The 50548-nt window shown below is 41.6% G+C and carries 43 protein-coding genes, 2 pseudogenes and 1 riboswitch (1 of these 46 running past the window's edge); of the genes and pseudogenes, 3 read left to right on the plus strand and 42 right to left on the minus strand.

Features of this window, described 5'->3' with window-relative positions:
• The 5 genes from ACTHOQ_RS09930 to ACTHOQ_RS09950 all read right to left on the minus strand — a co-directional run.
• A protein-coding gene (locus tag ACTHOQ_RS09930; RefSeq protein WP_440495860.1) for an ABC transporter ATP-binding protein crosses the window boundary here: on the minus strand, positions 1-51 show its beginning. It extends 942 nt beyond the left edge of the window; only the first 51 of its 993 coding nucleotides appear in the window; the start codon lies at positions 49-51; the stop codon falls past the left edge of the window.
• Positions 38-1033 (minus strand): ABC transporter ATP-binding protein, encoded by a 996-nt coding sequence (locus ACTHOQ_RS09935; RefSeq protein ID WP_440495861.1) that lies wholly within the window; start codon positions 1031-1033, stop codon positions 38-40. Before ACTHOQ_RS09935 ends, ACTHOQ_RS09930 begins: the two co-directional genes overlap by 14 nt.
• A 12-nt stretch (positions 1034-1045) precedes the next feature.
• Complete coding sequence (locus tag ACTHOQ_RS09940) at positions 1046-1939, minus strand: ABC transporter permease (RefSeq protein WP_440495862.1); 894 nt, start codon at positions 1937-1939, stop codon at positions 1046-1048.
• Between the two features lie 12 nt (positions 1940-1951).
• Positions 1952-2875 (minus strand): nickel ABC transporter permease, encoded by a 924-nt coding sequence (nikB, locus tag ACTHOQ_RS09945; RefSeq protein ID WP_440495864.1) that lies wholly within the window; start codon positions 2873-2875, stop codon positions 1952-1954.
• A 75-nt stretch (positions 2876-2950) separates the two neighbouring features.
• Complete coding sequence (locus ACTHOQ_RS09950) at positions 2951-4561, minus strand: glutathione ABC transporter substrate-binding protein (RefSeq protein WP_440495866.1); 1611 nt, start codon at positions 4559-4561, stop codon at positions 2951-2953.
• A 501-nt stretch (positions 4562-5062) separates the two neighbouring features.
• Here ACTHOQ_RS09950 and ACTHOQ_RS09955 point away from each other — a divergent pair.
• Positions 5063-5248, plus strand: a pseudogene (locus ACTHOQ_RS09955) (GNAT family N-acetyltransferase); the annotation flags it as partial.
• Between the two features lie 58 nt (positions 5249-5306).
• Entirely contained in the window at positions 5307-5873 is a 567-nt protein-coding gene (locus ACTHOQ_RS09960; RefSeq protein ID WP_440495867.1) for a TetR/AcrR family transcriptional regulator, read from the plus strand.
• A 69-nt stretch (positions 5874-5942) separates the two neighbouring features.
• Here ACTHOQ_RS09960 and ACTHOQ_RS09965 read toward each other — a convergent pair whose 3' ends face one another.
• From ACTHOQ_RS09965 to ACTHOQ_RS10045, 17 genes are all read right to left on the minus strand, one after another.
• Positions 5943-7433, minus strand: coding sequence for a class I adenylate-forming enzyme family protein (locus tag ACTHOQ_RS09965; RefSeq protein WP_440495869.1), 1491 nt, complete (start codon positions 7431-7433; stop codon positions 5943-5945).
• Between the two features lie 24 nt (positions 7434-7457).
• Positions 7458-9056, minus strand: a complete 1599-nt coding sequence (locus tag ACTHOQ_RS09970; RefSeq protein ID WP_440495870.1) for an acyl-CoA dehydrogenase family protein — start codon at positions 9054-9056, stop codon at positions 7458-7460.
• Between the two features lie 189 nt (positions 9057-9245).
• The gene (locus tag ACTHOQ_RS09975) at positions 9246-10538 is read right to left on the minus strand and encodes a methyl-accepting chemotaxis protein (protein WP_440495871.1); all 1293 of its coding nucleotides are present in this window, start codon (positions 10536-10538) and stop codon (positions 9246-9248) included.
• 1 nt (position 10539) lies between these two features.
• On the minus strand, positions 10540-10995 hold the full coding sequence (locus ACTHOQ_RS09980) for a low molecular weight protein arginine phosphatase (protein ID WP_440495873.1): 456 nt from the start codon (positions 10993-10995) through the stop codon (positions 10540-10542).
• Positions 10996-11008: 13 nt separating this feature from the next.
• On the minus strand, positions 11009-11506 hold the full coding sequence (locus ACTHOQ_RS09985) for a manganese efflux pump (RefSeq protein ID WP_440495874.1): 498 nt from the start codon (positions 11504-11506) through the stop codon (positions 11009-11011).
• A gap of 124 nt (positions 11507-11630) precedes the next feature.
• Positions 11631-12662 carry an L-threonylcarbamoyladenylate synthase gene (locus ACTHOQ_RS09990; protein ID WP_440495926.1) on the minus strand — a complete coding sequence of 344 codons (1032 nt, stop codon included), beginning with the start codon at positions 12660-12662 and terminating at the stop codon, positions 11631-11633.
• Between the two features lie 49 nt (positions 12663-12711).
• Positions 12712-13308, minus strand: coding sequence for a stage II sporulation protein R (locus tag ACTHOQ_RS09995; RefSeq protein ID WP_440495876.1), 597 nt, complete (start codon positions 13306-13308; stop codon positions 12712-12714).
• A gap of 44 nt (positions 13309-13352) precedes the next feature.
• On the minus strand, positions 13353-14216 hold the full coding sequence (prmC, locus tag ACTHOQ_RS10000) for a peptide chain release factor N(5)-glutamine methyltransferase (RefSeq protein WP_440495878.1): 864 nt from the start codon (positions 14214-14216) through the stop codon (positions 13353-13355).
• The gene (gene prfA / locus ACTHOQ_RS10005) at positions 14203-15279 is read right to left on the minus strand and encodes a peptide chain release factor 1 (RefSeq protein WP_440495880.1); all 1077 of its coding nucleotides are present in this window, start codon (positions 15277-15279) and stop codon (positions 14203-14205) included. The genes prmC and prfA overlap by 14 nt, the downstream gene beginning before the upstream one ends.
• A gap of 210 nt (positions 15280-15489) precedes the next feature.
• Positions 15490-16062, minus strand: a complete 573-nt coding sequence (locus ACTHOQ_RS10010; RefSeq protein WP_440495882.1) for a thymidine kinase — start codon at positions 16060-16062, stop codon at positions 15490-15492.
• A gap of 557 nt (positions 16063-16619) precedes the next feature.
• Positions 16620-16820, minus strand: coding sequence for a 50S ribosomal protein L31 (rpmE, locus tag ACTHOQ_RS10015; protein ID WP_440495883.1), 201 nt, complete (start codon positions 16818-16820; stop codon positions 16620-16622).
• Positions 16821-17010: 190 nt separating this feature from the next.
• A complete protein-coding gene (gene rho / locus ACTHOQ_RS10020; RefSeq protein WP_440495885.1) occupies positions 17011-18294 on the minus strand; it encodes a transcription termination factor Rho in 1284 nt (427 codons plus the stop codon).
• A gap of 400 nt (positions 18295-18694) precedes the next feature.
• A complete protein-coding gene (gene glpX / locus ACTHOQ_RS10025) occupies positions 18695-19660 on the minus strand; it encodes a class II fructose-bisphosphatase (RefSeq protein WP_440495886.1) in 966 nt (321 codons plus the stop codon).
• A gap of 158 nt (positions 19661-19818) precedes the next feature.
• Entirely contained in the window at positions 19819-21096 is a 1278-nt protein-coding gene (gene murA / locus ACTHOQ_RS10030) for a UDP-N-acetylglucosamine 1-carboxyvinyltransferase (RefSeq protein WP_440495888.1), read from the minus strand.
• A gap of 258 nt (positions 21097-21354) precedes the next feature.
• Positions 21355-22005 (minus strand): fructose-6-phosphate aldolase, encoded by a 651-nt coding sequence (gene fsa / locus ACTHOQ_RS10035; protein WP_440495890.1) that lies wholly within the window; start codon positions 22003-22005, stop codon positions 21355-21357.
• 468 nt (positions 22006-22473) lie between these two features.
• Positions 22474-23328, minus strand: coding sequence for a class II fructose-bisphosphate aldolase (locus ACTHOQ_RS10040; RefSeq protein ID WP_440495892.1), 855 nt, complete (start codon positions 23326-23328; stop codon positions 22474-22476).
• A gap of 276 nt (positions 23329-23604) precedes the next feature.
• Positions 23605-23976 carry a response regulator gene (locus ACTHOQ_RS10045; protein WP_440495894.1) on the minus strand — a complete coding sequence of 124 codons (372 nt, stop codon included), beginning with the start codon at positions 23974-23976 and terminating at the stop codon, positions 23605-23607.
• Positions 23977-24111: 135 nt separating this feature from the next.
• Between ACTHOQ_RS10045 and ACTHOQ_RS10050 the strand changes: the two genes are divergently transcribed.
• A complete protein-coding gene (locus ACTHOQ_RS10050; RefSeq protein ID WP_440495895.1) occupies positions 24112-24672 on the plus strand; it encodes a DUF2529 family protein in 561 nt (186 codons plus the stop codon).
• A gap of 779 nt (positions 24673-25451) precedes the next feature.
• Here ACTHOQ_RS10050 and ACTHOQ_RS10055 read toward each other — a convergent pair.
• The 20 genes and pseudogenes from ACTHOQ_RS10055 to ACTHOQ_RS10150 all read right to left on the minus strand — a co-directional run.
• A complete protein-coding gene (locus ACTHOQ_RS10055; protein ID WP_440495897.1) occupies positions 25452-25637 on the minus strand; it encodes a hypothetical protein in 186 nt (61 codons plus the stop codon).
• A gap of 17 nt (positions 25638-25654) precedes the next feature.
• Entirely contained in the window at positions 25655-27259 is a 1605-nt protein-coding gene (gene pyrG, locus ACTHOQ_RS10060; protein WP_440495898.1) for a CTP synthase, read from the minus strand.
• A 324-nt stretch (positions 27260-27583) separates the two neighbouring features.
• On the minus strand, positions 27584-28162 hold the full coding sequence (rpoE, locus tag ACTHOQ_RS10065) for a DNA-directed RNA polymerase subunit delta (RefSeq protein ID WP_440495899.1): 579 nt from the start codon (positions 28160-28162) through the stop codon (positions 27584-27586).
• 387 nt (positions 28163-28549) lie between these two features.
• The gene (gene icmF / locus ACTHOQ_RS10070; RefSeq protein WP_440495901.1) at positions 28550-31792 is read right to left on the minus strand and encodes a fused isobutyryl-CoA mutase/GTPase IcmF; all 3243 of its coding nucleotides are present in this window, start codon (positions 31790-31792) and stop codon (positions 28550-28552) included.
• A 174-nt stretch (positions 31793-31966) separates the two neighbouring features.
• Complete coding sequence (locus ACTHOQ_RS10075) at positions 31967-32602, minus strand: TetR/AcrR family transcriptional regulator (RefSeq protein ID WP_440495903.1); 636 nt, start codon at positions 32600-32602, stop codon at positions 31967-31969.
• Positions 32603-32605: 3 nt separating this feature from the next.
• Positions 32606-33742: an acyl-CoA dehydrogenase gene (locus ACTHOQ_RS10080; RefSeq protein ID WP_079524620.1), complete on the minus strand. Its 1137-nt coding sequence runs from the start codon at positions 33740-33742 to the stop codon at positions 32606-32608.
• 41 nt (positions 33743-33783) lie between these two features.
• Entirely contained in the window at positions 33784-34920 is a 1137-nt protein-coding gene (locus ACTHOQ_RS10085; protein WP_440495927.1) for an acyl-CoA dehydrogenase, read from the minus strand.
• A 13-nt stretch (positions 34921-34933) separates the two neighbouring features.
• Entirely contained in the window at positions 34934-35788 is an 855-nt protein-coding gene (locus ACTHOQ_RS10090) for a 3-hydroxybutyryl-CoA dehydrogenase (RefSeq protein ID WP_440495905.1), read from the minus strand.
• A gap of 13 nt (positions 35789-35801) precedes the next feature.
• A complete protein-coding gene (locus tag ACTHOQ_RS10095; protein ID WP_440495907.1) occupies positions 35802-36992 on the minus strand; it encodes an acetyl-CoA C-acetyltransferase in 1191 nt (396 codons plus the stop codon).
• Between the two features lie 351 nt (positions 36993-37343).
• On the minus strand, positions 37344-39752 hold the full coding sequence (locus ACTHOQ_RS10100) for a (Fe-S)-binding protein (protein ID WP_440495908.1): 2409 nt from the start codon (positions 39750-39752) through the stop codon (positions 37344-37346).
• 208 nt (positions 39753-39960) lie between these two features.
• Positions 39961-40521, minus strand: coding sequence for a cob(I)yrinic acid a,c-diamide adenosyltransferase (locus tag ACTHOQ_RS10105; RefSeq protein WP_440495909.1), 561 nt, complete (start codon positions 40519-40521; stop codon positions 39961-39963).
• A gap of 308 nt (positions 40522-40829) precedes the next feature.
• Complete coding sequence (locus ACTHOQ_RS10110) at positions 40830-42296, minus strand: adenosylcobinamide amidohydrolase (RefSeq protein WP_440495911.1); 1467 nt, start codon at positions 42294-42296, stop codon at positions 40830-40832.
• Positions 42296-43294, minus strand: a complete 999-nt coding sequence (locus ACTHOQ_RS10115) for a FecCD family ABC transporter permease (protein WP_440495912.1) — start codon at positions 43292-43294, stop codon at positions 42296-42298. Before ACTHOQ_RS10115 ends, ACTHOQ_RS10110 begins: the two co-directional genes overlap by 1 nt.
• Entirely contained in the window at positions 43287-44249 is a 963-nt protein-coding gene (locus tag ACTHOQ_RS10120; protein ID WP_440495913.1) for an ABC transporter substrate-binding protein, read from the minus strand. The genes ACTHOQ_RS10115 and ACTHOQ_RS10120 overlap by 8 nt, the downstream gene beginning before the upstream one ends.
• Positions 44250-44641: 392 nt before the next feature.
• A riboswitch (cobalamin riboswitch) is annotated at positions 44642-44830 on the minus strand.
• Between the two features lie 201 nt (positions 44831-45031).
• Positions 45032-45787, minus strand: coding sequence for an amino acid ABC transporter ATP-binding protein (locus ACTHOQ_RS10125; protein ID WP_440495914.1), 756 nt, complete (start codon positions 45785-45787; stop codon positions 45032-45034).
• A gap of 12 nt (positions 45788-45799) precedes the next feature.
• Positions 45800-46510 (minus strand): amino acid ABC transporter permease, encoded by a 711-nt coding sequence (locus ACTHOQ_RS10130; protein ID WP_440495915.1) that lies wholly within the window; start codon positions 46508-46510, stop codon positions 45800-45802.
• A gap of 12 nt (positions 46511-46522) precedes the next feature.
• Positions 46523-47233, minus strand: coding sequence for an amino acid ABC transporter permease (locus ACTHOQ_RS10135; RefSeq protein ID WP_440495917.1), 711 nt, complete (start codon positions 47231-47233; stop codon positions 46523-46525).
• Positions 47234-47303: 70 nt separating this feature from the next.
• A complete protein-coding gene (locus ACTHOQ_RS10140) occupies positions 47304-48176 on the minus strand; it encodes a transporter substrate-binding domain-containing protein (protein ID WP_440495919.1) in 873 nt (290 codons plus the stop codon).
• On the minus strand, positions 48173-49351 hold the full coding sequence (locus ACTHOQ_RS10145; RefSeq protein WP_440495920.1) for an acyl-CoA dehydrogenase family protein: 1179 nt from the start codon (positions 49349-49351) through the stop codon (positions 48173-48175). The genes ACTHOQ_RS10140 and ACTHOQ_RS10145 overlap by 4 nt, the downstream gene beginning before the upstream one ends.
• Before the next feature lie 877 nt (positions 49352-50228).
• Positions 50229-50471 (minus strand): annotated as a pseudogene (locus ACTHOQ_RS10150) (DALR anticodon-binding domain-containing protein); the annotation flags it as partial.
• Positions 50472-50548: the final 77 nt, after the last annotated feature.

Consider the following 50548-nt stretch of genomic DNA (forward strand, 5'->3'; position numbering starts at 1 on the left):
CTGAAATTGCTTTTTCAAGTTCTGAACAGAAATAATGCTAGCCATGTACATGATTCACTTCCTTTGCCTCATAAAGCCAACAAGCACATTTCGCCTGGGATCCGACTTCATGCATTGCCGGCTCCTGCTTTAAACAAATATTCATTGCCATTTCACAGCGTGGCGCGAATTTGCATCCTGCCGGCATATTCATTGGTGATGGCACTTGCCCTTTAATTGAATCAAGCTCATCCTTGCTTTCGCCTAGCTTCGGAACAGATGCGATCAACCCTTTCGTATACGGATGCTTTGGATTTGCAAACAATTCAAAGACCGTTGCCTCTTCAACTACTTCGCCGGCATACATGACAACGACACGGTCACACATTTCCGCCACAACCCCTAAGTCATGGGTAATCAATAAAATGGCTGTATCATTTTCTTCCTTCAGCTTTTTCATAAGCTGCAAAATCTGAGCCTGAATTGTTACATCGAGCGCCGTTGTTGGCTCATCTGCAATGAGCAGGCTTGGATGACATGCCATTGCCATCGCAATCATGACACGCTGCCTCATCCCGCCGGATAACTGGTGTGGATGCTCGTGCATAATCTCCTCTGCCCGGCCGATTCCCACTTTTTCCAGCATATCGACTGCATGCAGCACTGCTCGCTTTTTGTCGTAGCCTAAATGCAATCGAATGACTTCGGTTAGCTGCTTTCCGATTTTCATCACTGGATTTAACGACGTCATCGGCTCTTGGAATATCATCGACAGATTTTTGCCGCGCAGCTTCCGCAATTCTTTTTCGGAAAGTTTCGTCAGCTCTTGATTGTCGAATTTAATGGAACCAGCATCAATCGTTCCCGTCGTGCCGTGGAATAATCGCATTATCGATAAGGAGGTTATGCTTTTGCCACTGCCGGATTCGCCTACTAGCCCGAGCACCTCACCCTTTCGAATCATAAAATTGACACCGCGCAAAATTTTGATTTGCTGCCTGTCTCGCTGAAAGGATGTTTCTAACTGGTGTACTTCCAATAATGTTCGTGACATATACATCCCCCCTTAACTGTTCTTTGTTTTTGGATCCAGTACATCGCGCAATCCGTCACCGACAAGGTTAAACGCTAACACTGTCAAGAAAATCGCAATTCCCGGCATAATGACAACATGTGAGTTCGTTCCCAAGTAATCACGTCCGCTGCTTAGCATGACGCCCCATTCAGGTGTTTCCGGACTTGCCCCCAATCCTAAGAAGCTTAAGCTGGATGCCGCCAAAATCGCTGTACCGATACGCATTGTCACAAAGATAATCAGTTCGCTGATCGTTTCAGGGAAAACATGCTTAAAAATAATGCGTGTGCGCGATGCCCCCATCGAACGAGCCGCTTCTACATATACATTTTCCTTTGCATTCAGTGTTGCTCCACGAACAAGTCTGGCAAACGAAGGAATACTGAAAATCATTACCGCAATAATCACGTTATTAATACCGGGCCCCAAAATCGCCACAATCGCAATCGCCAGCAGCAAATCCGGGAATGAAAACATAATGTCGCAAATACGCATAATCAACTTGTCGATCCAGCCCCCGAAATAGCCGCTGATCAATCCTAAAACCGTCCCAAAAATCAGGCCTAAAAAAACGGCGCTGAAACTGACGAGCAGCGAAATTTTCGTGCCCACTACGAGGCGGCTGAAAATATCGCGGCCATATTCATCGGTGCCGGCAAAATGCGCCGCGCTTGGTCCTTCCAAAATGACATCGTAATTCGGCTCATAAGGATCGTATTGAACGATATATGGTCCAATAAAAGCGACAACAATTAACAGCAAAATGAACACACTTGCGATGAGCGCGACTTTTTTGCGCTTAAAATTCGTCCAAAATTCTTTCACAGGAGAATATTCCACGACCGGTTTCACCTGGTCTTTGCTTTCAATAACAGTAGTTGACATAAGTAAGCCTCCTTATGAATTCAACTGAATTTTCGGATTTAAAATTTTGTATAAAATATCAACAATTAAATTCACCAAAATAAATTCAAAAGCGAAAAGCAAAAGTGCCGATTGAATTACTGGGTAATCACGAAAAGCAATCGAGTCAATTAATAACCGTCCCATCCCGGGAAAACTAAATACCGTTTCAACAACAACCGAGCCACCTAATAAAAAACCAAATTGCAAACCTGCGATTGTCACTACTGAAATGAGCGAATTTCGCAATGCATGCCCAAAAATAACCGTTTTTTCGGAGAGACCTTTGGCACGGCTCGTTCTAATATAATCGGCTTGCAATGTTTCCAGCAGCGACGACCTTGTAAAACGTGCAATCATCGACATAATACCCGCCCCAAGTGTAATGGATGGCAAAATATAGCTCTTTAAACTGTCGATTCCTCCTGTAGGCAACCATCCTAGCTGCACCGAGAAAAACTGGATTAATAATAGCCCCAGCCAAAAGCCCGGGATCGAAATGCCCGAAACCGCCACAACCATTCCGAAATAATCGGGCCATTTATTTTTAAACACTGCAGACAGGACACCGATGAGCAAACCAAAAATCGTTGCCCAAATCATGGCGAAAAAGGTTAAGTATATCGACGGCATAAAACGTGTTTTGAACATATCGATTACTGGTAATCCTGTTGTGAGCGAAGTGCCTAAATTTCCTGTTACCATGTTTTTCATATAATCAAAATACTGTGCAACTATTGGTTTGTTGAGCCCTAAATCACGTCGTACATTTTCCACTTCCTCCAATGTCGCATCTTTACCGGCTACTAAACGTGCAGGGTCACCAGGTATTAAATGAATAAACAAGAAGGTGACAATCGATACGACTATTAAAATCGGAATAATTTCGACGATTCTTCGTAAAATAAACCTATGCATCGAAATCCCCCTTTCGTTTCAAAAGAAATAGGAGACGGAAGACTATGCTGCCCGCCTCCTTTGAAAGACTCGCTATTATTTCATCTTTGCATCCCGTACATCCAAGCCTCCTGTAGGGTTTACAACGACACCGCTTACATCTGAGCGCACGCCGTAGACCACTTCATCCACGCCTAAAAAAATCCATGGCGCATCTGCATAAACTTCTCTTTGAAGCTGGGAATATAATGAAGCTTGTTTTGCTTCATCTGAAATCGAGTTTGCCTCATCCATCAGCTTGTCTGTTTCAGCATTATTGTAATATGCCGTATTCGCACTATTCGGAGGGAATGAACCGCTATGGAACAACGGCTTTGTTGCGTTCGTAACATCTGATGGATAAGACGACCAGCTTACATACCACATCATCAGTTTTGCTTCCTCAGGTGTTTGCGCGCCGTATATTTCATCGGATAATGTCGCTTCCTCCATTGACTTAATATCCACTTTTACATTGATTTTCTTTAATTGCTGCTGAATAAACTGCATACCTTTCATCGTATCGGAGTTCGTATTACCCCAGATTTCAATCTCAAAGCCATCCGCATAGCCTGCTTCGGCTAATAAAGATTGCGCTTTTTCAACGTCATAGCTGTACATTTCCTGTTTTTCATAGAACAATGTTTTTGATGGAATAATGGAATCCAGCGGTACACCTAAACCTGAGTTTACAACTTTTAAGAACGCATCTTTATCTACAGCATAGTTTAATGCTTGGCGCACTTTTTCGTTATTTAATGGTTCTTTAAATGTGTTCAACGATACATAGCGGGCAATCGTTGAAGGTACTGTATTGATCTGCACATCTTTGTTGCTCTCTAATTCGGCCATATTTTGCGCTGGTACCGGATAAATAACATGGGCTTCACCAGTCTTTAGCATCGCAACACGCGAGCCGTTTTCCGGTACGGGCTTATACGTAATTTTTTGTACACGGTCCGCGCCATCCCAATATCCGTCAAATCGGTCAATTGTTAGATGATCTCCTTGCACCCACTCGACAAATTTGTAAGGCCCTGTACCGACAACCTTTTTCGGCACTTCCGAAAGCTCCTCGCTCAACATTTTCGGACTGATTATTTTTGCGACGGCAAATCGTGTAATCATCGGTCCATAAGGCTCTGTCAATGTTACCTTCACTTCATGTTCGCTTACTGCATCAACCGATTTTACAATATTGAATCCGCGTGAATACAAACGCAGGCTGTCATCATTCATAATTCTCTCGAAGTTTGCCTTTACCGCCTCCGCATTGAAATCCTCGCCGTCATGGAATTTCACGCCTTCGCGCAGTTTGAATGTGTACTCTAACGCATCATCACTTACATTGTATTCAGTCGCCAATACCTCGATAATCTTCCCTTCGCTATCAAAGCCTAGCAGCCCTTCCAACATTGCACTTTGTACAGAGTTCGAGTTAGTGTCACCCGTATTATGAGGGTCCATCGAAATAAAGTTTTCATTTACTCCAATGACAAGTTCATCCGCGTCTCCGGAACTTGTATTATTCGAAGTATTTGCTTCATTGTTCGTTCCTGAATCTGATGCAACATCACTTGATGAACTACTACTCTCGTCATTAGAAGAACATGCTACCAAAAAAAGGACCACTACAAATAGCCATGCAAAATTTTTGACATATTTCATTTCTTCTACACCCCTTAGCTTATTTATATTAATATCCCTACATAAAGCAGAAATATTAATACCTATTTTTAATTTATTCCACTGAAGAAAATAATTATTATCATTAAATTACCTAATCCAAACGAAAAATGCAACCTATATTTATAATTTTCTGAAAATAGTTCTATAATCATATAAAAAACATTTGCCTTTTTTTCGACAAATGTTTTAGAGTTCGAGATTCGATTATTTATCTCGTAATACTGAAATGATTCCCTTTGCAAAATTGATTGACCGCTATCCATCGTTGGGCTCCTTATGGTTTTCAGAATCTTTTAAAATGCCTTTAATTATATACTGAAAAAATCTGCAAAGTATTGTAAGATTATTGAAGTGAACGGCTTCGGGAGGTATAAATTATGTTGCTGTACTTTTGAGATGGACTCCTAATTATTTCGATAAAATGATGGGAGTTGACTGACATTGATTTACCAAAATCATATTGAAAATATTACAGAGCATATGTTAACAGGCTTTTTTGTTGATTGGCCTAGCCCGCCGAGCATGGCAGCACATTTCAAGCTATTAAAAAATAGTTCCCACATCATTTTGGCTGTTGACGAGGAAACTAAGCAGGTTGCCGGCTTTATTACGGCGATAAGCGATGGCGTACTATCGGCTTATATCCCGCTATTGGAAGTTTTGCCATGACTCTGTTCCATCATTTCAAATTTTTGCTATAATGCACGTAATGAGGTGAATCGGTATGTCAAAGCGTGAATTAAAAAAGCAACAAAATCGGCAGCAAATGATTGATGCTGCCATTGATCTGTTTAGTAAAAAGCCGTTTGCAGAAGTGAGTGTGCGTGAAATTACGAAAAAAGCGAATGTTTCCCCCGCACTTTTATATAAATATTTTGAGGATCAGCAACATCTGTTTTTACTTGCGATGCAGCATGAAAATGAAAAGCTTCTACAATCGCTTGCACAATACTCGGATATTAATGGCTTGGCGAAAGGCTATATTACATATTTATATGAGCATGACACACTTTATCAAATGATGGCACATTTTATGCTGCAATCAAAAGAGCAGCAATCGCCGCAAATATTTGTGGAAGAAACCGCTAAATTATTCCAAGTTTTCAAGCAGGGGCTATTAAGGACAGTTGCACAAGAACATGTGCAAGTTGAAACACAGCTATTGTTTTCCACATTAAATGGCTTGCTCATCACCTATAAAAACTTGCCGCAGTATTCGGAGGAACAGTCGCTGGCGTTAATTTTATCGTTAGTGGAGCACTTGCTGAATAAATCGTCCTGCAATAATTGAACATATGGAAGTCGTGCCTTCCCATGACAAATTGAAGATGTGCAGTAAATAGCTGCACATCTTCGCCAATCAACTATTCTGCAATTCTTTCAAATGCATTTTCAGTATTTTCCCTACTGCATTGCGTGGTAATGCTTCCACAAATACTACATCTTTCACTGCCTTGTATGAAGCAAGCCGCGATTTGCAATAATCGATCACTTCATCAGATGCAATGTCGTGCTCTGCCTTCTTCACGATATAAGCTACCGGCACTTCCCCCCATTTTTCATCTGGCCGCCCTATAACGGCAACTTCCTGAATGGCGTCATGCTGTGCTAAAATAAGCTCCAATTCAGCTGAGTAAATATTTTCGCCGCCGCTGATAATCATATCTTTCACACGATCAACAACATATAAAAAGCCTTCATTATCAACATAGCCTACATCCCCTGTGTAAAACTCATCATCTTTTACAACCGCATGGTAAGCTTCGTCATTTTTATAGTAGCCTACAAAAATCTGTGGACCTGTCAAAACGATCTCGCCCACTTCACCAGTTGGAAGCTCCTCTTTTGTCGTTAAATCTTTAATGCGAACGGTGCCCTGCATGACGACTTTGCCCATTGAATCATATTTTTCTTCGTTTTGGCTCGCCTTCCAAAACGAAACCGCGCCCGTATATTCCGTAATGCCATATACTTGCTGAATCGGAATGCCTAATTGCCGACATCCTAAAATAAGCGGGGCAGGAACGGCTGATGCGCCACATGTGAAATAGCGCAACGTCGAAATGTCGGTTTTCACCATTGGGTATGTTTGCAGCAAAAATGCTAGCATGGCAGGAACGGTCATCGATGTTGTTATACGTTCCTTTTCAATTAGTTTCCACGCTTCTACCGGATGGAAATCCTCCATTAACACCATCGTTGCCCCTGTATGAACATTTGTTACTAGCGGTGCGAATCCTCCGATATGGAAAAACGGGGCAACCATTAAGAAGCGGTCTTGCTCCCACCAATCAATCGTATGCGATAAACCAATCGAAGCGGCCTGCAAGTTGTTATGCGAAATGAGCGCACCTTTAGGACGGCCGGTAGTACCAGATGTATACATCATTATAATCGGATCATCACCGGAAGTTTGCTGTACCGGCTCTATTGCTTTTTCCTCAAACACATCTGCTAAACTCGGCGAAGTTTTATGCGAGATTGTGCGCTTTACTGTTTTTAATTGATTTACCAGTTCGTGAAATACAGCATCATGCACTAAAATCTGTGCATCACTATGCGCATAAATATAGTCCAATTCTTCGGCTTGTAATCTGTAATTTAAGACAACGGTAATAATGCCCAATTTTGCAGCTCCAAAAAATGCGGCAACGACATCTTCATTGTTTTTGCAAAGTAACGCAATTTTATCTCCGCTCTGCAGGCCTTGATTTTGCAAAAACGCCGCAAAAGCATTTGCCCGATTGTTCATTTCCGTAAAAGTGATTTTTTTATCCCCATTAATAAACCCTACTTTTTCCCCTGACAATTTGGCACGGCTCGCTAAAATTTGTCCAACTTGAATTCCCATCCACAAACACCCCTTAAAATCTTTTTAAATTTGTGAAAACAATGATTCCGGCAAAATAGCTGCATATTCAAAATCTTTTACAATTTGTTGCTGATAGGCTAAAAACAATGATTCCCAAATTTGCTCCCATCTGCGTGCAGCTTGACGGTTTTGCGCGTTTGGCAATGCAGTCAAATCAATCTGCATAATTCGGGAGAGCTCTTGTTCTGCATCTTGCAGTTGCCCTGTCTCCAAATTCGGGAACATGGCGGTTAAAATATCACGTAATGCCACAGTTTTCAGCATTTTGTGTAAATCGCGATAAATTTGGGCCAACAATACATTCCGCGGCCCTTCCCATAGCTCGTTTACCATGCTGTCTCTAAACAGGCGCGGTATGGATGAGAAATCTTCAATCGCCCCATGTCCGCCGAAAATTGAAATCGCCAGGCGCAATTTTTCGACAGCTTCCTTCGATGCATAAATTTTTTGCAATAAAATCACTTCGCGTGCAGCAAATGCTTGCAATGACGCCGAATTATCTTCGACAGCCAAAAAACGCTCATAAACTGTAAAGGCTGTTGCGGCCATTCGCTTTGCTGCATCTTGTAAATCTTCCAATTGCGCTGCTGCCATCGGAAACTCTTCAATCTTCCGGTCAAATACTTGGCGGAATTTCGCATAAAGCATCGCCTCGCGTGCCGCCCTCATAACGAAAGCTGCACTGGAAAAGCCAATATCTAGGCGGGAACGTGTTAAAACAACGCTGACCGCTAATGCGACACCTCTGTTTTGCGGCCCGATGCGATAAGCAATCGCCCCATCATAGTCGATTTCCCCTGAAGGCAATTCACTTGTACCGAGTTTCCATTTAAGTCTATTCACTGTATGATGGTTGCGTTTTTCTTTTTCCTTATCCCCTTCCAGCCATGTAGGAACGACAAAGACCGCAACATCATCCGTTCCATCAACTCTCGCCGTGACAACCGAGTAATCCGCATGTACTGCTGAACAGAAAAATTTATTGCCATACAATAAATAATGATCGCCCGCTGAAACCGCTTTCAACACATTCGCGGGTATGTTCGAGCCTCCTTGGATTTCTGACATGAACTGTGCACCGACAGCAAATTGGCCGTTTCGCCCATTTTTGGCATGCTCATAAATTTCCTTTACCGGCTGCGGCACTTCCTTGTAAAATGCTTCGATTAAAGCGATAAGTCCATCCGTGCAAGCAAGTGGACATGTAATTCCCGCTTCCCCATTGCCATGCAGAAAATAGCGTTTCGTAATACCTTCATATGGCAAATTATTCTTTGCAAAAAGTCCCCCATTAAAAATTTCCTCCGTTAACCGGACTGCCTCTAATGGTCGGATAATCCGGTCAATTCGCTCATTGTAAGCATTGTAATGACGGATTTTCGGCGAATTTTCCGGGCGTGCCAATTCGTCCGTAACTTCTCTCCATGTTGTGGAAAGTTTTTGGACATATGGCGCGATTTCCTGTTCAAGCGCCTCGTAGCCTTCTTTTAAAATGCTTTTCAAAACTTGCTGCAAAAATGGATTGTCCCAATCATTCAACACATTGCGCTGCTGAATAAATGAGGTAAATGAATAGTTCTTTGTTTGCGTTGTAATTCCCACACAAGCACCCCCTTTTCAAAATATTCTAACAACTAATTACACAAAAGTAAACGGTGTTTATTTTTGTGAACATTAAAATAATCCGGTGACAAGAGGAACCCTTCTATTCAGCAAATAATTATAATGCAAAAAAGCGGTGCTAAAAGTTGAGTTGACTTTTAGCACCGCCTAAGCTTTCTAAACATTGGATTATTGATTGCGATCAAATTGCTGAATCATTTTATACAGCTCTGCAGATTGTTGTTTTAAACTGCTTGCAAGTGCTTCTACTTGCTTAATCGCATGGGCCTGTTCAGACGATGCGGCATTTACTTCTTGGGCACTTGCAGAAGTTTGCTGGGCAATTGCTGCTACTTCCTGGGATTGATGCGATGTATGTTCAATATTTTTCATTTGCTGCTCGACTAATTGCGAAATTTGAATGACATCGTCCGCCATTTCATAAACCGATTTCGTCATGCCTTCCACTGCTGATGTTGTTTCAGAAACACGCGATGATTCGTTTACCGCGAATGTGACTTGTTCGTTCATTTGCTTTACTACGATTGAAACATTTTGCTGCATTGTTTGAATTAATGCTGCAATCCCTTGAACTGCATTGGCGCTTTCATCAGCTAAACCGCGTACTTCCTCTGCTACAACCGCAAAGCCTTTTCCGTGCTCACCTGCTCGTGCTGCTTCTATTGAGGCGTTTAATGCAAGCAGATTTGTTTGTCCTGCGATATCCCCTACTAAACTGATAATACGTTCAATTTGCTCAGCGTTTTTTTCTAATTCACGTATGTTTACTAATGAATTTTCGTTGTCCGATGCTATTTTTTGGATACTATTTACGACTCCATTAATCGCATCTGTTGTCGATGTCAAATTGGACAATAAATCTTTAGAGCGACCAGCTGAAAGTAATGCTTTGTTATTTACTTCCGAAGCTAATGTACGCACTTCTTCAATTGCTTCCACTGTTTCCTGGATTGCGATTGCCGACGATTCAGCCCCTGATGAAATATGGCTAATATTCGTCGTGATCTGCTCGGCATTTTCCGTGACTGAAATGCTTTCATCCGATAGCTTGCGAATCGTTTCATCAGTTGTTTTATAATTGTCCTCAATACCATTTACCATTTTACGCAAATTAACGACCATCGCCTGAAATGCTTCAGCTACTGTACGAATTTCGTCATTTGTTTTTGGCAGCTCGACATCTTTCCCGATTTTTCCTTCCGCCACTTGGTTGGCGCTTGCTTCTAATCGCTGCAATGGGCGCACGATAACTAGACTGAACATGGCTGCCAATGCGCAAGACCAAAAGATTCCCAATAAATACGTAATGATTTGGAACAGGCTTGTGCTCGTTGTTTCAAAAAACATAGGGTGTAAGTATTCGATAAACACAAAACTGCACGTATATGTAATTAGCGCTAATATCCCTACAAACAGTACGAGTTTCCGACGTAAATTAAATGCTTTTTTCTGAGAATTCATATTATATTTTTCCCTCCGTTTTTAATTTATCTTCTAGCTTGTCAATCGCTTCGTTCAATTGTTCATAGGTTTGTTCATACAGCTGCAGGTCTCCACCGAATGGATCTTGAATATCGAGCCCGTTTTCCATTGCGACATATTCTTTTAAAGTAAATGTTTTCTGTGCAGCCTCTTCCACAAGACGTGTGACCATTTCCTTATGAGCCGCTGTCATTGTTAAAATTAAATCTGCCCACTGCGCACCCTCCAATGTAAATTGCGATGAGCTGTGTGAATGTCCGATATTGTTTTGCGTTAATACTTCTTGGGAATATGAGGACATTTCACTACCCTCATGAGCATAAATTCCTGCAGAGCGCACATTTATATTTTCATAATTTTTAGCTGTTAAAATTGCTTCTGCCATAGGACTTCTACATGTATTGCCTGTACAAATAAAGTAAATATTTATCTCCATCACTTCCTCTATTTTACCATTTTAATAGCATAATACTCATAATAATCAATAATAAACCGGCAATTTTTTTTAATGCATTGTTTTTTAAAATTGTAGTTTTTTGAGCAACTACCAATGCAACATAAGATAGCAAAAAAGTTGATAATCCTGCACTTATGATAAAAACATATTTTTGTAAATTTAGCATACCAAAAGAAAGGCTAACTGAAAAGGTATCAATGCTTGCAAATATTGCGATAATGGGCAAAGATTTTGCTGGAAGATTTTCGTTTTTCTTTGAAAGCAATAATTGCAGCCCTATAAAAAATAATAATAATGTGGAAAGGCTTGTCGTCCATTTAGCTAAATAGACCGCAATCCATTCCCCGAAGTGATAGCCTATTAACGGGAAAATCATATGTAAAAATGCCGTCCATAATGCTAACAGCCATTTTGCTTTTACATTTGTAGCAATTAAATAAAGCGCTACGACATCAAATGACATTAATATTCCTGCAACCACTTCCTGCATCTTTTCCCCTCTTCCTCTATGCGCTGTTGTAATTTATGCTTCCAGCAGGGGAATTATCCTATCGTTTTATGTCCAACAAAAAACCACATCCTCAAAATTTTGCTGGATGTGGTCTGATACTGTTTTATGGTTGATACCAATTGCCGCCGGCTGCTTTTTCCAGGCGGTTCATGATCGCTGTGCCGACACCTGTTTTAGATGTCGCTGTTGCTAAAATAATCGTTGCAGCTGTTTTGTCACATGCGCGTAATGCATCATACAATGCTGCGCTCATTTGCTCAGCATCATGTGCTTCGCCTAAGGAAAAATAGTAATCTGCTTTCATTTCTTTAAAGCATTCCGGAGCTAATAACGCCACTTTATGCCCAGATTTCAGATTTGCAATCGCCGCTTCAATAATTCCCTCGTCAGCATCGATTAAATAGACAGGGGCGTCCGGTGCATAATGTGTATACTTCATCCCTGGCGCTTTTGGTGTTGATTCGATTTTTTGCTGTTCAAAGCTCGGTTCAAGAACAGGACCAATTACCTCTTCCAGCATTTCCTTTGTCACCCCGCCCGGACGTAAAATAACAGGCTCTGATAAAGTTACATCTAAAACCGTCGATTCTACGCCAATGCCCGTTCTTCCGCCATCTAAAATGCACGGGATAATGCCTTGTAAATCTTCAAAGACATGGCTTGCTTTCGTCGGGCTCGGCTTGCCGCTGCGATTGGCACTTGGCGCGGCTAATGGTTTTTTTAATGTTTGGAGCAGTTTAAGGGCAACCGGGTGATCTGGCATGCGTATCCCGACCGTTTGCAATCCCGCCGTAACGCTCGGCGCCAATATATTTGGCTTTGCATGCATGACCAGCGTTAACGGACCAGGCCAAAAAGCTTCCATGCATTTTTTTGCGACTTCAGAAATATTTGCTGTATATAGTGAAACTTCCTCTGCTGTTCCGATATGCACAATAAGAGGATTGTCGGAAGGACGGCCTTTTGCGGCAAATATTTTTTTCACTGCTTGTTCATCTGTGGCAACTGCGCCTAAACCGTACACTGTTTCTGTTGGAAATGCCACAACTTCGCCATTATCCAGCAAATCCACAGCTTGTGTATAATTTTCTGAATTATCCACAAAATCATCCACAGCTAATTGTAATGTGTGCATCATTTGATCCCCCTTTCTGCAAGTTTTTCATATAACTATCCACAAATTGTTAATAACTAACAGCTTGTTGTGCATATTCCTCTGTTTTTTGAGGGTTATTTTTTTTCTTACTTTTTTTCCACCATTCAGAGACGTAAAAAGTTGGACGTTCACTTTTAATCGGTTCATCTTTTACGCAAAGCGTTGGAAACACTGCACAAAACCAGTTTTCACCCCGCCCTTGCCCTATAATGAAATTGACGGAATAATAGTTGTTTTGTGGATAAAATTGTCCTGAATACCATTTTGGCGGTATTAAGTTATCCCCATAGTTATACGAAATGTTTAAATGTGGGTAATTTTTCTGAATTTCTTGATAAATCTTTTCCACACTGTGGATATCTTCTGAAAAGTCTTCCGTATTTTGCATATAGGCTTGAATTGTTTCCACAACTTGCAACTTTACTGATTGATCCGCATTTGTGGAGCTGTTTGCGATAACCCGGATTTTCAATTGTTCGTCATGCTGTCCTTGCCCTTCACGCACTTCCTCCACAAAAACAGGGACAATGCAGGCAGCGCTATATATAAACAAAACACTAACTAGTAATTTGGCAATCGCTAAAAATAGATTTGGCGCACTTTGAATATCGTAATCATGTAACATTATCATTCCTCCTTGCAAAACATTGTTTACAAGGAAGCTAGATTTTATTCACAAATTTCGCAAAAAACGATACGATCTTTTTTGTTAATATCTTTAACAACTGAAACCTTCGCATTCGGGAAGCTTTGTTTAAAGAAATTCCCAACCGCTTCTCCTTGTGTATAACCAATTTCCAGTCCAATTAAAGCAGGAGTATTCATCAGCGCGGGCAAATTCTCTGCTAGTTTGCGATAAAGCAGGAGACCTTCCTCCTCCGCAAATAATGCATTATGCGGCTCGTGCGCCAAGACGATATCCGACATTTCATCCATGTCATCAAACGCGATATATGGAGGGTTTGATAAAACGATATCCCACTTTTCAGAAGCAAGCGGCGCTGTTAAATCGCCTTGCTTAAAAATGATGTTCGCCTGAAGTCGCTCAGCATTTTTCTCTGCTGTGGCTAATGCTTCTTTTGAAATATCAGTCGCTGTTACATGGAGCTTTGGGTACTCTTTTTTCATCGTAATCGAAATTGCCCCGCTGCCTGTCCCAATATCCGCTAATTTCAGTTCTTTATTTTCCCCAAATAGCTTTTCGATCCGTTCAATGGCCCCTGCGATTAATTCTTCTGTTTCTGGGCGCGGTATTAACACCGATTCGTCAACAATGAAGGAACGGCCATAAAATTCTTCCACGCCTGTAATGTACTGGACGGGACGACCTTTAATATGCTCTTTTATATATGCATCAAACTGTTGTTGCTGTTCATCTGTCAATCGATCATGCATTTTCATCATTAAGCCTGAATAATTTGTCTGTAAAATATGTTGCAATAGCAATCTTGCAGCATTACCTTCGCGACCATTTTCCTCTAAAAAAGAAGAAGCCCCATTCAGGGCCTCAAAAATTGTTTTACGCATTTTCATTTAAATTCGCTAAGCGTGTTGCTTGCTCATCCAAAATAAGTGCATCGATTACTTCATCCAGTTTACCTTCAACAATTTGATCTAGCTTTTGAATCGTCAGACCAATTCGGTGATCTGTTACGCGGTTTTGCGGATAGTTGTAAGTACGGATACGTTCAGAACGGTCGCCTGTTCCTACTGCTGTCTTACGTGTTGCATCGATTTCAGCCTGTGCTTCTTGGCGGTGTTTATCCGCTACACGCGCAACTAAAATTTTCATCGCTTTTTCACGGTTCTTAATTTGTGAACGCTCATCCTGCATCGAAACAACAACGCCTGTCGGTAAATGGGTCATACGTACAGCGGACATCGTTGTATTTACTGACTGACCACCCGCACCCGATGAAGCGAATGTATCAACGCGAATATCTTTTTCATGGATTTCCACATCTTCCACATGCACTTCCGGTAAGCATGCTACCGTAGCAGTTGATGTATGGATACGGCCTTGTGATTCTGTAGCTGGTACACGTTGAACACGGTGTGCGCCGTTTTCATATTTGAATTTTGAATATGCACCTTGACCGTTAATCATGAAGATCACTTCTTTATAGCCGCCTGCCGGGTTTGGTGTTGCTTCCATAATATCCACTTTCCAGCCTTGTGTCTCTGCATAGCGTGTATACATACGGAACAAATCCCCGGCGAAGATGTTTGCTTCGTCACCTCCAGCAGCCCCGCGGACCTCCATAATTACGTTTTTCGAATCGTTCGGGTCTTTAGGAATTAATAAAATACGCAGACGGTCTTCCAATTCCGGAACTTGTTTGTTTAAGTCGTTAAACTCTTCCTTCATCATTTCAAGCATCTCTGCATCTTTTTCAATTTCCATTAATTCGCGTGTATCTGCCAGTTGCTCTTTTACCGATTTGTATTCACGGTATACATCAACCATTTCCTGAATATCCGATTGTTCTTTTGAATATTCGCGCAGCTTATTGGAGTCACTTACGATATCAGGGTCACTTAGCAATTCATTTAATCTTTCATATCGATCCTCAACCGCCTGTAAACGATCAAACATTTATATTTCACCTCTAAAAGTTTTTTATTATTTATTGTATATTAACTCGTATTCCTTCGAGTCACGTTAAAATGCACCTTTACTAGTATAAAGAAATTTTACGGTTGTTGCTACCTCTATGATGAACTTTCTTCATATCATTTACACCTTCGCATTCATACTTCCGGGTTTTTTGGAGTTTATTTTAAAAATACATTCCCTTGCCTGAAATTATAGTGGCGGGTTTGCATGGCATTTGCGACAAACAGGGTAATAACTATCATTACCCCCAATTTGAATTTGATCACCTGTACGGACAGGTTTTTTATTTTCATCTACACGTAAATTCATTGTCGCTTTTTTATGGCAGAACCAGCAGATTGTTTTCATTTCCTCAATTTTATCTGCGTAAATCATCATGTAGCGGCTGCCTTCAAACAGCTCATTCTGGAAGTCATTTTTTAGACCAAAGCCCATAACAGGGATGTTCAGTTCATCGACAATCTGAGTCAATTGAAGAACATGTTCTTTTGATAGAAATTGTACTTCGTCAATAAGTACACAATATAATTTTTCATCATGTTTTTTTACGATTTCATAAATATTCGTATTATCAAAAACCGCAATTGCCGGGCGTCTTAAACCAATTCGGCTTGATACCGTACCTACTTCTTCGCGCGTATCAATTCCTGAAGTAAAAATCAGTACCGCTTTGTTTTGCTCTTCATAATTGTGGGCTACTTTTAAGATTTCAATCGATTTCCCGCTATTCATTGCCCCATGCTTATAAAATAATTGCGCCATTTGCTTTTCCTCGTTTCTTATTAAAGTTACAGGTTCGCTTTTTCACCAATAAAAAACCTTGAGCAACGAACTCAAGGCCAACTTTTCACTTCTTTTATATTAGCTAGTTTTTCGCAATTCGTCTATTGCAAAAGATGGTCTTCTTACGAGAATATTTACCTTCAGGAAAACATGTATAAAAATTTTCTAATATTTTGTAATTTCTTCTAATATGTTTTTACTTCTTCTAATAAAACCCGGAACTTCTAATATAGTATGTACATTTTCTAATATCGGTTGCCGATTTTCGAATAAACGACTCAGTTTTTCTAATATCCCGTTAATGTTTTCTAATAACTGCACAATATATTCTAATAAATAATCGCTGCTTCAATTTTTTCTAAGTTTAAATTAAGATTAGGTTGAGTCATATTAATTCCTTCTAATGTTTTGGTTGCACAATACATTTACTCAGGAATTGATATGACTTTTCGCTTTTACACAATTATATATACATATTGCATATTGGCGCAAAAAATAAAAACCCATCTCCAACAACGTGGAAATGGGCAGAGGTATTACTTGATACCGTATTTTTTGTTGAATTTGTCAACACGACCGTCAGCAGAAGCGAACTTTTGACGACCAGTGTAGAATGGGTGACATTCGTTGCAGAACTCGATTGAGATCTTTTCTTTAACTGAACCCGTTTCAAAAGTGTTACCGCATGAGCAAGTTACTGTTGCTACTTTGTAATCTGGGTGGATACCTTGTTTCATATTCGTTTTCTCCTCTCGCCCTGAACCATCCGGAACAGAGTATTTTCGAACTGCACCTTACATAGCCCGAATATGTCATTACATGCGTAATGTGTTGAGGTCAGCTATATATGTGCACGTTTCATACCTATTGAATTATAGCAACACTTAAAAAAGTTTGCAACTATTTTCTATCATTCCACTTGATTGACTACAGCAAACCTTTACCGTTTGTAGCCTTTTTCATATCTGTATCAAGCTTTTCGAAAAATTCTTCGTTTGTTTTCGTTGTGCGTAATTTACGCAAAAACTTCTCGCCGAAATCATGGGAATCGCTGAATGTTTTGCGGATCGCCCATAATTTATCAAGCTGATCTTTCGGAATGAGAAGCTCTTCTTTACGCGTGCCTGAACGGCGGATATCCAATGCCGGGAAAATACGGCGCTCTGCCAAGCCGCGGTCCAAGTGTAATTCCAAGTTGCCTGTCCCTTTAAATTCCTCATAAATAACTTCATCCATCCGGCTGCCTGTGTCGACAAGTGCAGTCGCCAATATTGTTAAACTACCACCCTCTTCAATATTACGGGCAGAACCGAAGAAACGTTTCGGACGGTGGAATGCAGCTGGATCGATACCGCCTGAAAGCGTACGGCCACTTGCCGGAATGACTAGATTATAAGCACGAGCCAGACGTGTAATCGAATCCATTAAAATAATGACATCACGCTTATGTTCCACTAAACGACGTGCGCGTTCCAATACCATTTCCGCCACTTTTACGTGGTTTTCCGGCACTTCGTCGAAAGTTGAGGAAACGACATCCGCATTAACAGAACGCTCGATATCCGTTACTTCTTCCGGGCGTTCATCAATTAATAAAACGATGAGCTCAGCTTCCGGATAGTTTGTAGTAATCGCATTCGCAATTTCCTTTAATAAAGACGTTTTACCTGCTTTTGGCGGCGCAACGATTAAACCACGCTGACCAAATCCTACAGGTGCTACTAAATCCATAATGCGTGTTGAAAGTTTTGTAGGCACTGTTTCTAATTTAATGTGACGATCCGGGTAAAGTGGCGTTAATGCAGGGAAATGCACGCGTTCTTTTGCAACTTCAGGGTCTTCCCCATTTACTGCATCGACTTGCAATAATCCGTAGTAACGTTCATTTTCTTTTGGTGGACGTACTTTCCCGGATACTTTATCTCCATTTCGTAAATCGAAGCGACGAATTTGCGAAGCTGAAATATAAATGTCCTCTTTTGAAGGGGAGTAGTTGATCGGGCGTAAAAATCCGAAGCCGTCAGTAGGGATGATTTCTAAAACACCTTCCATGAAAAAGAAGCCTTCTTGTTCAGAGCGGGATTTTAAAATCGCAAAAATAAGTTCCTTTTTGTTTAGCTTACTAGCATTCATTAATTTATATTGCTTCGCTAAAGCATATAATTCTTTTAATGTCATGCTTTCTAATTGAGCAATTGTTAATGCTGTCATACGTTTTCTCCAGTCTATTTATAATTTTTTAATTTTGGATATTTACATGTTGTAATGTAATTTTGATAGTTTAGGAATGCGTATTGGAAGAAGTTTAATATAATTTATCTTGATTCAGCAGAAGAATCCCATCTCTATAGGTGGTGAGATGAATACTTATTTTGCCCTTTTCAGCGGGTGTCCTAAATAATCGCCAAATCAAGATGCAGCTCCCGGCGGATGCCACAGTTTTCTAAAGAAAGTTTTCGAATATGCTCGAAAAATTCCGGGTGCAATTACGCTGTGACGTAATTGATTATAAAGAAGCCCAGCTTATATACTGGGCATTCATTATATAATATTGTAAGTAAATTGAAAATGGGCATTTTCTACGTTGAATCTACTTACATTATATGAGAAGTTATATTTGACCGTACTTCGGTTTTTTCGCAATACTGTGACGTCCTTCGATAAAACGCACTGTACCTGTCTTGGCACGCATAACAACCGAATGTGTAAGCGCATAAGAGCCTTTATATTGGACACCGCGTAAAAGTTCTGAATCTGTAACAGCAGTTGCTGCAAAAATCGCGTCATCCCCTTTTACTAAGTCATCCATCATTAATACTTTCTCTACGTCAATCCCCATTTTTTTGCAGCGCTCTAACTGTTCTTCATCTTCCGGAACTAATTTTGCCTGGAAGTCGCCGCCTAAACATTTCAATGCCACTGCAGCAATTACGCCTTCCGGAGCTCCACCCATACCGAACATAATGTCGATGCCTGTTTCATCAAATGCTGTATTAATCGCTGCACCTACATCGCCATCTTGAATAAACTTAATTCGTGCGCCTGCTTCACGAATCTCATCAACAATATGCTGATGGCGAGGGCGATCTAAAAGAGTTGCTACAACATCAGCAATATCTTTATTTTTTGCCTTAGCTACTTGTAATAAGTTATAAGTAACAGATGCATTAATATCCACTTTACCTGCTGCTTCCGGTCCTACAGCAATTTTATCCATATACATATCAGGTGCGTTTAATAGATTGCCACGGTCTGCAATGGCTAGTACTGTCATCGCTCCATTTGTGCCTTTTGCTACAATATTTGTACCTTCCAATGGATCAACTGCGATATCAACTTCTGGTCCGCCATTTCGAAGCCCTAATTCTTCACCGATATAAAGCATCGGTGCCTCATCCATTTCACCTTCACCAATTACAACTGTCGCATGCATTGGGATTGTATCAAACATAACGCGCATTGCCGTTGTTGCTGCGTCATCTGCTTCATTTTTAAGTCCGCGTCCCATCCATTTCGCTGATGCAATCGCTGCTGCTTCTGTTACACGTACTACTTCCATTGATAAACTACGTTCCATTTTGTGTTTGCCTCCTGTAATCGGGTAAAGCCGACTCTTACAGCATGTATGAACTGCTGTTTGAAATTGTATAATGAACTTACTATTATTTTCATCAACTGAATTTATTTTATCACACTCTTGACGATGCGCGAATTTGTTCATGAATTATGCAAATTTTATGCTTTGTTCTTCGTATTGATGACAATCGATTCTTTTCTAATATTTGCGCCCAGTGCACATAATTTATCGATTAATGCACTATAACCGCGCTCAATATGATATATATCATGAATTTCCGTTTCGCCTTTTGCAATTAAGCCAGCTAAAACCAATGCAGCGCCTGCACGTAAATCTGTCGCTGTCACTGTTGATCCCTCTAAAGAAGCAGGCCCCTGGATGATGGCTGTATTGCCTTCAACTCTAGATTTTGCATTCATCCGGCGAAGCTCATCAATATGCTTAAAACGCGCCGAATAAATCGTATCTGTTATGATCGACGTGCCCTCAGCCTGTGTCATCAACACCGACAATGGCTGCTGGACATCTGTCGGGAAACCTGGATAGACAAGTGTTTTAACATCGACCGCCTGCAAATCCGTCTGCATTGGAATGTAAATGCTTTCTTCGCTTTCTTCCACTTTTACACCCATTTCACGAAGTTTTGCAGTAACCGCTTCTAAATGAAGCGGGATGACGTTATCAATTAAAACACCATCGCCCATTGCTGCTGCCATAATCATAAATGTGGCAGCTTCAATACGGTCCGGAATAATCGTATGTTTCGTCCCTTTCAGCTCATCAACGCCCTCAATACGGATAACGCTTGTCCCGGCCCCTTTAATATTGGCGCCCATATTTGTTAAAAGTGTAGCGACATCAATAATTTCCGGCTCTTTAGCGGCATTTTCGATAATTGTTTTACCTTTTGCACGCACTGCTGCCAGCATAATATTAATTGTCGCGCCTACACTGGCAACGTCTAAATAAATTTTTGCGCCGATTAACTCATCAGCACGCAAATAAATGGCACCGTGCTCATTCGTTACTTTTGCGCCTAATGCTTCAAATCCTTTAATATGCTGGTCGATTGGACGCGGCCCTAAAAAACAACCGCCCGGCAAGCCGATGACAGCTTGTTTAAAACGCCCCAGCATCGCACCCATCATATAATACGAAGCACGCAATTTTTTTACATTGCCATTTGGAAGCGGCATCGCGACCATTTTTGACGGGTCAATTGTCATTTTTCCGTCTTCGAATGTTACTTCGCCACCAATTTCTTCAAGCAGCGCCTTTAAAGTCCAAGCATCTGAAATTTCCGGAATTCCTCCAATAGTAACGGAAGAACCTGCCAAAATTGACGCAGGAATTAAAGCAACTGCACTATTTTTTGCACCGCTAACGGTTACTTTCCCTTGTAGACGACGTCCGCCTTGAATTTTATATACATCCATTTTGTGTTCTCCCTTACGATTGGACAAATTTCCTCTTCATTCAGCGGGTGTCTCGGTCACCCGCTGAATGAAGAGGATCTTCTGGCAGATGTCACAGATTTTTTTAAGGAATTCTAAAGAGGAAGTCAGCCTGAAAGCGTCGCATCATGCGACAAAGGCTGACTAACCCACGTCCTGTGGGCTTAAACTCAAAAAAATCTGGACGCAATTACGCCGCGGCGTAATTGATACTTACTAGACTGCTGTGAAGTACTCTTATTATTTCCCTTCACGCTTTGCCCAATCCGCTAAAAATCCTTCAATTCCTTTGTCTGTTAATGGATGATTAAACAGTTGCTGTAATACTTTATAAGGTGTTGTCGCAATATGTGCACCTGCTAATGCCGCTTGTGTGATATGTTGCGGGTGACGAATTGATGCAGCAATAATTTCTGCCGGAATTTCATGAATCGCAAACAATTCAGCAATTTCACGGATCAATTCAACGCCGTCTTGGCCGATATCATCTAAACGTCCTAAAAATGGTGATACGTACGATGCGCCTGCACGAGCTGCCATTAATGCTTGGTTTGCAGAGAAAATTAATGTTACGTTCGTTTTGATGCCTTTTTCAGAGAAATGTTTGCATGCTTTTAAACCTTCTGGTGTCATTGGAAGTTTTACTGTGATGTTCGGGTGAATCGCAGCAAGTTCTTCCCCTTCTCGAATCATCCCTTCAGCATCCAAGGAAATAACTTCCCCTGAAACTGAGCCGTTTACTAACTCGGCAATTTCACGTAGGCGGTCATGGAAGTTCACACCGGATTCTTTTGCCACTAATGATGGGTTTGTCGTTACACCTGAAAGGATTCCCCATGAGTATGCTTCTTTGATCTCATCAAAGTTTGCTGTATCGATAAAAAATTTCATTGTATTTGCCTCCAGAAAATTTAATTTATATTCCCGCTGATTTCAATTCGATGCGGGTGCTTTAAGCTGAAAAAGCCGATTTTCCAACATCCCAATCAACTAATTTGCTACGAAATACTATTTCCTATGTTTGCTTAGAAAAACACATCCCGCCCTTTTGTGAACGAGATGCTTTAAAATCAATTAATTCTTGGCATAATTGCGTTCAGATTTTTTCTGAAAGATGTTAAAACATGTATTCACAAAGAAAAGTGCTCCTTTTATAGTGCACTTTTCTTTTATGGAACAATATATTTACTATATCTCAGCATAATTGAATTCGAAGTTGCGATATCATTCAGCTATTGCCACTGAACATAGTATTTTCGGCCTGCATTTCCCTTTATCCAGCAATTGTTTGAACGCCGGATGAATAAGCTATGATCTTACCGTTTATACGGAATGGAGGCCTCTGTCAAAAATGCTGAATTATGCTTTTTGAGAGCTGCCGAATTCACGCATTTTGCCGATTACTGTTGATTTAATCGCTTCGCGTGCTGGACCTAAAAATTTGCGTGGGTCATATGTTTTCTTGTCATTATCTAAAAATTCGCGGATTACTTTTGTAGCGGCGATTTGGTTTTCTGTATTTACGTTAATTTTTGCTGTGCCTAAAGAGATTGAACGTTGGATATCCTTTGTTGGAATGCCAGTACCACCGTGCAATACTAATGGAACATCTGTTAATGTAGAAATTTCCTCCATTTCAGCGAATCCTAGGTTTGGCTTGCCTTTGTATGGACCGTGAACTGAACCTAATGCAGGAGCCAGGCAATCGATCCCTGTAGCTTCCACCAATGATTTACATTCTTGCGGATTTGCGTACATAATTCCGCCAATCACGCCATCCTCTTCACCGCCGACAGTACCAAGCTCGGCTTCTACAGATACATTGCGGGCATGTGCATATTCAACAACAGCTTTCGTCGTTTGTACGTTCTCTTCGTATGGATGATGGGAAGCGTCGATCATTACAGAAGTAAATCCAGCATCAATTGCTTCTTTACATTTGTCAAAGCTTGAACCATGGTCTAAATGAATTGCTACAGGAACTGAAATTTTATAGCTTTCCATTAAGCCTTCAACCATTTTCACAACTGCGATAAATCCGCCCATATACTTGCCGGCGCCTTCAGAGACACCTAAAATCACTGGTGACTTTTCTTCTTCCGCTGCCTGCAAAATGGCTTGTGTCCATTCCAAGTTGTTAATATTGAACTGACCAACTGCATAGCCTTCTGCCTTTGCTTTAATTAACATTTCTTTCATTGAAACTAATGCCATTATAAAAATCCTCCTCGAAGATACATAAATAGTTTGCTGCCAGAAAAACATAATTTGTGTAATATGCTTTTTTAATTATTTTTTCTATCGTCCATTCACGCACAATATTTCGCATGAATTGCTTGGAAAAAAGATTTCACACATTTAATAGTATGAAGTAGAGCTTTTCTTTTGCGGATGTATTTAAAACTTATTCTTTCTTGTCCACAAAAAAACATTCAGCTTAATCATAACAAAAACAGACAGTATGCGCTACTGCCTGCTCACTTGTTTCGTTTATATTTTTCCGGCGACTTCCAGTATTCTTTTTACTTCATCCCGCACTTCGAAAATATTGAACGGTTTTGTAAAATACTTTGTCACGCCCAATTGTGTCGCGGTATCAATCATATGCTGCTCAACATAGGCAGTCATCATCATAACGGGTAGATGCGGATAATCCTTTTTCAGGCGGGCTAAAATTTCCAGCCCATCCATCCCTGGAATTTTCATATCTAATAAAACACAATCCAATGAACTTTCATGTGCCACCTTTAATGCATCGAATCCATTTGCAGCTAAGTGTGTCGTGAAGCCTTCTTTTTTAAATACTTCATTCAATAGCAGCCTTATTCCTTGCTGATCATCAACAATTAATATTTCCTTCAATGTCATTCCCCTTCGATAAAAATAATGTTACATATTTAAATTCGTTTTCAAATAGCTTTTTCCTTCTTATACAATAGCAATTTGTACTTTTGCTTTTTTACTGGCACACTTTTATAATAGCTTTGAGGTGGAAATATGTCTAAAATTTTAACGACCCAATTAACTGGACTTCTTCAGCGCATTCAGCAATCCGAGGAAGAATCGATAGAGGAAACAGCCCGTCTATTAGCACAGGCAGCGATTGGACAAGGAACGATTTATTTTGCTGTTTTTGGTGAAATGGAGGCAATTGCCGCCAATGCAGAACTTGGTGCGGATGTTTTTGCAAAATTCGCACGTTATACGGATGATGTGGAGCTTTTGCCCGCTGACCGTGTCATTATTTTTACGCGCCATGCAACGGACAAAAAAGCATTGAAGCTAGCCCGAAAATTAAATGCTGATTTTATTCCGTTTGCTGCCGTGGCAAGCGAGACTGCTAATGAAGACAATGAATTAAGCGAACTTGCATATACGTATATTTCATTAAAGATGCGCGGCGGGATTTTGCCGCATCCGACAAAGCTCGGAGAACGCATTGTATTCCCTCATTTAATAGCGGCTTTATACATTTACGAAGCGATAAAAATGGAATTTGATGAAATGATGGCAGATGATGATGAAGAGGAAGAAATTTCCGATTCACCGTTTGCATAAGTAATGGACGATTCTTATTGCGTTTTAACGTATAAGGGTTGTCTTTTTATATAGTTTGGGTAAGGTGCTGCGCGGTGCCTGCTTTACGATTCGCTGGCCGCTCCCAGCAACTTCCGAGCCGATTTGCGCTGCCTTAAAATTTCATGCTTACAAAAATCCTAGAACAAAAGCGCTAAAGCGCCCGTTCAACTCCGACAGATATTGGGGGACCCGACGCAAAAGTAAACGTTCCACCACTTTTGCAGAGGGCGCTGAAGATCTGTCTTTTTAATTTTGGGCTTTCATTTCAATTAACAGTTTTTACGGGTACAACTGCCAGTCTCGTTTCTTCAGTTAATATGTCTGTCTATTTTATTCGCCAGCTGAAAATCCCCGAGGAAATCTAAGCAACTTTTCAGTAAAGCGGCTTCATGGCAAAAAAGAGACAGATCACCGCAACTTGGATGAAGAGGGATCCGCTATTAACGGGGGGCGGTCCGTTTAAATGCCTCTTTAAGAAATAGACGGAAAAATTCCCCTTATTTAAAAAATACAATAAAAAATGGCCTCAATAGACGGAGAAATTCCGCCTATTGACCTAAAAAACATGAAAATGGAGTATTTTTCTTTGGATAACCGGAAAAATTCCCCTTATTTACTCCAAAAAGAGCCACATTGCGCAAATAACCGGAAAAACTCCGGTTATTTTTTTGATCAATTTAATTAAGAGCCGGAATTTCTATCAGGAAATGTGAATTTTACCCAATCCACTCCAATCCAATCTAAAAGAGAAGCCTTTATTAAAAATAATAGTGGATTTTAAATAACCGTGGATTTTCAGTGCCCTTCTTTTGCGTCGTGGGGTCTAATGGTGCGAAAAGTTGGCGCGGTTTGCCTGGACGGGGACAACACTTTTTTATAAAGTTATCTACATTGCCAAAATCTATAGTTTCCTTGAAAATAAAAATAGCATGTCCCATTTTCATGAAACATGCTCCTATAATTATTTTCGGTTGTTAAACGCTGCACCGACAAACTCGCGGAATAATGGCTGCGGACGTTGCGGACGGGAAATCAGCTCTGGGTGGAATTGGCCAGCTACGAAGAATTTCTTCTCCGGCAATTCAATAATTTCCACTAGCTTATTGTCAGGTGATACGCCTGAGAATACCATGCCTTCCGCTTCCATCGCTTCACGGAATTCATTGTTGAACTCGTAGCGGTGGCGGTGACGTTCGTAAACTAACTCTTCGCCGTTATAAGCTGCGCGTGCGCGTGATCCTTCTTTTAATTTGCAAGGATATAAGCCGAGACGCAATGTACCGCCGATATCCGTTGTTTCTGATTGATCTGGTAAAAAGTCGATAATTGGATATTTTGTATCTTTATCTAGTTCTGTTGAATGTGCACCTTTCAAGCCCATTACATTGCGGGCAAATTCAACAGTAGCCATTTGCATACCTAAGCAAATGCCGAAGAAAGGCACGTCGTTTTCTCGAGCATAGCGGATTGATTCGATTTTACCTTCAACACCTCGGTCACCGAAGCCGCCAGGAACGATGATTCCATCTGCCTGACCTAGCAATTGCTCCACATTTTCCGCTGTAATGTGTTCTGCATTTATCCAATCAATTTCGATGTCCGAGTTGTATACATAACCAGCATGCTTTAATGCTTCCACTACCGAAATATATGCATCTTGCAGTTCTACATATTTGCCTACCAATGCGATGCGCGTTTTATGCTCCAAGTTTTTCACTAAATGCACGAGCTCTTTCCAATCTTCCATATTCGCTTGTGGTGCAATAATGTGGAAATGGTCAAGAACAATTTGGTCAAAACCTTGTGCATGCAGGTTTAATGGTACTTCATATAAATGTTCTGCATCACGCGACTCGATAATATCAGAAGGTTTTACGTCACAGAATAACGCGATTTTCTCTTTCATATCCTGTGGTACCGGTTGCTCTGTACGCAGAACGATAATATTTGGCTGGATGCCCAATGATCGCAATTCTTTTACAGAGTGTTGTGTCGGCTTTGTTTTCATTTCTCCTGCAGCTGCAATATAAGGCATGAGCGTACAGTGAATGTACATGACATTTTCATGACCTAGGTCGCGGCGCATTTGACGAATCGCTTCCAGGAAAGATAATGATTCAAAGTCACCTACTGTCCCGCCGATTTCCGTAATTACGACATCCGCCGAAGTTTCACGTCCAGCACGTTGAACGCGGTCTTTAATTTCATTTGTTACGTGAGGAATTACTTGAACTGTACCACCGTTGTAATCACCACGGCGCTCTTTATTTAATACGGACTGATATACTTTGCCTGAAGTTACTGTTGAGTGTTTTCCAAGATTGATATCGATGAAACGCTCATAGTGACCTAAGTCCAAATCAGCCTCTGCACCATCATCCGTTACGAAAACTTCCCCATGTTGGTAAGGACTCATTGTACCTGGGTCAATGTTTAAATACGGGTCGAACTTTTGAATTGTTACTTCCAATCCACGGTTTTTTAATAAACGACCTAAAGAAGCGGCTACGATCCCTTTACCAAGCGAAGATACAACCCCACCTGTTACGAAAATATACTTTGTCATACTTAATTCCTCCTCATTACTAAAAAAATCAGAAAAACACCCATTGTTCGAGACAATACGTCGGGATGTTTTCTAAAGTCACAAACTATAGAAACACAGCTTTCTCACTAAAAACTGAAAATATGCTGTCCTCATCTATGTGGATATTATAGAAAAATTAGATTTCCTCCTCCACAAAAAACAAAAAACGCTCCTCCTGCATCGTTTTGCAGGGGGAGCGTATTACTTATACGGTCATTCTCCTTTTAAAAGGAGCCCAAGTAAAAGATTATACGTAACTGAAAAAGAAGTCAAGTATTTTCAATTTTCAAATTGAAACACAACTTATTTTATTTCTTCATCTTCCAGCTCTTCGTCCAATTCCTCGTCCTCATCTTCAATAATAAAGCTATCATCTTCATCGATCAGCTCTTCATCAATGTCCGCGTCGATTTCTTCGATGTCTTCTTCAACAAAGTCGATTTCGTCTTCAACCTCTTCGTCTTCATCTTCTTCGTCTACGAATTCGTCATAATCTTCCTCGAATAATACATCCTCTTCCTCAAGATCGATTACTTCTTCATCCTCGTCTTCGTCATCCGCAACTTTTGCTTTCTTTTTGCGTGTCTTAATTGTAGGAGCAGTTTCTTCTTCGATTGTTTCTACTTTATACCACTCTCGTAAGCCCCAGCCATTTTCATGATTCAGCAGGAAACGGCCTTCTACATTTAAGTCTGTATAAAATTGCACTAAACGAGATTTTAAATCTTCATCTGAAATTCCATTTAACGCTTGAATTCCTTTTAATAATTCATTTAAAGGCATTGCTTGTTTTTTTTCTTCTAAAAGTGCGTATGCTAAGTCGATTAATGACTCTTCTGCTAGTTGTTCATCTGTCATACCACGAAAGTTCAAATCGTGCACGTCCTTTCTTAACTTATATCTCTATTCATAAGCATAATACCCATTATATACAAACATGCTATCACTATGCTAGTTTCATTTCTTGTTTTTTAAATTTGTTATTTTTTTATAAGCCACATAAAATAAAATGACGGATAAAAGTAGTAAAGGTATCGCAGCTAATTGTTCGTTATATAAAAAGAAGGTTGCGATAAGGCATGCCAAAATTAAAATGTAATGTAAATATTGTTGCACTGTATCGCACCTTCTTTCATCAAGTCATCCATATACTTATTAGTATAACGAAATTTCCTGCAAACGTGGTATGCCAAATCACAAATTTTATTTTTTTTACAAAATTTTTATTATTGAATAGTTTTCGTTAAGTAAAGTAGTTAATTTCATCATCTACATGTTTCGGCGGTATTGACCTCCTACTTCATATAAAGCTTGGGTGATCTGGCCAAGACTTGCTACTTTTACTGTTTCCATAAGTTCCTCAAAAATATTGCCGCCATTTTTTGCGACTTCCTTCAGCTTTTCAAGCGATTCGCTATTATAGCGGGCGTGTGCCTGTTTAAAGCTTTCCAGATTAGCGATTTGCAAATCTTTTTCCTCTTTTGATGCACGGGCAATTTGCATATTATCAATCGCATCATCCGAAGCCGGGTTTGGATTTAAATAAGTGTTTACCCCGATGATCGGAAGCTGGCCTGAATGCTTCAAATGCTCATAGTACATCGATTCCTCCTGGATTTTACCCCGCTGATATTGTGTTTCCATCGCTCCAAGTACACCGCCGCGGTCATTCATACGATCGAATTCTTCCAGTACTGCCTGCTCGACTAATTGTGTAAGCTCTTCAATAATGAATGCGCCTTGCAATGGGTTTTCGTTTTTCGATAAGCCATGTTCCTTCGTAATGATCATTTGAATCGCCATCGCGCGTCTTACCGATTCCTCTGTAGGCGTTGTAATGGCTTCGTCGTAAGCATTTGTATGCAATGAATTACAGTTATCCTGCAGTGCCATTAATGCCTGCAATGTTGTGCGAATATCATTGAAGTCGATTTCTTGCGCGTGTAAGCTCCGGCCTGATGTCTGGATATGATACTTCAGCTTCTGCGAGCGCTCATTTGCACCATATTTTTCGCGCATGACAACAGCCCAAATACGGCGTGCCACTCGACCGATTACAGTATATTCCGGGTCCAGGCCATTCGAGAAGAAGAAACTTAAGTTCGGCGCAAAATCATCAATATTCATACCGCGGCTTAAATAATACTCGACATATGTGAAGCCGTTTGCAAGTGTAAATGCCAGCTGTGAAATCGGGTTCGCTCCCGCTTCTGCAATATGGTAGCCCGAAATCGACACCGAGTAGTAATTGCGCACTTTATGATCGATGAAATATTGTTGAATATCACCCATCATACGAAGCGCAAATTCCGTAGAGAAAATACATGTATTCTGCCCTTGGTCTTCTTTTAAAATATCGGCCTGCACAGTACCGCGTACAACTTGCAATGTTTGTTCGCGTATTTCCGTAAATTCTTCCACCGTCAATGTGCGTCCAAGCTTCTGTTCGCGCTTTTGCACTTGCTGATCGATTGCTGTGTTCATAAACATCGCCAAAATAATAGGTGCCGGCCCGTTGATCGTCATCGAAACAGATGTCGAAGGTGCGCATAAATCAAAGCCAGCATAAAGCTTTTTCATATCTTCAAGTGTACAGATGCTTACACCGGACTCGCCGACTTTTCCGTAAATATCCGGACGCGTATGCGGGTCTTCCCCGTATAAAGTCACCGAATCAAATGCTGTTGACAGTCGCTTTGCATCATCATCCTTCGATAAATAGTGGAAACGTTTATTCGTCCGCTCCGGTGTTCCTTCCCCGGCAAATTGACGTTTCGGATCTTCCCCTTCTCGCTTGAACGGGAAAACGCCTGCTGTATACGGGAATTCGCCAGGCACATTTTCTTTGTAAACCCAACGCAAAATTTCACCATAGTCTTTAAATTGCGGCAAAGCCACTTTCGGAATTTTCAAACCTGCCAAAGATTCTGTGCGTAAAATCGTTCGAATCTCTTTATCGCGCACTTTCGTAATAAGTTCATCGCCTGCATATGCTTCTTTTAAAGTTCCCCAATTTTGCAAAATGCGCTTCGATTCGGCTGTCAGTTCATTTTGCACTCCTTCCAATAAGGAATCGATTGACGCGATCAATGCTGTTTCGCTTTCAGGGAGCTGTGCTTTCGTTCCTTCCAGCTGATACCATTTTGTCGCAAAGCTTGCCTGCTGCTCTGCATGCTTATGATAGTTTCTCACTGTTTCCGAAATTTCGCGCAAATAATAGCGGCGATCATTCGGAATAACGATATTTTGCTTCTGCGTTTTTACGAAATGCTCATACGATGTTTCCCAGTCGCAGCCGAACTTTTCGTTTATTTTTGAAACGAGTGCGGCAAATAATGAATTGGTGCCTAAATCATTGAACTGTGAAGCAATCGTACCGAACACCGGCATTTGATCAATCGGATCTTCCCATAGCTCGCGTGAACGCTGGTACTGTTTTTGCACTTGGCGCATTGCATCTTCAGAGCCTTTTCGCTCGAATTTATTAATGGCAATTAAATCCGCATAGTCGATCATATCGATTTTCTCAAGCTGTGTCGGCGCACCGAATTCGCTTGTCATCACATACATCGAAAGATCCGTATATTTTGTAATTTCAGCGTCTCCCTGACCGATACCGCTCGTCTCCACAAGAATCAAATCAAAGCCTGCTACACGCACGACATCAAGCACATCGCCAATCGAACTTGATAACTCTGTATGTGAACCTCGTGTCGCCAAACTGCGCATATAAACACGATTATTAAAGATTGCGTTCATGCGGATACGGTCGCCCAGCAATGCACCGCCTGTTTTTTGCTTTGTCGGGTCAACAGATAAAATAGCAAGCTTCTTATCCGGAAACTCTTGCAGAAAACGGCGAATCAATTCATCTGTTAAAGACGATTTCCCCGCACCCCCTGTACCGGTAATCCCGATAATTGGCGTGTTTGAGCTCTTTTCTCGGGCAAGCCGAAGCATTTCTTCAATTTCTTCATCCCCGCCATTTTCGGCGGCTGTGATTAAATTCGCTAAAATTTCCGGTGTATCTGTCGTTAGCTTTTCGAGAAGCTCTTTATAATTTCCTCTTAATGTGGAAAAATCTGCTCCTTCAAGCTTTTTATTGATCATGCCTTGCAGTCCGAGCTGGCGGCCATCCTCAGGAGAGAAAATCCCCGCAATCCCGTAATCATGAAGCTCTTTAATTTCACGCGGCAATATTACCCCGCCGCCTCCTCCGTAAATTTTTATATGCGGTGCGCCTTTTTCGCGGAGGAGATCATACATATATTTGAAATATTCGATATGCCCGCCTTGGTACGAAGAAAGCGCCACCCCTTGTGCATCTTCCTGGATCGCTGCATTCACTACTTCTTCGACGGAACGGTTGTGGCCTAAGTGGATCACTTCCGCACCGCTTGATTGCAAAATTCGGCGCATAATATTAATCGAAGCATCATGACCATCAAAAAGGCTTGATGCTGTAACAAAACGAATGTGATTTTTTGGTTTGTATACTTCAATTTTTCCCATTTACATATACCCCTTTGTTATAGTGAGATAATGAAAAAGCGCCACGCAAAGCAAACTTTCTAAACAGTTGCTCTACATGGCGTTTTTTCCTTTCTTAATGTTTTAAATCGGATTCAAGGAAATTGCTATAAGAAAACATATCCTTTCACACTTTTTATGCGAAAAGCATTTTCCTTATTTTTCAAACTGCATAATGCCTTGTAAAAACATTGTTGTTTGCAATTTTATATATTGCTCAATCGTATAGCGTTTTTGTAATGCCCACTTGCGGAATGCCCAGCTTTGCCCTTGCACGACGATTTGATGTGCAGCTAAATAAATTGCTTCGTCAGATAGCGATAAATTGCCGGCCTTGACACAAGCTTTTAGCATGCGCTCAAAAATCGCGACCATTTCAAGTTCTTTGCCGAGAATGTAATGCATCGCCTCTTTCGGCAATGACTTCGTTTCCTGATACATAATCGTAAACTCCTCGGGCATTTTATCGATAAGCGAATAATATTGATGAATCGCTTGCTCCAACCCTGCAATTGTCCCTGTATCAGAAGGGAATTCCGATAAGCATTTCGTTACTTCATTGAAAATATTGTCGCATACTAAAAACAAAACATCTTCTTTCGTACGAATATATTCATACAATGTCCCAATGGAAAATCCGGCCGCTTTCGCAAGTTCTCGGGTCGTTGCACGGTGGAAGCCTTTTTCTTTAAAAAGCTTCACACCTGCATCGATAATTTGCTGGCGGCGTTCTATAATTTTATTTTCATCTTTTATTGACGATTGGACGCGCAGCTTATCTACATTAGCCATATGTTATTTCGTGATCATACGCGAAATTACGAGGCGTTGAATTTCTTGCGTGCCTTCATAAATTTGCGTAATTTTCGCATCACGCATATAGCGCTCCACTGGATAATCTTTCGTATAGCCATAGCCGCCGAAAACTTGTACAGCTTCTGTCGTCACTTTCATCGCTGTATCGCCGGCAAGCAGTTTTGCCATTGCAGATGCTTTTCCGTATGGCAGATCATTCGATTCCAACCATGCTGCCTGGTACGTCAATAAACGGGATGCTTCGATTTCTGTTGCCATATCGGCCAATTTGAACGACACCCCTTGATTTGCTGTAATCGGTTTGCCGAATTGTACACGTTCTTTTGCATAATCAACCGCCGCATCCAGTGCGCCTTGTGCAATACCTACCGCTTGTGCCGCAATGCCGTTGCGTCCGCCGTCCAATGTTTTCATGGCGATGATGAAGCCTTGACCTTCTTCTCCCAATACGTTTTCTTTCGGTACACGGCAGTTATCGAAAATGATTTCTGTTGTCGGTGATGACCGAATGCCTAGCTTCTTCTCCTTTTTCCCGACGGAGAACCCCGGGAAATCTGCTTCAACGATAAATGCCGTTGTGCCATTTTTCGCTTCCGGATCTGTTACGGCAAACACGACATAAATATCCGCAACGCCTCCATTTGTAATGAAGATTTTCGAGCCGTTTAAAATGTAATCATCGCCGTCTTTCACTGCATATGTTTTCATTCCGCCTGCATCTGAACCTGAACCTGGCTCCGTTAAGCCATAAGCTCCGATTTTCTTGCCTTCTGCCATTGGACGGAGGTATTTCTGCTTTTGCTCTTCATTTCCGAATTTGAAAATCGGCCAGCCTGCCAGCGATGTATGTGCCGATAATGTTACCCCTGTCGATGCACAAACACGTGATAGCTCTTCGACTGCGATACAGTATGCCAAATAGTCAAAGCCTGCTCCGCCATACTCTTCCGGCCACGGAATGCCCGTTAAGCCTAGCTCAGCCATTTTATCGAAAATACCGCGGTCAAATTCTTCATGCTCATCGCGGTGCTCTGCTGTCGGCGCTACTTCATTGATCGCAAAGTCGCGGATCATTTCGCGTAATTGTTGGTGTTCCTCTGATAATTGAAAGTTCATTTCCCCATATCCCCTTTAATAAATATTGGTGAAAGCGTTTGTTATCCAATCACATGCTTACTAATGACGATGCGCTGGATTTCGCTTGTGCCTTCGTAAATTTGCGTTACTTTTGCGTCGCGGAAATAGCGTTCTACCGGATAATCTTCGGTATAGCCGTATCCTCCGAAGATTTGTACAGCTTCGATTGCTGTATCCATCGCTGTTTGTGAAGCAAATAACTTTGCCATTGATGCTTCTTTTCCGCATGACAGCCCTTCACTGCGCATGTTTGCGGCACGATAAACGAGCAGTTTTGAAGCTTCCACTGCTGTTGCCATATCGGCAAGCTTAAAGCCCACTCCTTGCTGCTGGGCAATCGGTTTTCCGAATTGGATACGCTCTTTTGCATAGGCAGTTGCCGCTTCCAATGCAGCTTCGGCAATACCTAAACTTTGGGCCGCAATGCCGATTCTTCCTACATCCAAGTTGGCCATCGCAATTTTAAAGCCTTCCCCTTCTTGCCCGAGAAGGTTTTCAGCAGGAACACGCATATTTTCAAATGTCAGCTGTACAGTACGTGAACCGTGCAGCCCCATTTTGCGTTCATCCTTTCCGATGATCAGGCCAGGTGTATCCTTCTGCACGATAAATGCAGAAATCCCGCGCGATCCCGCTTCTGGATTCGTCGAAGCAAACACGATGTACACATCCGCCTCTCCGCCATTTGTAATGAATACTTTTGCTCCGTCAAGCACATAATGCTCCCCATCGCGAACTGCCTTCGTCTTCAAAGACCCAGCATCGCTTCCTGCACCCGGCTCTGTTAAGCAAAATGCCCCGATATATTCCCCGCTTGCCAGCTTCGGTACATATCGTTTCTTTTGCGCGTCATTGCCGAAATATAAAATCGGATTTGTGCCGACAGATGTATGAACAGATAAAATGACGCCCATGACAGCACTCACTTTCGATAGCTCATGAATCGCAATAATATACGACGTAAAATCCATTTCCGCCCCGCCGTATTCAGCAGGAGCAGTAATCCCCATCAGTCCAAGCTCACCCATTTTCGTCAGCAAATGTCTCGGAAATTCCCCTGCTTCCATTTTCTCAATGAATGGCTCTATTTCGGTTTTCGCAAAATCGCGAACCATGTTGCGCATCATTAACTGCTCATCAGTAAATTGTAGATTCATAGAAGTAATTACCTCAGCTTTCGTATACATAGAAACCGCGACCGCTCTTTTTGCCCAACCAGCCGGCTGCCACATATTTGCGTAATAACGGACATGGGCGGTACTTGCTGTCACCAAGTCCTTCGTGTAAAATTTCCATAATCGACAAGCATGTATCCAATCCGATAAAATCAGCTAATGTTAAAGGTCCCATCGGATGGTTCATGCCCATTTTCATCACATCGTCTATTGCTTCTTTCGTCGCAACACCTTCATACAGTGCATAAATCGCTTCATTGATCATAGGGAGTAAAATACGGTTCGAAATGAAGCCCGGGAAGTCATTTACTTCAACCCCTGTTTTCCCTAAGCGTTCTGTCATGACGGCAACTGTTTCATACACTTCATCCGCTGTTGCAAGGCCGCGAATTATTTCTACGAGCTTCATGACAGGCACCGGGTTCATAAAGTGCATGCCGATCACTTGCTCCGGACGCTTCGTGACAGCCGCGATTTCTGTAATCGGTAAACTCGATGTATTCGTCGCTAAAATCGCATGCTTCGGTGCCAATTCATCGAGCTGTCTGAAAATCGTTTGCTTAATTTCCATATTCTCAACTGCCGCTTCAATGATGATGTCCGCGTTTTTCGCGTCTTCAATCGTCAATGATTTAGTAATACGAGCTAACACAGCCGATTTTTCTTCTTCTGTTTTACGACCCTTTTCAACATCACGTGCCAAGTTTTTCGTAATTGTATTTAAACCGCGTTCGAAAAACTCATCCTTCATATCATTTAAAATGACTTCATAGCCTGCCTGTGCACAAACTTGCGCGATCCCGGAGCCCATTTGCCCTGCTCCGATGACCATTACTTTTTGAATCGCCATTTATTTCATCCCCTTAGTTTGTTACTTCGATTAATACCGCGTCCCCTTGACCACCGCCAGAACAAATTGCAGCAATTCCTAAACCGCCCCCACGTCGCTTCAGTTCGTAAGCGAGCGTTAAAATAATACGTGCGCCACTTGCTCCAATCGGGTGGCCTAAAGCTACGGCACCCCCGTTAACATTTACTTTGCTCTCATCCAGTCCGCTAATTTGATTGCTTACGAGAGCAACCGCTGCGAAAGCTTCGTTAATTTCGATTAAATCGATGTCCGCCAATGTTTTTCCGGCTTTTTCAAGCAGTCGATTAATGACAAGCCCTGGTGTTTGCGGGAAGTCCTCTGGTGCCACCCCCAGCTCCGCATGCGCTAAAATGGTTGCAAGCGGCTGACGGTTTTCCTGCTGGGCTTTTTCTTCACTCATCAGCACTAGTGCACACGCTCCGTCATTCACACCTGGTGCATTTCCGGCTGTAATTGTCCCATCGCTGCTGAACGCTGATTTTAATTTTGTTAGCGTTTCCATTGTTGTCCCTGCCCGTGGTGCTTCGTCCGTTTCAATACGAAGGGGATCGCCTTTTCGCTGTGGAATTTCCACTGCTGCGATTTCTTCTGCAAATTTACCTGAGTCAATTGCTGCCAATGCTTTTTCATGGCTGCGAACTGCCCAAGCATCCTGCTGTTCACGAGTAATTTCAAACTTGCTCGCTGTGTCATTGCCATAGATGCCCATGTGCACTTGTTTCGGATGGAAAGCACATGACAAACCATCGTAAATCATGCCATCTACTAAACTAGCATCTCCCATACGCAAGCCAAATCTCCCTTTTGGCATATAGTACGGTGCGTTTGACATCGATTCCATCCCGCCAGCCACGATCACTTCTTCGTCCCCTGATCGAATAAGCTGATCGGCAAGAGTTACACTGCGCATACCTGAAGCACATACTTTGTTGATTGTTTCTGTTTTCACATTCCACGGAATTCCCGCTTTTGTTGCAGCTTGTCGTGAAGGGATTTGCCCTTGACCTGCCTGCAATACGGTTCCAATAATGACTTCGTTTACTGCATCTGCTTCTACATTCGCCTTTGCCAATGCTTCTTTAATTGCAATTCCGCCTAAATCACTTGCTGTTAATGAACTTAGTGCACCACCAAATTTACCGAATGGTGTTCGTGCGCCGTCTAAAATGACTGTTCTCGACAATCCATACACCCCTTTGTTTGAATCAGCTATGGTTGAGCAAAATTCGCTTCCGTATTCGGCTTTGCGCAAGTATAGAAGCACTTTGCCGAAATTCCCCCACATGCTGGAAACTACAATTCTATTAGCAGTAATCCCCTTTGTCTATTCATGAAAATAGAAATGCCCGCTTGTAGTTCACACATTGCAAATTTCGCTTCATTTTCGCATTTGACTGAACGCTCGCTCAATCATTATGTAGAAAAAAATGAGAGTAACAATTACCCTCATTTCTTCACTTAATTTCATTGTATTAAATCCATTTTAAATTCGCAACAAATTATTCGAATATACTGACTCTAAATTTTTTTCTCGCTAATTACCGTTTTCATTTGATTGTTCGTTATTTTCTTTCGTTTGTCGCTCTTCAGATTCGGATGTTGCGGCTTGCTGCTTTTCCGTAATAGCTGCTTGCTCGATAGTTGGCGCTTGTTCCACCGCTTTTTCAGCCATTGTTTCATCAACAATCGGCTTTTCGACAGAAGCTTCTCCAGAGGGGTTTCCTTCCTCTTTTGCCACCGCTTTTTGCTGCACATCTTCATTTGATGCTTCCACTGGAGCCACAGCAGATTGTTCAGCGATTTCTTCTGCTTGCTCTTGCGGTACTTGCGCTTTTTCCGGTGTGCCGAATACTGCCCGCTCCAAAATTTCCGCAATATCGAATGTGCCTACTGTCTCCTCTACCTCTTTTGCCTTCGTACCGTCCGAAAGCATTGTCAGGCAGTATGGACAGCCGGAAGAAATAACAGAAGCCTGTGTAGCCAATGCCTGTTCTGTACGTGCTACGTTAATGCGGTTTCCGACATGTTCTTCCATCCACATTAAGCCGCCGCCAGCACCACAGCACATACCGTCTTCACGATTACGCGCCATTTCAACAAGCTTTACACCTGCTATGCCCTTTAAAATTTCACGCGGCGGATCATACACATCATTGTAACGGCCTAAATAACATGAATCATGGAATACAATCGTTTCATCAACACGGTAATCCATCGTTAAGCGGCCTTCTTGAATTAAATCGTATAAAAGCTCTGTATGGTGAAGCACTTCACCTTTCCAGCCGAAATCCTGATATTCATTTTTGAAAATATTGTATGCGTGCGGATCAATCGTTACAATTTTCGTCACGCCATTTTTCTCAAACTCATCAATGTTGGCTGTTGCAAGCTCCTGGAACAGGAATTCATTACCTAAACGGCGCGGTGTATCACCTGAGTTCTTTTCTTTATTACCTAAAATGGCAAAATTCACGCCAGCTTTGTTCATTAATTTAGCGAATGCCAATGCAATTTTTTGTGAACGGTTATCAAATGAACCCATTGAACCTACCCAGAATAAATATTCCATTTCTACGCCCGATTTTTTCAGCTCTTTCACTGTTGGAACATAAACAGTATCGTCCAGCTCTCTCCAGTTTTCTTTTTCTTTACGGTTTAAGCCCCATGGATTCCCTTGTCGTTCGATATTTGTCATCGCGCGCTGTGCATCAGGGTTTACTTTTCCTTCTGTCATCGTTAAATAACGACGTAAATCAATAATTTTATCAACATGCTCATTCATTACCGGACATTGATCTTCACAGTTGCGGCATGTTGTACAAGCCCAGATTTCTTCTTCTGTAATGACATCGCCGATTAATGACGGGCTGTAAATGTTTTCGATTACTGCACCTTCAGCACCGGCAGCCATTGCCAATTGGTTCCCCTGTGTATTATTGAAGAACGAGAATGGTACCCAAGGCTTTTTCTTTAATTCAACAGCACCTGTAAATGTTAGATGGTCACGTAATTTAACAATCAAGTCCATCGGTGACAGCATTTTCCCTGTCCCTGTAGCAGGACACATATTCGTACAGCGGCCACATTCCACGCAAGAATATAAATCGAGCATTTGCTTTTGTGTGAAATCATGAATTTTCCCTACTCCAAGCGGCGGCATGCTTTCTTCATCTTCCGCTTCTTCGAGTGCCTCAAAATCGATCGGACGCAATGTACCAATACGGTCTTGTCGGTTAAAGTATACGTTGAAGATCGACGTAATCAAATGGAAGTGCTTGCCTTGCGGGATATATACAAGGAATGCCAATAGCGCCAACAGATGTGCCCACCACATAATGAAGAACATCGCCGCAGCAACAGTCGGATCCATCCACTGGAAAATCCAAGCAATACCTGATGCAACTGGTTCAGAGCCTGCCAAGCCATGTTCATGCCATATTAAATAAAAGCCGTTTCCGAATAATGTGGCAAACATTAAAATTGCCAAAAACATATAAACTAAACCATTTTTAAACCCTTGCTTCAAACGGGCAAGCTTCTCCATATAACGACGGTAAAATGCGACCGCAACCGCGATTAAAATCGTTAATACGACAAGCTCCTGCGTAAATGTAAACACCGGGTACAAGCCACCAAGCGGAATATGCGAACCTGGCGCCAGCCCTTTCCAAATCAGATCAATTGCGCCAAGCTGCACCATTAAAAAACCGTAGAAAAATAGAACGTGTACAAGTCCCATCTTCTTGTCTTTCAACAATTTTGACTGGCCGAATACTTTTTCGATAATATCTTCAATACGCTCGGAGATTTTGTGGTTGAACTCCTCTTTCCGACCGAGCTGAATGTAGTCATAGCGTGTTTTCAATAAGTATGCAAATAATCCAAGCGCATACAATAACACAGCGATGAAAGCAATCCAGTTAATAATTAAAAATGTATTCATACTTTTCCCCCCCTAGAATGCTAACTTGCCAAACCCCTTTGTCTCTCATATCCATTTCGACAAATTATATTTCCATATCAATCTATAAATTCATTGTAGTTATGAATGAGCATTCAGTCAACAGATTTTGTCGTTAATTCTGAAAATTTAATCAAACGATAAAAAATGCCAGCTAGACGATTTTTCCGTCTAAGCTAGCATTTTCCGTTCATTTAAATACATCGCCGCTGCGTATATATTCAACATCCTGAATAGTTAAGCGATAGTTCACGACACGCGCCGCGGCAAATAAATAATCCGATAAACGGTTCAAATACTTTTGCACAACTGGCGAAACATCTTCAATTCCCTTCATTAGCGACACGGTTTGACGTTCAGCCCGGCGTGCCACTGTGCGTGCAATATGAAGGGTAGCGGCAGCTGGTGCGCCCCCCGGCAAGATGAAGCGTTTTAATGGCGGCGCCTCTTCCGATAATAAATCAATCCGGTTTTCCAAAATGGCAATCGGTTCTTCCGTTAGTTTGTATTGACGATCCTTCATGACATTTGCCAAATCGCCGCCGCCATCAAATAATTCATGTTGAATCGCCGTTAAATCGTCAATGACATCCTGAAATTTCGCAGGATCCAATTCTGTAATTGCTTTACCGATAAATGAATTCAGTTCATCAATTGTCCCGTACGCTTCTACGCGCAGATTGTCTTTATCAACACGTCCTCCAATAATGCTCGTTTTCCCTTTATCGCCTTGCTTTGTATATAATTTCATCAATTGTCACCCTTCCGATTAGCAAATAAATTTAAAAGCTAACTATCTGAACCTTTTAATAATATTATTTCTAAGCTTCCTCCAAAATTCCTTTTAGCATTAGTTGTTTTCCATTACGGCAGTTGCTATCGAGGCTTTGAAATCTCTTCTTTAAAGCGTTAAGAAATTCCGGTCCATAATTAAGTAACGAGAAAAAGTGAAAATAAGCGGATTTTCTCCTTCTATTCATCCTAGCTGGCTCTTAACGATTTGAAATTAATGTGAGGAAAAAATAACGCTCTCCCCATTTTTCTAGAAAGTTCCAACCTTTATAAATTATTACACTGTTTATATTTATTTATTGCCGATATTGTAACTTCAAAAACGGCCCGTCCGATTAGTTTTCCTATTTCCGTAATCGGGCCAGCGTAAGGCATTTCTTCGCCTTGTTGTGTTGAGGCGATTAGCAGACTGTCGGTTGCGGTGCTTGTTGCTGTTGTGTTCGTCAATGGATCTTTAATTTGCTTGTCCGCCAATGCTTTCGTCTTTGCTTCCGTCGCAGTAATCATCGCTTGGATAAATGCCTCGTCTGTTAGCTTTCCGTTGATGATGACCCATGTATTGATTGTGCCGATATGCGGCTCGTCTTCCCGCAAATATGTTTTTGTGACGTCGACGCTATTTCCCACTCCCGCAGTTACCATGACGATGATTTCCACATTGTTTTTCGCAAAATGCTGAATTGCGGCGTATTTTGTTTCGACAGCTGTCAGCATGACGACTGTATTTGTCGGCGAAAACTCGTTTTGCAGCAAAAATTGCCGAGTCTCCTCTTTTACATGATGAATATCGTATTCAGGAGCAATGGCTCGATTTAAAAAAGTATCATACCAGCCGATTCCTGCATTATGCACTGCTGAGGAAATCACTTTTAACGGTGCTTGTGCCCGGTATTCGACATAGTCTTTCGTGATAGAGAAATCGTCGATGCGGATTGACGGGTTTTTCCTGTCCATTTTATTTGCCGGCAGCATCGTAATTTGCGGCTTTGGTAGCTCGGGGTGTGGATATGTCGCGATACGCGCTTGGTAAACATCCGCAATTTGCTCTTGCATAATGACTTCATGCGGCTCACCGAAAGCACGCATTTCACCATCTTCCAATAGCAGCAGCTCATCACAATAAAGCGATGCCAAATTAATATCATGAAAAATCGACACAACCGTCAGCCCGTGAAACTCGACTTGCATGCGGATCATATCCAAAATTTGTTTTTGATGGGCGATATCCAAATGGTTTGTCGGTTCATCCAAAAGGAGCAACTCCGAATTTTGGGCAAGTGCTTGTGCGATAAATACCCGCTGCTGCTCACCTCCAGATAAAAACTCCAAATATTGATTTTTATAATGGGAAACTCCTGTACTTTCCATCGCCTGCTGCACCATTTTTTCGTCTTCCACTGTCCACGATGAAAAAAAGCCGCTTTGGTGAGGATACCGTCCCAACGATACTGCATCATACACACTATTCGTAAAAGCGCTCGCATTTAATTGGGGAAGAACAGCCATTTTCTTTGCCAATTGTTTGACGTCATAGCTTTTAATCGGCCGCTCTTCAATGAATATTTCTCCGGATATCGGCTTCAATACACCGCTGATCATTTTTAACAATGTCGATTTTCCGCTGCCATTCGGACCGAGAATCCCGAGAATTCTACCTTTTTCCACGTGAAACGTCATATTTTTTATGATACTTTTCCCGTCATAGCCACCCGTCAATTCGTTTACTTTTAGCATTATGCGACAACCTTTCTACGTTGCTTGAAGAAAATATAAGCAAATACTGGCGCTCCGATAAATGATGTAATAACACCGATCGGCAGCTCTACAGGTGCGATTATTGTCCGTGATACGAGGTCGCAAATGACTAGCAGGCTTGCACCGTTTAAAAAGGATAATGTCAGTAAATGTCGATGGTCGGCTCCGATAAGTAGGCGAATCATATGCGGAACGACTAAACCGACAAAGCCTATCGTCCCCGATACGGCAACAGCTGCACCTGTTAAAATCGAGCCACCCGCTAAAATCATATATTTGCTGCACTTTACATTAACACCTAAATATTGGGCACGCTCTTCGCCATAAATCATTGCGTTCAGCTCACGACGCTTTAACCATATAATCCCCGTGCCAATCACCATAAACGGCAAGATCATGTTGACATATGACCAGCCGCGCATCGATACACTTCCAAGCAGCCAGCCGATTATTTGTCTAAGCTCCTCACCTGTCAGTGCTACCATTAATGAAATGCAGGATCCTAAAAACGAGCTGAAAATAATGCCCGTCAATATTAATGTTTCCATTTTCATCGAACGGTCTACAAGCCGTGCGAACGTTAATACAATCACCATCGTACATGCGGCACCTGCCATACTGAATATTGGCAGTGTAAAAACACCGAGCATCGGAATGGAAATACCTAAAAAAATTGTCGAAACCGCTCCGACTGATGCACCAGATGAAATCCCCAATGTGTATGGATCGGCCAATGGATTTTTCAATAATCCTTGGAATGCCGCACCCGCAATCGCCAATGATGCCCCGACGATTGCAGCCAAAATAACGCGAGGCATGCGGATTTTCCATAATATACTGTACGCTACCGGGTTTGTCGCCCCATCCCACAATGTTGAAATCGGAATATCGACAGTTCCAAACGATATTCCAATCCACATGCTGCAAAGAAGTAAAGCAAGGGAGACGACATAAGCGAACGTATACTTATTACTCATTAAATACCTCAGGATAAATGGCTTCACCTAATGATTTGATACCTTCCACAATACGTGGGCCTTGCCGGCTCGTCGTATCTCCATCCACAAGCTTAATATTTCCGTTTTTAACCGCATCCATTTCAGCATAGGCCCCGTTTTTTTCGATTGCATCCAAGTCGCTTTCGTACGTCACTAATATCGCATCTGGATTGCTATTGACGAATTGCTCTGCGCTATACATCGGCCAGCCAAGTTCCGGCACTGCGTTTTCTACATTTAATGTTTCCAGCATTTCATCGATGAATGTATCTTGCCCTACCGCATATAACTCCGGCTCTGTCCCGACAACGACGAATACGGATTTTTCTTCTAAATCAGCAACTTTCACTTCAATGTCCTGAATTCCTTTTTGGATGGACGCAATCATTTCTGCCGCTTCCGGTATTTTCCCAGTCAATTCACCAATTTGTTCAATAGTGGCATATGTTTCTTCAAATGTTAAAGCATCCTTTACGACAAACACCGGTATTCCAACTGCTTCAAGCTGGGCAATGCCTTCTTCATTAAAATTATAAAGTCCTGATTCATGCGCTACTACCAAGTCCGGCTGCAATGCAATCAGCTGCTCCAAGTTAAATTCCATCCCGCCGACTTTTTCTTTTGTCAATGCTTCTTCAGGGAAATTATCATTGTCCGAAACACCAATAATTTCCTCATTCAAGCCTAATCCAAATAAAATTTCCGTATTGGAAGGAATGAGTGAAATGATGCGTTCCGGCGCTTTTTCCAATGTGACTTCTTTATTCAAAGCATCTGTTAAAGTAACGGGAAACTGTGCTTGCTCCCCCGTCGTTTCAGATGATTGCTGTGCTGTATTTTCTTTTTCCGCCGTATTCTTTTCGCCCTCCCCACATGCTGTAAGCGCAATTAGTGAGAGGATTCCCACCGTAGAAAGTCGTCTCCATTTTTTCATATGTAATTCCTCCTGAATTTGTTTTTGTTATTTAATAATAGTGCGGCTGCGATAGTAGGTGAATGCGCTTTTATAAGCATAAAGGTGCTGATTCTCCACGATTTTCCTTGATAGAGCAATATAAAATGGAAATCCTTTAATTAAAGCGTGAGTAATCTTTTACTTTTGCTCTTGTTCAAGGAGTACGGCAAGCTTGGTGAGAGGATTTGCCGCTTTTCCATCTTTTAAGGAAACTCTCTTGCACTTGGAAGTTTATTAGCCATTCTTCCCGGGATACTGACCACTCCGCAAACACCAAAAATAAAAAGCCTCCTACTATTGAGGAAGCTTCATAAAAGCAAATAAATTCATACAACGAAAAATTTATTCACCACATCCTATCCGCGTAGACATTAACTGGTATGATAAAGGCAGGTCTCCTGGCTTATGCGTCAACATTTGTGAGCGCCTTCCCGAAAAATTCAGTGGCTTACTGCTCCAAACTAGCAATTACAGTGGCGGGACCGCATCGGAATTGAACCGATTTCCCTTTTACTTCTTACTCTATGAATGAGTGAAGAACCTTTATAGCACTTATTAATTTGAATGTCTTTATTATAGCGGAAATTTGGGGAATTGCATGCAAATTCGCCAAAGTTTCAGATAACTCGCCGCTATCTATGAAATTATTGCCGATTGTGCCCGAATAAACCCGGTGTCAATTAGCTGACCCTAAAGGCTGTTTAACTCATCATTCCATCGTTAATATTTCTTAACGATAGATCAATTCTTTCTGAAATCCATTAAATATGAAATGTATAGTCATCCGGAAGAACACGTCGGAGGAATTGCTTTGTGCGGTCTTCTTTTGGCTGCACGAAAATTTCATGTGGTGAGCCTTCTTCAACAACGTTTCCGCCGTCCATGAAAATCACACGATTCGCCACATCACGCGCAAATGACATTTCATGTGTAACGACAAGCATTGTTGTTCCTTCTTTCGCGATATCCTTCATTACGCCAAGCACTTCCCCGACAAGCTCAGGATCCAGTGCAGATGTCGGCTCATCAAATAAAATAATGTCCGGATTTAAGGCGACCGCCCGTGCAATGCCGACACGCTGTTGCTGACCGCCGGATAATTGACTTGGATATGAATCGTATTTTGCAGATAAGCCTACTTTATCTAGTGCTTTTCTTGAAATATTATAAGCCGCTTCTTTTTTCATGCCTCGCCCGATTACTAGCCCTTCCGCTACATTTTCAAGCGCCGTTTTATTATTGAATAAATTATAGTTTTGAAAAACAAATGCTGTTTTTTTGCGAATGGCTAAAATATCTTTTTTGGATGCCTTATTTAAATTAACGGAAATATTATCGAAGCCCGCTGTCCCTTCATCTGCGCGCTCCAAAAAATTTATGCAGCGCAGCAGCGTCGTTTTTCCCGAGCCGCTCGGACCTAAAATAACGACGACATCCCCTTTATCAATCTTTAAATCGACACCTTTTAATATTTCGTTTTCTCCAAATGTTTTATGCACATTTTTTATTTCGAGCATCGCGATTCCTCCTTAAACTGTCACCGCTTTATAGCGTCTTAAACGTTTTTCAGACCATTTAAACAAATATTCAACCGTCATGCAAACGAGTAAATATACGATGAAAATATCAATATATGCCTCTAAATAGTTGTAGCCGAAATTCGCCTCAACTTTAGCCTTCAGTGTAATTTCCTGCAATGAAATCGCATACCCGAGCGAAGTTGCTTTTATTAAATTAATCGTTGCTGTACAAAGATTTGGCATGGCAGACACTAATGCTTGTGGAATAATAATACGTCGGTATGCCTGTGCCGTTGTGAGTCCAACCGATTGCGCGGCTTCCAGCTGACCTTTCGGAACCGTTTGTATGGCAGATCGAAACACTTCAATTAAAATCGCGGCTGTATTGAATGAGAAAATAATAAAGGCATACCATAACGGATTCACATTATAGATGGGATAGTCGATATTGTATTTCTCAAACAAGCTGCTTAACAGCAATGGGATTGTTGCATAGAGCACAAAAATCTGAATGATGATCGGTGTACCCCGGACAAATGATATGTAGATTTTCGCGAAAAAGTTAATGACCGGTATTTCGTAAACTCGTGCGAGCGCTAGCAAAAATCCGAGTGGCACGGCAACAAAAAGAGACACAACCGTAACGAGAAGCGCTACTGGAACACCGCTTAGCGCAATAAAAAATGTATCGAATAAAAATTGCCAGTTGATTAACCCCATAGTAAGCTCCTCCTACGTTGTTTTAATAGATTGCTTCCCTTTGCTGAATGCTTTTTCAAGCAATGCAAAGATTTTTTCAATCGAAATTGATAAAATCCAATAAATGACGGCCAATGCAATATAAATTTCAAGTGTATGTGTACCATAGTTGTTCGCAATAATTAAATTCGCCTTTCCTACGATATCGATAAAGCCGATCGTATAGGCAAGTGCCCCTTCTTGCAAAACCGAAATCAAGCCATTTCCGAAGTTCGGCAATGCAACGACGAATGCCTGCGGGAAAATAATGCGCCGATACGCTTGAAATGGTGTCAATCCAACACTGACTGCCGCTTCATATTGTCCGCGGTCAATCGCCAAATACGATGAACGGATGACTTCGGACATCATCGCCGCAAATTGCAGACTAAACGTAATGACGACAAAAACGCCTGTCGATACATTTTGCAAGTAAATCCCGAATCCCCCTTCTGCAAAGGCGGGAATTCCGTAATATACTAAAAACAGCAACACAATCGATGGTGTACAACGGATAATCGTCGTATAGCCATTCGCTAAAAGCCGCAGCCATTTGTTCGAACTCAATTTAGCCGCTGCAATCACAAGGCCGAAAACAGTTCCGCCAATGACCGAGAAAGCCGCAATATAAAGCGTAATCCATAAATATGGCAGTAAATTAGGCAGCGCAGACCAAATGTACGATACATCAAAATACTTTTCCACATTTCCCACACCTTTCTGAATATTGATAAGAAAAGCTACTTAAGCAACATACTTAAGCAGCTTTGAGAAATTATCGATTTACTGATTCAAGCACTTCAAACAAGTCTTTGCCGTAAAATTCTTTGCTTAACTCGCGTAAAGCGTCCGTCTTTTTGATTTCCGCAATCGCCTTGTCATATGCATCCGCAAATGCCTGCTCTTTCTTATTAAATAATGGCCATGTTTTAATTACGGCAAATTCGTTGTATACGACCTCATCTTTTAAATGATAGTATGGTCCGCCTTCAGTTAATACTTGGCCTGTAAATGAGCCTTCGATTTGCACACCGCCGTCAACACGTCCTTCATTTACCCACTGCACGACATCAACCGTAAACTCTTCACCAGCCTGCAGCTTTACTGGATTATCAGGATTTGCTTCATTGTATTCCGCGATAACTGTATATTGCGCATTATTTGCCGCGATTGGGGCTAATGTGAATCCTGCTGATGCAAAATCGCCCAAATCTTTAATATGTTCATTTTCTTTCTTCAGTACGAGCCCGGCACTGCTTAAACCTAAAAACTCCTGCGGGAAAATATACTTTTGTGTACGTTCCTCGGTCCAGAATGCATTTTTTACACCGACATCATATTTCCCTTGCTCAACACCAATCAGCAAATCATCATTCGTAGTACCGACAAATTCGAACTCATACTCCGGCAGCGCTTCATCGACTAGCTTCATTACTTCCACGTCATAGCCTGTCGCATTGCCGTTTTCATCCAAAAACGTCATCGGCTTACCCGCCTGGTCGTACGCTACTTTGACAACAGTTACCCCATCTTTGCTTGGAGTTGAGGAAGACGCCGAGCTTGAGTCGGGTTCATTTCCGCAAGCGGCTAAAATAGCGGCAGCTGCAATGCTTACTGATGCAAATTTAATTAATTGTTTGATTTTCATACGTTTACCTCTTTCGTTTTCAAATTATTTTCAATCGCGGTTTCTGCTAAGCGTTTAATCGTAATGTCATCCATCGGTGGATTGTGCAGACCAGCACGAACATCCCGGTAATAGCGCTGCAATGGGTTTGAGCGTTGCAAGCTTTTTGCCCCTACTAAACGCATCGCCTTATCGACAACCTCAATCGCTGTATTTGTCACAACATGTTTGGCAATATTCACTTCATTTATGATTGCCGCTTTTTTTTCGGGATCATTGTAAAGCTGGGCAACTCCGTAAATTGTAAAGCGCGCTTTCGTCAACGCTAAATCCATTTCACCGATCAGTGTTTGAACATTCGGCAATTGTGCAATCGTCCCTTGAATACTGTTCGGGGAATGGCTATTCGCAAAATCAACCGCATAATCGCGCGCCGCCTGTGCAATGCCTAAATAAGTTGCCGGTATTAACAGGAGCCAGCCATTTAATTTAAAACCTGTCGAATAACTCGGGATTTCAACTAAATTCGTTTTTTCAACGCGTACATTATCGAGCACTAAATCATCGCTTCCTGTCCCTCGCATTGATGCCACATCCCATGTATTTTCAACCGATAAGCCTTTAGCTGTTTTCGGGACTAGGAAAAAGCCTAGATGGTCATCCTCTTCAATCCATGCCGACACTAAAAAATAATCTAAATCCGGCGCACCGCTCGTGTAATTTTTGCGTCCGCTAATAATGTAGTCGTCACCATCCCGTTTTGCTGTAGTGGCTGGTCGTCCGCCCCGTACTGGACTTCCCATCGCAAACTCGCTAACTGCCCGGTTAATAGTAGCCCCTTTTGCGACTTGTTCCCCAAACCATTCAAGCTTTTGTTGTTCCCAATAGCGGTTTTCGAAAATTTCGCCGACATTTTGAATCGTCCATGAAGCAGCTAAACCCGTACTGCCGCAATAGCTCGATAAAGTTTCGTGCAATAATATTGCGTCATATACAGTAAAATCGTCACCGCCATACTTTTTCGGTAAAGTTATTTTTGTGTAGCCTATTTCACGCAGCTTCCGGAAATTCTCAATTGGGAATACAGCTTCCTCATCTGTTTGCTGGGCATGCTGTTTAAAACTTTCCGCTATTGTTTCGAGCTTTTTTAGCCATTGTCGCTGCTCGTCTGTTCGAATAAATAAATCTTTGCTCATAAAAAGCACCACCTCGTGTTTGTTACAATGCATAGTTAATCCATTGGAATTAATAATACTTTCAGAAAATTTAGAAGTCAATAGGTATTTCCAAGTTTTTATATAGGAATTGTGGGAAGCGGCAAAATATTAAGTCAATGAATAAAAGCGCTAAACCGCCCGTTCAACCCCGACAAATATTGGAGGACCCGCTGCAAAAGTGGTGGAACGTTTACTTTTGCAGCGGGCGCTGAAGATCTGTCTATTTTATTCGCCAGCTGAAAATCCCCGAGGAAGTATAAGCATATTTTCAGCGAAGCGGCTTGATGGCAAAAAAGAGACAGATTCCCGCAACTTGGATGAAGAGGGATCCGCTATTACCGGGGGACGGTCCGTTTAAATGCCTCTTTAAGAAATAGACGGAAAAATTCCCCTTATTTAAAAAATACAATAAAAAATGGCTTCAATAGACGGAGAAATTCCGCCTATTGACCTAAAAAACATGAAAATGGAGTATTTTTCTTTGGATAACCGGAAAAATTCCTCTTATTTAATCCAAAAAGAGCCACATTGCGCAAATAACCGGAAAATCTCCGGTTATTTTTTGATCAATTTAATTAAGAGCCGGAATTTCTATCAGGAAATGTGAATTTTGCACAATCCAATCCAAAAGAGAAGCCCTTATTAAAAATGATATTGGATTTTAAATAACCATGGATTTTCAGTGCCCTTCTTTTGCGTGGTGGGGCCTAATGGTGCGAAAAGTTGACGCGGTTTGCCTGGACGGGGACAACACTTTTTTGTAAAGTTATCTACATTGCCAAAATCTATAGTTTCCTTAAAAATAAAAAGCACCCTATTTTTCATACTCGAAAATAGGGTGCCTTGAAATTATGGATTACATTTTCTCAGGTGCGCTTACGCCAATTAGTTTCAACGCGTTCGCCAATGTTGTTTTAACTGCTGTGATTAGTGCAAGACGTGCTTCCGTCAGCTCTTTGTTGTCTTGGTTCAATACTTTTTCGGCATTGTAGAAGCTGTGGAATGCCGCCGCCAAATCTTGGATGTAATTTGCTATGCGGTGCGGTGTGCGGTGCTTCGCTGCATCTGCCACGATTTGCGGGAATGCGCCTACTCTTTTCGAGGGCACTGAAAAAGTCCCTTAGGCACAAGTGAGAGAGTACAGGAACGAAAATTCGTTCCTGTACTCTCTTTTTC

This window comes from Solibacillus silvestris (assembly GCF_051967575.1).
Lineage (GTDB): Bacteria > Bacillota > Bacilli > Bacillales_A > Planococcaceae > Solibacillus > Solibacillus silvestris_B.

Excerpts from the sequence above, each read along its gene's own strand:
- ACTHOQ_RS09935 (WP_440495861.1), bottom strand. The coding sequence starts at position 1,033 with ATGTCACGAACATTATTGGAAGTACACCAGTTAGAAACATCCTTTCAG.
- ACTHOQ_RS09940 (WP_440495862.1), bottom strand. The coding sequence starts at position 1,939 with ATGTCAACTACTGTTATTGAAAGCAAAGACCAGGTGAAACCGGTCGTG.
- nikB (WP_440495864.1), bottom strand. The coding sequence starts at position 2,875 with ATGCATAGGTTTATTTTACGAAGAATCGTCGAAATTATTCCGATTTTA.
- ACTHOQ_RS09950 (WP_440495866.1), bottom strand. The coding sequence starts at position 4,561 with ATGAAATATGTCAAAAATTTTGCATGGCTATTTGTAGTGGTCCTTTTT.
- ACTHOQ_RS09960 (WP_440495867.1), top strand. The coding sequence starts at position 5,307 with ATGTCAAAGCGTGAATTAAAAAAGCAACAAAATCGGCAGCAAATGATT.
- ACTHOQ_RS09965 (WP_440495869.1), bottom strand. The coding sequence starts at position 7,433 with ATGGGAATTCAAGTTGGACAAATTTTAGCGAGCCGTGCCAAATTGTCA.
- ACTHOQ_RS09975 (WP_440495871.1), bottom strand. The coding sequence starts at position 10,538 with ATGAATTCTCAGAAAAAAGCATTTAATTTACGTCGGAAACTCGTACTG.
- ACTHOQ_RS09980 (WP_440495873.1), bottom strand. The coding sequence starts at position 10,995 with ATGGAGATAAATATTTACTTTATTTGTACAGGCAATACATGTAGAAGT.
- ACTHOQ_RS09985 (WP_440495874.1), bottom strand. The coding sequence starts at position 11,506 with ATGCAGGAAGTGGTTGCAGGAATATTAATGTCATTTGATGTCGTAGCG.
- ACTHOQ_RS09990 (WP_440495926.1), bottom strand. The coding sequence starts at position 12,662 with ATGCACACATTACAATTAGCTGTGGATGATTTTGTGGATAATTCAGAA.
- ACTHOQ_RS09995 (WP_440495876.1), bottom strand. The coding sequence starts at position 13,308 with ATGTTACATGATTACGATATTCAAAGTGCGCCAAATCTATTTTTAGCG.
- prmC (WP_440495878.1), bottom strand. The coding sequence starts at position 14,216 with ATGAAAATGCGTAAAACAATTTTTGAGGCCCTGAATGGGGCTTCTTCT.
- prfA (WP_440495880.1), bottom strand. The coding sequence starts at position 15,279 with ATGTTTGATCGTTTACAGGCGGTTGAGGATCGATATGAAAGATTAAAT.
- ACTHOQ_RS10010 (WP_440495882.1), bottom strand. The coding sequence starts at position 16,062 with ATGGCGCAATTATTTTATAAGCATGGGGCAATGAATAGCGGGAAATCG.
- rpmE (WP_440495883.1), bottom strand. The coding sequence starts at position 16,820 with ATGAAACAAGGTATCCACCCAGATTACAAAGTAGCAACAGTAACTTGC.
- rho (WP_440495885.1), bottom strand. The coding sequence starts at position 18,294 with ATGACAGCATTAACAATTGCTCAATTAGAAAGCATGACATTAAAAGAA.
- glpX (WP_440495886.1), bottom strand. The coding sequence starts at position 19,660 with ATGGAACGTAGTTTATCAATGGAAGTAGTACGTGTAACAGAAGCAGCA.
- murA (WP_440495888.1), bottom strand. The coding sequence starts at position 21,096 with ATGGATGTATATAAAATTCAAGGCGGACGTCGTCTACAAGGGAAAGTA.
- fsa (WP_440495890.1), bottom strand. The coding sequence starts at position 22,005 with ATGAAATTTTTTATCGATACAGCAAACTTTGATGAGATCAAAGAAGCA.
- ACTHOQ_RS10040 (WP_440495892.1), bottom strand. The coding sequence starts at position 23,328 with ATGGCATTAGTTTCAATGAAAGAAATGTTAATTAAAGCAAAGGCAGAA.
- ACTHOQ_RS10050 (WP_440495895.1), top strand. The coding sequence starts at position 24,112 with ATGTCTAAAATTTTAACGACCCAATTAACTGGACTTCTTCAGCGCATT.
- ACTHOQ_RS10055 (WP_440495897.1), bottom strand. The coding sequence starts at position 25,637 with ATGAAAATGGGACATGCTATTTTTATTTTCAAGGAAACTATAGATTTT.
- pyrG (WP_440495898.1), bottom strand. The coding sequence starts at position 27,259 with ATGACAAAGTATATTTTCGTAACAGGTGGGGTTGTATCTTCGCTTGGT.
- icmF (WP_440495901.1), bottom strand. The coding sequence starts at position 31,792 with ATGGGAAAAATTGAAGTATACAAACCAAAAAATCACATTCGTTTTGTT.
- ACTHOQ_RS10075 (WP_440495903.1), bottom strand. The coding sequence starts at position 32,602 with ATGGCTAATGTAGATAAGCTGCGCGTCCAATCGTCAATAAAAGATGAA.
- ACTHOQ_RS10080 (WP_079524620.1), bottom strand. The coding sequence starts at position 33,742 with ATGAACTTTCAATTATCAGAGGAACACCAACAATTACGCGAAATGATC.
- ACTHOQ_RS10085 (WP_440495927.1), bottom strand. The coding sequence starts at position 34,920 with ATGAATCTACAATTTACTGATGAGCAGTTAATGATGCGCAACATGGTT.
- ACTHOQ_RS10090 (WP_440495905.1), bottom strand. The coding sequence starts at position 35,788 with ATGGCGATTCAAAAAGTAATGGTCATCGGAGCAGGGCAAATGGGCTCC.
- ACTHOQ_RS10100 (WP_440495908.1), bottom strand. The coding sequence starts at position 39,752 with ATGAATACATTTTTAATTATTAACTGGATTGCTTTCATCGCTGTGTTA.
- ACTHOQ_RS10105 (WP_440495909.1), bottom strand. The coding sequence starts at position 40,521 with ATGAAATTATATACAAAGCAAGGCGATAAAGGGAAAACGAGCATTATT.
- ACTHOQ_RS10110 (WP_440495911.1), bottom strand. The coding sequence starts at position 42,296 with ATGCTAAAAGTAAACGAATTGACGGGTGGCTATGACGGGAAAAGTATC.
- ACTHOQ_RS10115 (WP_440495912.1), bottom strand. The coding sequence starts at position 43,294 with ATGAGTAATAAGTATACGTTCGCTTATGTCGTCTCCCTTGCTTTACTT.
- ACTHOQ_RS10120 (WP_440495913.1), bottom strand. The coding sequence starts at position 44,249 with ATGAAAAAATGGAGACGACTTTCTACGGTGGGAATCCTCTCACTAATT.
- ACTHOQ_RS10125 (WP_440495914.1), bottom strand. The coding sequence starts at position 45,787 with ATGCTCGAAATAAAAAATGTGCATAAAACATTTGGAGAAAACGAAATA.
- ACTHOQ_RS10130 (WP_440495915.1), bottom strand. The coding sequence starts at position 46,510 with ATGGGGTTAATCAACTGGCAATTTTTATTCGATACATTTTTTATTGCG.
- ACTHOQ_RS10140 (WP_440495919.1), bottom strand. The coding sequence starts at position 48,176 with ATGAAAATCAAACAATTAATTAAATTTGCATCAGTAAGCATTGCAGCT.
- ACTHOQ_RS10145 (WP_440495920.1), bottom strand. The coding sequence starts at position 49,351 with ATGAGCAAAGATTTATTTATTCGAACAGACGAGCAGCGACAATGGCTA.